Here is a 56862-nt window from a genome sequence, read left to right on the forward strand (position 1 = left end):
TCCCGTCAGCGTCACCGCCAGCGGGTTGATCGTCACCGTGCCACTGCCGCCGACCACGGTGTAGTTGCCGTCGCTGACCGACAGCCCCGCTGTGTTCAGCGCCTGCGCTCCCGCGCTGACATTCGCCGAGGCGACCGMCCCCGTCCCGGTCAGCCCGATCGAGGCCGCCGTTGCGCCGGAAACGCCGTTGGTGAGGGTCAGGCCACCCGCCGCAACGCTGGTGCCACCGCTATAGGTCTGCGATCCCGTCAGCGTCACCGCCAGCGGATTAACCGTCACCGTGCCGCTGCCGCCGGTCAGCGTGTAGTTGCTGTTGCTCAGCGACAGGCCGGCCAGTGAGGACATCGCCTCCGCACCGGCATTGGCCGAGGCCAGCGTGCCCGTCGGTGTGCCGCTGATCGTCAGCGTATCGCCGGCAATCTTGTTGCTCGCCGTCAGCGCCGCCGTGATCGCCGTCAGGCCGTTATAGGTCTGCGATCCCGTCAGCGTCACCGCCAGCGGGTTGACCGTCACCGTGCCGGTTCCGCCGACCAGCGTGTAGTTGCCGTTGCTCAGCGACAGACCCGCCAGCGACGACATCGCCTCCGGCCCGGCATTGGCCGAGGCCAGCGTGCCCGTCGGCGTGCCGCTGACCGTCAGCGTGTCGCCGGCAATCTTGTTGCTCGCCGTCAGTGCCGCCGTGATCGCCGTAAGGCCGTTATAGGTCTGCGATCCCGTCAGYGTCACCGCCAGCGGGTTGACCGTCACCGTGCCGCTGCCGCCGGTCAGCGTGTAGTTGCTGTTGCTCAGCGACAGGCCGGCCAGTGAGGACATCGCCTCCGCACCGGCATTGGCCGAAGCCAGCGTGCCGGTCGGTGTGCCGCTGATCGTCAGTGTATCGCCGGCCACCTTGTTGCTCGCCGTCAGTGCCGCCGTGATCGCCGTCAGGCCGTTATAGGTCTGCGATCCTGTGAGACTCACCGCCAGCGGGTTGATCGTCACCGTGCCACTGCCTCCGACCAGGGTGTAGTTGCCGTCGCTGACCGACAGCCCCGCTGTGTTCAGCGCCTGCGCTCCCGCGCTGACATTCGCCGAGGCGACCGACCCCGTCCCGGTCAGCCCGATCGAGGCGGCGGTTGCACCGGCTACGCCGTTGGTGAGGGCCAGGCCACCGGCCGCGACGCTGGTGCCACCATTATAAGTCTGCGACCCCGACAGCGTCACCGCCAGCGGGTTGACCGTGATCGTGCCGGTGCCGCCGGTCAGCGTGTAGTTGCCGTTGCTCAGCGACAGGCCGGCCAACGACGACATCGCCTCCGGCCCGGCATTGGCCGAGGCCAGCGTGCCGGTCGGTGTGCCGCTGACCGTCAGCGTGTCGCCGGCAATCTTGTTGCTCGCCGTCAGTGCCGCCGTGATCGCCGTCAGGCCGTTATAGGTCTGCGATCCCGTCAGTGTCACCGCCAGCGGGTTGACCGTCACCGTCCCGCTGCCGCCGGTCAGCGTGTAGTTGCTGTTGCTCAGCGACAGGCCCGACAGGTTCAGCGCCTGGGCTCCCGCGCTGACATTCGCCGAGGCGACCGACCCCGTCCCGGTGAGCCCGATCGAGGCGGCGGTTGCACCGGCTACGCCGTTGGTGAGGGTCAGGCCACCGGCCGCGACGCTGGTGCCGCCATTATAGGTCTGCGACCCCGACAGCGTCACCGCCAGTGGATTGACCGTCAAAAAGGTGGGGGTTTTGCCGTAGTTGACAATATAGCCGGAGGCGGTCCCTCCGCTGGCCGAAAGGAGGTAACTGCCTGCATCGGTCGATGTCGTCGTGCCCGACGCGCTACCGGTGCCCGCGACCGTTATCGACAGGCCGCTCAAGGTGACGAAGCTGCCTCCCGTCAGCGTCGTGCCGGCGAACGTCTCGGTATAGGCCGACGATGTCTGGTTGAGCGACGAAGCCGTGCCGTAGGTGGCGGTTTGCGCCGACAGGTTCACAGTAATGACCTTCGGCCCCAGGAACGGGTAGAATCCAGAAACGGCGCTCCAGATCGAACTGCTGAAGCCCGTCGGAAGCGAGCCGTTTTTCAGGGTCGCGGTAGTCAGGCCCGTTCCGGCGCCGGCGCCCACCGAGCTGATGCCGGAGGTCGTCATGTCCCAATATCCGTTGGTGGCCGTCCCGACACCATTCGTGGTGTCGTTCTCGCCGATCAAGCCGCCGCGATAACTGCTGGCACCGCCACTGACTGCCCCTGCGGCATAGGCGCTCGAAACCACGCCAGCATTGAGCCCGATCAGGCCACCGGTCGAACTGCCGGGGCCACCAGTCGTACCCGCGCCGCCGGTCCCGCCGCCGCCCGTGACTGCTCCTGTGGCATAGGCGTTCGTGATCGTGCCGACGCCGAAGCCAGCACTGTATCCATCGTTGTAGCCCACCAGGCCACCGACCCAGCTGCCGGTCACCGTGTCCGTGACGCTTCCGCTAGCGCGGACATTGCTCATCGTTCCCCAGTTATAACCGACCAAGCCCCCGACCATCCCACCGGTGGCAGTGCCGGTGACCGAGGTCGACGCAGAAGCGTTGAAGATCGTGCCCGAGCTCGTTCCCGCCAGCGCACCGACGCTGGTGCCAACCCCGCCAGCGATCACCGAACCACCGCTCAGAACGAGGTTCCGGACTGTGCCGGCCGAATTATTGGAAGCATCGCCGATCTGCCCGAACAAACCGACGACGCCCGAGCTGGGCGCGTTGATCGTCAGGTTGCTGATCGCGTTGCCCAAGCCATCGAAGGTGCCGAGAAAGCCACCAGCCGTCGAGGGGGAGATCACGCCATCGGTATAGGTATGGCCGCCGAGGTCGAGCGATCCGGCCAGAGCATATCGGCCCGACAAATTATTGTTGACGTTCACAAGGTCCGTGACCGAGTGGATCAGCGTATAGGCCGAGCCGTTGATCGTCAGCGTCGCGGAGCTGCCGAGCAGCTCGGCATTGCCGCCACCGAGGAAGTTCACTGCGCCGGCGCTGTTCGAGCCGCCGATCTGGTTATTGGCCGTCAGCACCAGCTTGCCGTTACCTGTCGCGGAAATCGACGAGACGATGTTGATGCTGTTATAGGCCGACAGGGTCAGCGTATTGGCGGTGCTCCAGCTGATCGGGGCGTAGACGTTGATATCGCCCAGCCCGGCGGATGTCGTGCCCGGTCCCGACGTCGTGGTCGCCGTCGTCTGCAACGTGACGTTCGCCGTTGCCAGATTGCCGTTGATCGTCGCGGCGGCGGCGGCGTCGACAGTGAGGTCGATGGGGTCAAGCAGCCACGATCCGGTCTTGCCTGCCGGCGCCGACGTGTCGATGCTCACCCCGGTGAAATCCAGGGCATGGCCGGATGTTTCGACCAATCCGCCATTGCCGCCATTCGGCCCACCTCTTGCGGTGATGAGGCCGCGAACGCTGGTCGCTCCCGTGGACCAAAGCACCACCTCGCCGCCGTTTCCGGCGCCGGTCGCATCGGCGCGGATCGTGGTCGCGGCATCCATCGTGACCGATCGGGCCTGCTGCAGCGTGCCGCTGCCCTGCGCGTCGCCGCCGATCTTGATCGTGCCGCCGCCCGTCTTGCCGGAGGCGTCGACGGTGGCTCCTTTCAGCTTGATCTGCTGCCCGGTCACGGTGACGGTGCCGCCGCCGTGACGACGCGAGCTCGCATCGACCCGCCCCGAGAGCTTGACGCGGCCGCCGTCGCCGCCGCCGATAACGATCGATCCGTTATGGCCGCCGATCGAGCGGGCCTGCACCAGCCCGGAGATATTGACCGCGTTGCGGGCCGCCTCGCGCGCCGTCGCGGCGCTGATGATGACGCTGCCGCCGTCGGCCACGATACTGCCGGCGTTCTTGATCAGAGCGCCTTTGGCCCCGGCGTTCGTCGGCATCGCGACCTGCAGGAACCCGTCGCCCGAGAAGTCGAGCGTCGCCTGCTCGCCGGAGCCGAGGCCGGCCTTGCCGAGTGGCACGCTGATGCTGCCGGAATTCGACACCGTGCCGCCGATCAGCGCCGCGTAGCCGCCCTTGGCCACCGTGATGCTTCCAGCGTTGCTGACCCCCGCCGACGCGCCGTTGCCGGTGAAGGTGCGTTTGCCAGTCATGAAGTCGCTGTCGGAAATACCGAGCGTTGAAGCGACGAAGCCGGCCGCGCTGACAACGCCATTTTTGGTGATGGCGATGCCGTTGGGGTTGACCAGATAGACCTGCCCATTGGCCGTGAGCGAGCCTGCGATCGTCGAAGGCGTGTTGCCGGTAATGCGATTGAGCATGGCGGACGACGCATTCGGCTGCACGATATTGACCGCACTGCCCTGCCCGATCGAAAAGCTCTGCCAGTTGACCACTGCACTCTGGCTCGATTGGGTGACGGTAAGCCGTGTCGCGGAGGGTTGCGCGATCGTCGCGCTGCCGGCAGCGACACTGCTCCCGGTCGGCAGACTTTGCGCGAATGCCGGGCTGATCAGAGCCGGGCGTGTCAGCGCGGTGGTCGCGAGCAGCAACGCCGCAATCGAGCCTTGGCGATACCGGCGGTAGCCGCGGCTGCGGGTCTGCGTCGAGGGGCGTTCGTCGATACGGCTCATCGCGAATGGCCTTTGTGAAAGTCGGTCCGCAGATCGCTCAATGTCATAACCAAGCTGGAACCAGTGTTGAGCGCTAGAACCTGAACGCCGAAACGACCGTGAAGCGATCGCCCGTTGGGACGCGGTCGCTGCGATGGGCGCGGCCGTATTCCAGCGTCAGCGATCCGTTCGACAAGGTGCCCGGAGCCGCGCCGCCAAGGCGCAAGCCGGCGCCGTAGGATGTGGCGCGGATCGAGGCCGCTTCCAGCGCGGTCGGATCCTGAAGCGTGACCTTGCCATAGGCGGCGAACACATAAGGCGTAGCGACCACGCCGATCGCGGATGTCGGCAGCGGCACGCTCCATGGCGAAGACAATTCGCCCCGGACCACGTAACCCTGATCGCCGGCGATCGAACCCGCATCCAGCGCCGACAGCCCGGTGGGGCTGGCAATGCCGATCTGCTCGCTCTGCGCCAGCGGCGCGCCGAACGAAGTCTGCGCCCGCGCCACGACATTGGCCACGAGATGCTCGGCCAGGGGCTGGATGTAGCCCAGCGTGATATCGAGCTTCTGGAACGTGGCGTCGGCGCCCTGTCGCGAGAGGGGAAGGATTGCCGAGGCGTCCGCCGCGCGGCGTGCGCCGAGCGCGTCGATACCGAACGAGGCTATGGCACGGCCGGAAATCGTCGCACCCCACGGGGTCAGCATGTCGCCGTCGCTGGCGAAACGCACGATCCGCAACCGATCTTCCCACAGCGGCACCCGGATGCCAGCAACCCACAGGCTTTGCGTCTCGTTCTGCGCGTCGAACCACAGTTCGCTGTTGAAATTGGCGGCCCGTCCGCGCAGCCAGGCGTAGCGCAGACGTAGCGACAGCCGGTCGAAGACGTCGGTGCTCTGTACTCCAGCGCCCCGCCGCGGCGCGGTCCGCGCATCCGTGTATTCGGCGTTGAAGGTCAGCCCGTCGAGCCACAGCGGCAGCACAAACCCGGCCGCCAGCGCGCGATTGCGCGGGTAGCGATCGAAGAAACCGTTGTCGCCACCGATCGGATAACCGCCGGCGCGCAGATAAACGAGCTCACCGAAGCCGGCGACGCTATTGAAGTCCAGTCCCAAGCCCGAGGTCGTGCGTCCGAGCGCTTGCGACAGCGTGTTGTCGAAGGTGAGCGTTGCGCCGACAGCCTGATAATTGCCGTCAATCACCAGCACCGCGGCACCGTCGACCTTGCCCGGCGCCAGCGTGGATCGCAAGATGACGCCGGGAGTATCGCCCGCCAGCAGCACGCGGCGCTCGATCTCCTGCAGTGTCAGTCCGCGTTGTTGCGTCAGCGGTCCGAGCAAGGTTTCGATACGCTGGCGCACGCGCTCCGGCACACCCTTGGCCTCGATCCGCTCGATAAAGCCGTCGACAACGACCAGCGACAATCGCGCGCCATCGACTAGCCGCTGCGGCGGCAGAATAACCCGCACCAGCACGTAGCCGAGCCTGGCATAGGCGGCCTCCAGATCGCGTGCCGCCGCGAACATGTCGGCGCCGGAAATCTTGTGCCCGGACAGCCTGGCTTCAAGATCGGCGGTCGCCGCCGCTAGCTGCGGAAAGCCGCCCTTGATGCTGACGCCGGACAATCGGACGAACAGTTTTTCCGCTCCCGCGGGCGTCTCCAATCCCGGTGCGCCGGAGAGCGCGAACCCACCCCGGTGGGTAAGAGCGGGGCGAAAACTCTCTGGCGTGATTTGGGACGCAGTCTGCGCAAACGCTGCGGACGGCAGCAGGGCCAGCACGGCAATTCCCAGGCCAGATCTGGCAATTCGAAGCATCGCGACTTACTCGAGGCCTGTCGGGGTCAACCCCACGCCAATCATCGCGATCGATCGCCGGCCGTGGGGGACAATCGTTCTACGGGAATTGGTCGGAGAACTGGCCTTTGCGTACGCGCGTCTCTTGGCGGGGATTGTGGCGGATTCGTCGGCCGAGCTCATCAGATGCTTTCGTTTCGCAATGCCGTTTCTGTAAAAATTCTCTAATAAATCCAATGATCCAGCGATGCGCAAAGAGAAAAATGAACGCCAAAACGCCAAAAAAACCCGGCGCGCGCACCGCCAGCGCAGTCGAAGTTGCATGGAATGTTACGTTACGCAATCTCTCTTTCAACAGCGCCGTCCGGGCACCTCGACCACGTCGTCGGGGGGGCTTGCCGACCGGAGCCCGAGGCCTGAGCGGAGCATGATTGAAGCGGCGCATCCGAAGGCGCATCGCACCATCACGAACCTGCTCGGAAAGGGCTGTTTTGCTGCGTTTCGGGCGAATAGAGGCTGGCTGAACTCCAAGTTCCAGACCGTCTGCGACGATGAAGGCCGCCCCATCGCCATGCCGCTCTCGGCGGGCAAGGTGGATGATCACAAGGGCGCGAGCTTCGTGATCGCTGCCCTGTCGCCGGCCAAAACACTCTTCGCCAACCGAGGCAATGACGAACCCCGGTTCCGCCCGGCACTCACAGCCATAGGCATCGCGCCCTGCACCACATCGAATCGAACCCGGAAAAACCCGTCTCCGTGGGACAAGGCGCTCTGCCGCCGGCGCCAACTCCATCGTTCGGCCACCGGCACTTCACGAAGAATGGTGGCCAACTGCCCACGCAATGCGGCCGCGCTAGGCTTGTTGAGGTAGAGCAGTTGCAGGCACCTTGGCCCTCATGTGTCAGTGAAGGGCCTGGTCTGCGTCGCTCCACTCCTCCGCCGCCGCGAGAAAGGCAGCACGCAACGCGGTGGCATTCTCGGCCTCGAACAGCGTTTCGTGGTTGCCGGGAATATCGATGATGCGGAGGTCGAGACAGCGTCTGCGCCAAAGATCATCGTTCGACACCGTGACACGCGTGCGCAGCAGAACTGCGGGCGCGCGCAGATGAGTGACGCGATCGTCCAGGTTTGGCATCCATGTGGCGGCGATGCGGATCAGGAGCCGCATGTTCAGCTCTTCTTCGAAAGCCGGATCGATCTTGCCGATCCGATGAAGCGGCGCAGAATAATCTCGCGCAAGCACGGGCAGTCCATCTCCGGCAAGGCGAAACAGGCCGCGCCAGGCGAGCTGCCGGGCGTGAAGCGCAAGCGCGCCAGGACGGCCGCGCCGGAGCAGATCGGCCGCATGGGAGACGAGGCGCGCTTTCCAGTGCACCGATCGCGCCGCCGTGATGGCTCCGGAATCGATGATGCACAAGCCCGCAACGGTGCGGCCGAGGCTCTCGAGACGGAGCGCGACTGCATAGGCGAAATGGCCGCCGATCGAAACGCCGAGCAGCACGACCGGCATCTGCGGGACACGATCCATGATCTCCGCCGCTAGATCTTCGACCAGGGCTTCTGCGGTGAGACCGGCATCGACATAGGTCTGCCAGGTTGGATAGCGCAGCGCGACGATGCGCTCCCGGTCCGACGCTTCGGCGCAGAACGGCGCACAGTCCGGCGCGTGGCCGCTCGCGCCCGGCAGGACGATGAGAGGCAGGCGCGCGGCGTTCATGCGCGGGCCACGGCGGTTCGGGACAATGCCGTCGCGATCGTGCGCGCGGTGTACTCGGCCCCGGCAACGAAGCGGAACACCGGGCCGAAGCTCATCGACGATGCCGGACCGACGAAGCGCAGGCCCGGGACGGAGGACTGGAAGGACGCATCGAGCCGTGGCGCGGAACCGTGCCGGGCAATGGCGCTGCGCAACTCGGACGCCAGAAACGGGATGCGCTCCACGTTCACCTCGTAGCCCGTGCCGGCGATCACCCGGTCGACGAGCAATTCGTGATCCTTCTGGTCCGCGCCGCGTCGCAAGCGGAGCGACACACGATTGCCAACCTCCCGCCCCTCGACGATCATGGTGTCGTGTTCGACCGGCACGAGTGCCTCGACCCGCTCGCGGAGCCACCACGCGCCCTCGGGTGGAAGGAAATTTTTCAGGACGAGCGGGCGCGCGCAGGCCGGGAGCCGGTGGAACGCGCCGGGCAGTTGCATCAGCGCCCATGCCTTCGGACTGCCACCCAGCGCGGAGATCGGCCAGCGGATTCGCTGCCAGGGCGTCGGCGTGCGGCTCCCTCGGTTCATCCACAGGGTCGACGGCTTGCGGATCAGTAATCGTGGCGACGCGCCGGCTTCGTGAAGCAGTGCGGCCGCCTCCAGGGCGGACTGGCCGGAGCCGATGACCGCGACCTCGAGGCCCTGGAAGGCGGCGAAGCTGTCGACTTTGGCGCTATGCGTGGCGACCGTTCCGGGCAGCGCCCGCAAGGCATGCGGCATCCTGGCGAAATTCGCGAGTCCCGTGGCGACGATGACGTCCGATGCCTCGACCTCGTCGCCATTGCTGAGCGTCAGGATGAAGCCCTGCTTCCGCCGGAAAACATTGGCGACGTCCACGGGCTCGATCCAGTCGACGTGCTTCTCCTGAAACCAGCGACCGTATGCAGCGAAATTCTCGATGGAACACGGCTCGAAGGTCTCCAGGCCGCGCGGCTCATTGTAGTCGGCGAAGGTTGAGCCCGGGCGCGGCGACGAGATGTTCGTCCCGAAGCAGTAGGATTTGAGATAGCGCCGCGGCCCGGCGCGGGCGATCTGGCTCCAGAAGGCCATGGGCTGGCCGAAAATCCGGTGCGCGACATTACGGGCCGCGAGATGGCTCGCGAGCGAGAGCCCGTAAGGTCCGCCGCCGATGATCGCCACGAGTTGCTTGCTCATCCTCACAACCCGCGCGCGACCAGGGGAGAGGACGGGAGCATGGTCCGCACGAACCGCGGCGCTGCCCGAAATCCGAGATAGATTTCGGACAGGATATGGATGATGCCCGGCATCGGATCGTTGCGATCTGAAGCGAAGTGGACCATCTGCGCGCGATTCTGCCTCGCCCAGCCTCGCCAATACGCAAGATCCTTGAGGCTTGCCCGCATGCAGAGCGTCTGCGCCAGCAAGATCGCATGGAGGGTGAAATTGTCACAGAACACGACCTTCTCGGCCGGGCTCTCATGCTGCGCCTCGGCAGCGAGCGCCCGCACGGCGTCGGTCTCGCCAAGCGCGTCCAGATAGGCCAGCATCGGCATAGGCAGCCCGCGTCGCAGGTCGAGGCCGATCTGGTTGAACAGGCGCGGGTTGAAATCGATGACCGCCCAGGCGCCGTCGTGCTGGATGAACTCGATCTCGAACAGGCCGAAGTAATCGAGCTCACGGCAGAGTCTATGGACCGCCCGCGACAATGCGGGATCGGCTGGGCACGACTCGTAGCACACGCCGACTCCCACCGGCCGCGAGCGCTGGAGAATCTTGGTCGAGCGCCGGGTCACGAACACATCCGCGCTGCGTCCGATGAAGCCCGAGATGGACACCACGCCTTCGCGCCCGATCTCGACGAATTTCTGGATCACCGGGCGCACCGCGTCGGGCGGGCGCGGTGTATCGTCGAAGCGATACCGCTCGCGGGCAAGGAAGCGTGGATATTCCGCCGCGAGCTCGTCCGGCGAATGCACGACCACGCCCTTGTCGTTTCGCAGGCGATGGACATGGGTCCGCGGCTTGATCAGGACCGGATAAGGCAGGCGCGGCGCCAGTTCGGCGAGCTCGTCCAGGTTCTGAGGATCCCAGCTCGGCAGGACCCCAACCCCGGCGATGGTTGCGGCCTGCTCGAGCAAAGCCTTGTCGAGGATGCGTTTGATCGTTTCGATCGACGGCTGATACAGGCGGAAATAGCGCGCGAGGAGCGAGGCGTTGGAGGTGTAAAGCCAGACCAACTCGTCGGAGGTCGGCAGCAACACCTGGCCGGGATCAGCCTTTCCGATCGCGAGCAGCCAATCGAGATAGCGCATGCTGTCGCTTTCGACCGGCCCCGCATAGCGGCGCCCGACACAGCGCGACCATCCGGCCGGGCAAAAGGGGTGATCGGCGACGACATTCACGCCAACGCCGTAGGCGGCGAAGTGGCGCAAGGCTGCGATCGTCCCCCCCGAGGACGCCGATCCCAACAGAACGGAAGGCCGTTTGAGAATGGGTTCGTCCATGCCAAGCCCCGATCTTATGGAAGCCATCTGGCCGCCGCAGACGACTCGCGGGAGTGAGCGACTACTTCTAGAAACGCGTCAGAATGCCGCAGTGACGCAATGTTCTCGGAATAATTTTGATTGGCTTGCGAGAGCTGAGGGGCCACACCTCCGTGGCGTGAAGCGTTGCGATGCTTGCGCTAGCCCATTGCTATCGGGCGGCGCCCAGAGCGGGAAAGGATCACGCGGCTGATTTGATAACGCCCTGACGACGAGAGCCGAGACTTCGTGCTGATCAAACGCGCAACCAGTTGCGCTTTGCGTACCAACACCAAGTCGGAGCCGTGTGCGAGACCTGACGCGCGCAGCAGCATCATAGAACCGGCGCTCTCCATTTTCGTTCAGGGGTAGAGCTGCCATCTTCACAGTCCGGCCACTTCTCGATTTCGCCGAAGATGAGTACGGATGCCAACTTTCGTTCACCTCCAACCAGGGTGCCATCCAGCGCCGGATATGTTGCGAACAATCTCGGCGGATACTCGCTGGGGACGCTTATCGTCCAGTTCTTGCGTACGGCGCCCGCGCGGCGGACCGCGACGCGAACGATCCTGTGGAGCATCATCGATCAGGGCCACTCCATGCGGGACGAGTTCCCGAACGGCGATATTCTCCACAGTCTCGCGGAAGAGAAGGCCGTATTTATGCCAGAGAAATCGGAAATTACTGGAATACATCAACATAACCTACCAATACCTCCCGCTTAATAGCAAAGCAAAACAATCCAAATTTTGCGACCACCATTTAAACAATAGGCGTCACGGCCTGACATAGGTCCAGCCTCTCTCTTGCAACTCCATAACGCGCACCACGCCGGATTTTACGACCGACGCCTCGGGGATGATAGGAACTTCCTTGTTCTCGGCCTTGCTCATATTCTCTTGAGTATTGCCGCAGGCTTTGAAGGAAATCGCTGGAGTGCTCGCTGCGATCGCCTTGATCCGCGCCTTAACCGGAGAGGTATCATCCCGAAGCATATGCAAGCCCGGACCGAAAGTGACGATCTCTATTTCTACCGGCTCTCCAATATCCTTGTAGTATTGCGCGACGTTCGTCGCATTGTTGAGCGCCAGGTTCATTGTTGCGGGCTCGTTGGAATTTACCTGTAGAATAAGGTGGTGGACTTTTGTCTCGGACGCGGGTCGCTTTGATGCCTGCGCAGTGGTCTGCTTCTTTTCCTGCGCCGCTGACGGCGGCACGGCGATGAGGAGCGCAGCGATGCCAACCAGTGCAGCCCGGGCGGTGTTCTTATAACCAATCATCACTGCTTCTCCCGTGTTGGTTCGAGGATTATCGGTTGTTTGGCTTGGCAACGACGTTCGGCCACTTGCACGCCGCGGCGACCTTGGCTCGCACGACCGCCAGTCCGGCTAGCGCAAACTGCCCTTCATAGGCAGTGCCGGTGCGGGGCACGAGGCGGACATAGAGGCCGGCTTCGTCAGGCAAGGAACGCAACAGCTGCACGACATCGGCCCTGAACGCGGCGCCAGAACCGAATGATGGCGCCGCTGCTGCGACTTGCAGCGGCTGAGCGTCATTGATGCGGTAGATGATGGTAGAGTCAGTGCTGCCACCGACCAGCGCCGGCCCTGAAACCGCCAATTCGGTTCGGCCGCTACGGCAATAGATCGACAGCCGCGTCAAGGTGCTCTCCGATCCACTGCTCGCAAACGTCGTCGCGGTGACGATGGGAGTATAGTCGATCGGCGAGGTCGTCTCGCTGACGATCCAGTTGTCTTCGCCAAGCGCCGGGCGGTCAATCGGCACTATGCTACGCGACAGCTTGTCCAGGCAGTCTAGCCGCGCAGCAGGCTCCATCACGGCGCAAGCGCGAAGATGCACCATCGGATCGGCCGCATCCTGCGCCAGCGCGACTCCGCAGGCGATCTCGAACGCGATGGATAGCGGGATCGCTTTCATCGCAGAGCCCGGGGTGCTCGCGGTTGACGATCCAACCATTCCTGCGCTGCCGGAAAGCGGTCGAGGCCGGGGACGGTGGCGGCCAGGTTGATCGACTTCCATTTCGCGTCGAAGCCGGGGGCCTGAAGCCTGTCGATACGCGAGAACAGCACATCCACAAAACGGGCGACGCGTTGATAGCGGTTGGTTTGCGCCGCCCAATTGAACGCGACGAGCGCGGTCGGCACCGCAATCGTCTGCACGCGCTCGCCTTGCTTGATCAACCCCGGATACTCGTTCGCCTCCAGCACGGCCGGAAGATAGTAATCCTCGAACTTGCTGTCGTATTTGACTGGAAGGAACTTGAAGCCGGGTTCGAAGCGCCCTCGCACGAACGCATCGACCGGCTTGGAGGTGATGAAGACGACCCCGGCGATCTCACCTTTGCGCATCTGCTCGAGCGCAAGCTGATGAGGGATGAATGTCTTTTCCGCGTTGATGCCGAGCCGGCTGAAGATCAGCGGCCCCGAATATGCGGCAGCGGTTCCCTGCGTGTTGAAGTTCACCTTCTTCCCGGCGAGATCCTCCAGGCTCTGGATCTCGGGCCGAACGAAGATATGCAGCTCCGACGGGAAGAGGTTGAGGATGTAGGTGATCCGACGCCGGATCTGGGGCAGTTGCGCCTTGTATTCTTCCAGTGCGTCGGAATTGATGATCGCCGTATCAACGCCACGCAGGTAGAGCAGCGAGTTCAGATTCTCGGTGGCGCCCCGCGTAACGATCGGCAGGACAAGCAAATTCGGTCCATCATCGACGACGCGAGCCATCTCCGCCGCGAGACGAAGGGGCGCTCCTTCTATCAAGCCGGCGGCAAGGCCGACGGTCCAGGCGTTCATCTTCTCCTGTTCCGTCGCCTGCGCTGAGGTGCGACGCGCCGAGGTCGTGGTCTGGGCCTCAACTTTGGCTGTCTGCGCGGACAGATCAGCCGGCTGGAGCCCCGGGGCAAGCGCTATCAAAGCCGTCAGCAGGAGCAGGCTTTTTCTGGGGAACCGTGTCATCCTCGAACTCCCTCGCAAGGCACCAAAATCGAACGATGAGCCGGAGCAGCACGGCCTGACAGGCGCTTCACCGACCCAAGGTGTCGAGCCTCTCCTTCGCCTCCCGAATGCCGCCCGCATGCGCCTTCGCGTAAAGCTCGCGCGCCTTTGCCACCTCGCCCCGCGTTCCAAACGTTCTCCAGGCAGAGAGAATGTTGGGGTCGTATGTCTCCGCCAGCATGAAGACCGCGCGAGCACTGCCCAGCTCTGCGGCACGTTCGAGGACGGTCCGCGCAGCACCGATGTCGCCTTGGCCGAGCAGCGAGGCAGCGCGCGCAATCATTCTCACCGCCTCGGGGCTGCCTTGCACGTCCGAGGCAGCCGGCGACGCCATGGCTGTGCCGGCCGTAGATGCGATCTCCCGCGAAAGGGGCATGTTTGTCGCCGTTTCCGGCTGAATGCGCGCAGCAGCCGCGCGTCGCGCCGCATCGAGTTCGGCAGCCCCAGCTGCGGCTTGGTCGCGCTCTTGCCTGAGCGCCTGTTGAAGCCCCGCCACTTCCGCCTCATAGGCTCGCCTGCGGAGTTCCGTCTGTTCGCCGATCAGGCGAAACTGCACGGCCAGCCTTTCGTTCACCTGCCGCGCCGTCGCCAGCTCGCTCTCCAATGCGGCGCTGCGGGCTCGCTCCTCGTCGAGTGCCTGGGTGTGCCGCGCCGTGGTTGCCAGCAATTCCTGTCGCGCAGCCGCGGCGTGCTCTGCGAGGACTGCGGCCCGCTCGCGCTCCTGTTTGAGCACCTGCTCGGCCGTCGGCCCCGCTTGCAGCTGCGCTTCCAAATGCTCGATGGTACGCCGGGCTTCGGCGAGTTCCTGCTCCAGGGCTGCCTCTTGCGCCAAGACTTCGGGCGGCTTCCGGCCCGGGGATTGCTGCGCATCTGGTGCGGGCGTCGCCGCGGCCGGCTGCTCCCGCACAGTCTGCGCCTCTTCCGCGGGTGGGCTGGCCTGGCTGTCGACGGCTCGCCGGACCTCCGGGAGGGCGGTCTTCGAGTCCCTGCTCGCCAAGCCGGTATCTTGAGCGACGATGCCATCGCTGACAGGTGTTTCGGCAGCCACTTGCTTTACATGGTAAATCAGTATCGTCGCCGCAGCGATTACAGTGACGACGGGCGTAAAGAAGCGCCGCCAATGCGTCGGCGCGATCTTGATGGGGCCGTGGTCCTCCCCACCCCAATCGCCCGCCTCCGGCGACCGGCGACCGACGTCGTAAATCGCATTCGCATCGTCCTCGACGATGACGCAATGCCCGTCTTTCGGTGCGGTCTCGATCGCGTGGCGCATGTAAAAGACGCCTGCTTTGACGGCGTTATCGAACCATAACTTCTCCGCTTTGCCTACGAAGGAGCCCTAATCTCCGCATGGCAAGTATGGGGCACAGTATCCCGAATTGCGGCGCTACGCCACACGGACTTCGGGGCGTGCTGACGTCTTGCGACGGCCTGTCTCTATGAACCGCCTCCGGTACCGGCCGCCGCAATGCGACCCGCACTCAATTGTCTCATTTCTCGCTTGTTAGCCGGGGCATTCGATGCGAGGCCGGCCTGCCCGCCGGGTCACCTCGCGTCGCTTTCAAGAATGCGACGACATCGTCGAGAACCGGCGCCTGCCATTGCAACAACCTGGAGATCGCAGTTGCCATTCCCGCGTGGTCGAGCCCCGGATAAATCTTAAGCGAGACCGACTTGGCGCCAGCACTTTTGAGCGCCTGGGCCAGCCGCTCGCTGTTGCGTGGCAGGACCGTGGTGTCCTCCGAGCCCGTCGCCAGAAAGATCGGCGGAGCGTCGCGGCGAGCAAAGTTGACCGGCTGCGTCTGGATAAGGTCGCGGGCGTTTCCGAACGCCTCCTTGGTGACGTCGATGTCGAGCGGCAGAAAGTCATAGGGGCCGGAGAGCCCGACGGTGGAGCGGATGTGGTTGGCGCGCAGTCCAACGGCGGCAAGATAGCGATTGTCCAAGGTCAGCATCATCGCGTTATAGGCGCCGGCCGAGTGCCCCATGAGGTGCAGCTCTCGCGGCGTACCGCCGAAGCGGGCGATGTTGTCGCACACGAAACGCAGCGCCAGCGCGCCGTCCTCGATGAAGACCGGAAAGCGGACCTCGGGCACCAGGCGATAATCCGCGATCACCGTGACGAAGCCGCGCGAGGAAAGCGCGTCTCCGACGAACGCATAGGTCTCTCTGGCACCATTGGCCCATGAACCACCATAGATGAAAAAGACAACCGGCTTGGGAGCATCTCCGCCGCCCCGCGGAACATAGATGTCCATTCGCTGCCGGGGATGCGGGCCATAGGCGACGTCACGCGCCCCCTCGGTCAGACCGCCCGGGCGCAGCGCGGCGCAACCCGGAAGCGCCGCCGCAGCAAGCATGGGAACGATCGCGCGGCGGGAGATTTCGGTCGTCATGGTCGCCATCGGCCTGAGGATCATCCCACTCAATACGCCCCGCTCACCGGGATGGATCTGCTTCCCGGCTGCGCGAAAGCCCGATGTGATACTGAACCGCTAAGGCCTGCGCGACGTATCTCCTGCGCAACCCTGGAGGTCGTGATGCGCTTCGTCGCCGGCTACGTCGCTTTTCTTGTCGCCTTTGGGATCTGCGATGCCATCTGGCTCGGCACGATGACCGCGAGGCTCTATCGGCCTGCGCTCGGCGACCTGATCATAGAACAAGTGCGATACTGGCCGGCTGCGCTGTTCTATTTCGGCTTCCCTCTTGGCGTGGTCCATTTCGCGCTGATGCCGGCGTTGCGCGACGGCGGCGGAAGCGCCGCGCTGGTCAACGGCGCGCTGATCGGCCTGCTCGCCTATGCGACCTATGACCTGACGAACTACGCCACGCTGCGTCCCTGGACGCTGACGATCACACTCGCGGACCTCGCCTACGGCACGGTCGTCGTCGGTTTCTGCAGTTGGATCGCCTATGGCGCGGTTCGCCGCGCCATAGAATGGGGATGGGTGTAGGCCTCGCCATCGGCTCTTCGATCAGGCGGGTCGCAACCTGTAGTGGTGGACGCCCCAGGCGTCGCCGTTGGCATGGCCGAACAACCCGCTCGTCGCCAGAAAGAACAGGCGCCAGCGCCGCCGCCAGAGCGGCGCTTCCGTGCCATAGACCTCCCGCAGGATCGGATCGATCATCGGCAGGTTGCGATCGAAATTTGCCAGCCAATCCTCTGCGGTGGCCCGGTAGTGTTCGCCGTTCCAGCGCCACTCGGCCTCGACGGCGAATAGATCGGGGAACTGATGCGCGAGCGTCGCGCTCGGCATCAGGCCGCCGGTAAAGAAATGCTGCGCGATCCAGTCGCCCGCATCGGTGGCGTCGAAGCGGTAGCAGCCTTGCGTGTGGGCGAAGACATGGATGAAGAGCCGGCCGTCCGGCTTCAGCCACTCGCGAATCCGCCCGAGAAGCGCGCGCCAGTTCGCCATGTGCTCGAACATCTCCACGGACACGACGCGATCGAAATGCTCCTCCGTCGCGAAATCGTTCATGTCCGCGGTAACGACGCGAAGATTTCCGAGGTGGCGGCGCTGCGCCTGCTCCTCGATGAAGGCGCGTTGCGAACTCGAGTTGGAGACAGAGACGATCCGCGCCTTCGGATAGCGCTCCGCCATCCATAGTGACAACGAGCCCCAGCCGCAGCCGAGCTCGAGGATATCCTGCCCGTCGGCGAGGCCGGCATGCTCTGCCGTCAACGCCAGCGCCGTCTCTTCCGCCGCTGCGAGCGTGTCGCCGGGGTCGGCGTAATAGCAGCAGGAGTATTTGCGCCTGGAGCCGAGTACATGCTCGAAGAATGCGGCAGGCACTTCGTAGTGCTGGGCGTTGGCGGCGTCGGTATGAACGGCGATCGGAAACCCTGCCATATCGCCGGCAAAGGCGGCCGCCTCCGTCGATCGCGCTGCGAGCGAGCGATTGGTGCGCCCGACCAGCGAGGCGATCACCATCCGGCTGACCGCGTCGGGAACGGGGAGGCCTTCGCCCCAGTTCGAGAGCCTCTGCATGATTGTCATGGCGTCGCTCCTTTCGGCGGCAGCGGAATCAGGGCGCTGGTTCGGCGCTGGTAGTCGCGATAGGCCGCTCCATGCTTGGCGAGCATGTGCTCTTCCAGAGGCGGGATGCCGGAAATGCGCGTCAGCAGCAGCGTGATGCAGGCAGGTGCCAGCAAGGCGAGCCAGCCCCAGGGGTAACCGGCCGCCGGCGCGATGACCGCGTAGCAGCACCAGAGCAGGCATTCGAAGAAGTAGTTGGGATGGCGCGACCAACGCCAAAGACCACGGTCGCAGACGCCGCCCGTGCCCGAGCGGGCGAAGGCGTGCAGTTGCCCGTCCGCGACGGCCCCGCCTGCAAGGCCCACGACAAAAATGACAATGCCTGCGAGGTCCCTCCAGGCCAGCGAAGGTGCGGTATTATGGGCTGCCAGGACGATCCCAAGCACCAAGGGGATGCTGACCAGCGCCTGTATCTGGAGCAGCCGAACCATTTGCCGAGGCGCGTCGCTGCCCCAGCCGCGCTTGAGCTTGGCATAGCGCGGATCCTCGGCGATGCCGCTCGTGCGCCGCGCGATGTGCAGGCCGAGCCGAAGCGCCCAGGCCAGTGCGAGCGCGGCCACGAGCAGACGTCGAGACATCGGCCCCGCCCCGAAAGGCAGCAGCGCGGCAACGACGCCCGTGGCACCCACCCCGAAGGTCCAGACAACATCGATCCAGCCGGAGTTGCCGGTCCGGCGCTCGATTACGGTGGCCAATGCCATGAACGCCGACATCGCCACTGCCGCGAAAGCAACAGCCGCGGCGAAGGAGGCGATCGTCAAAACCGCACCAGCGGCTGCAGCAGCCGGCCGAGCCAGCCTTGGAGCAGCACGTTTCCGGTCATGGCGACGATACAGGTGCAACCCTCGACAGGATCGACGCGCGGCGTGTGATCGTGCTCGGAATCGGCTTCGTCGAAGTCCCCGGCCGCATAGCGACCGTATTCGTGCTCATAGGCGCCCGCGAGGATCGTGGTCCATTCGAAGCCGCTATGCTTGTGATGCGGCAGTGCGATCCCCGGCCCGGCACGCAACATGAAGACGCGTGCATCCGCGCCGGGAACGTCGACGCGCCGCATGGCGATGCGGATGCCGATCGGGCGCCAGGGACCGAGGCCATAGGGGCGCAGGACTTGTGGCATCCCGGCTTCGAGCGTCGGACCGGCCGCAACGGATACCGGCGCGGCTTGTGCTGCGGTGCTCGTATCGCGTGGGCCGGAGGCCATCGCGACGGGCTCCTCGGCTTCCAGCAGCGCGCCCTGCACGGCCTCGAGTTCCCGCAGCCGCTGCCGGCTCTGCCGATCCGCCTCGATATGACAGGCGACAACCACCGCCAGGCCTTCGTCGAGCTGTCCTGCGGCGAAGGCGGCGAGCGTCTCGTCGGATGGGCGATGCACGATGCTCATCGCAGATCCTCCAGCCGGCCGCGCAGATGCGACAGAGCCAGGCGCAGGCGGGACTTCACCGTGCCCAGCGGAATGGCGAGGCGATTGGCGACATCCTGGTGGCTGAAGCCTTCCAGGAAGGCGAGTTCGACCACACGGTACTGATCGGGAGAGAGCTGGGTCATCGCAGCGCGCACGCGTGCGTCGCGTTCGGCGCCAGATAGTGTCGCATCGGGTTGTTCGGGGGCTTCTTCATCCAAAATCTCGTAAGCTTGCGACAGCCGCGAGCGCGTTTCGCGACGGGCAATATCGATGCGCAGATTGCGCGCGATCGTGGCGATCCAGGTCGAAGCGCTCGCTTTCGCGGGGTCGAACAGCGCCGCCTTGCGCCAGACGGCCAGCAGCGTCTCCTGTGCGACTTCCTCGGCCAGCTCGGCCGAGGCGCCGCCGCGCATCAGCAATCCCTTCACCCGCGGCGCGAAATGGTCGAACAGCGCAGCAAAAGCCTCCCGGTCGCCCGAACGCGCGATGGCGGCAATCAATACATTCGGGTCGAACAAGACGACGAACCCACCTCCTTGCGCGATAGCTCCCGCCTTGCGCATGCCATCGACAGTCAGGGCGAGTGCGGGAACCATATGACAGTTACGCGGATGTCGGCACGTTGGATCACTAGCCCTCGCTTCATAGTGACTTCGGCCGGCATCACTCGACGGCCTTCCAGTTCACGTCGCGGCAGATCAGGCGCCCGACGATGCAGCCGCGTGTGGTGAGCGCGCCCGCCGTTGCCGTGATCGTCATGGAGTAGCTCCAGTCGCGCTTGGGATCATAGGCATTTCCGGAGAAGGTGCCGTCGGGCTGGCGGGCCAGTGTCATGATGAGCCTGTCGCCGGCGGCCTCGCCCTTGCTGGTGTCGCCGATCCAGAGATTGGTTGCGCAGATCTTGTCGCCGCACGGTGCGATCCGCACGCGGGCATTGCCGTCGTCGCGCAGCCAGGTCCCGTCGAGATCACCCGCGGCCGCACCTCCAGCCGAAAGAGCAGCAAAGGCGAGAGCGAGCAGAAAGCGCCTCATGACGATGTCCTTTCAGCGAATGCGTCTCGTCTACGCTCCGCTTGCCTCCGTGGTTTCATCCGAGCGCGAAATTGTGTCGAGGCGCGCGGCGACAAGCCAGCCGATCAGCGCGGTCAAGGATGCGGCGCTCAGAAAGTTCAGGCGCTGCAAGGCCGCGTATTCTCCGGCCTCGTAGAGGTGCAGCGGCGTCCCCAGCAACGCTGCCGGCAGCAGATAGGCAATGAAGGCCAGCGCCACGAAGCCCAGTGCGAAGAGGCGCTCGGAGCGGCGAAACAGCATCAGCGCGAGCATCAGGCAGGGATACAGGAAGGCCTCGACCCCTGAGCCGGTACCGAAGGCGACGCGGCAGAGCAATGTGTTGCCGATGCCCGCCAGGAGAAGCAGCGATCGCCCGAACAAGGGGCTGCACCGCATGGCCGCCGGCACGGCCGCAAAGAACGGCGTCGACAGGAAGGTGACATAGGACGGCGCGATGGCGGGCGAGACCGCCCAATAAAGATAAAGTGGATAGAAGGGCTGGTTCGAGACAATCACGAGCGCGACGGTATTGGCGATCGCGGCCCGCGGGTCGGGATGCGCTGCATAGGCACCGATCGCAGCGGACACCCGCTTCAGCTGCCTCACGAGCATTATCCAACCCTCTCGCGGAATGCTTCATCCATTCTGCGCTTACGCAGGAACCCCGGCGGTGGGTCACACGGCCTGCGCGTTTTTAGTGAGGCCGGGGCAAATCCAGTCCGGTCCAGGCCGCGTATACCCGTCATGAAAAGCGGAGACGCGACGATGGAGCGGGCACAGGGAGAGGCGACGAGGGTCGCCGTGATCGGTGCCGGCATCTCCGGCCTCTCGGCTGCGTGGCTGCTGGGGCAAGCACATGACGTGGTGCTGTTCGAGGCGGCGCCCCGCCTCGGCGGCCATGCGAACACGGTTCGCGTCGCCGGCGATGGCGGCGAGACGGCGGTCGATACCGGCTTCATCGTCTACAATGAGGCGACCTATCCGAACTTCATCGCCCTGATGGAGCATCTTGGCGTCGCCACGCAGCCGACCGAGATGTCCTTCGCGGTGTCTCTCGATGGCGGCCGGCTTGAATATAGCGGCACCAGTGTCTCCGGCCTGTTCGCCCAGCGCAGCAATCTGATGCGGCCGCGCTTCTGGGCGATGCTGCAGGACATCACCCGCTTCTACCGAAACGCATCCAGGGACGCGCTGGCGGGCGGTGCGGCCGACGTCTCGCTCGGCGACTACCTCGCCGCCGGCGGCTATGGCGCCGCGTTCCGGGACGACCACCTGCTGCCGATGGCGGCTGCGATCTGGTCGGCACCCTGCTCGGAGATCCTGTCCTATCCGGCCACCGCCTTCCTGCGCTTCCATCACAATCACGGATTGCTCCAACTCACCGACCGACCGATCTGGCGCACCGTGACCGGCGGCAGCGGCGTCTATGTGCAGAAGCTGCGCACCGCCTTTTCCGGCGAGGTGAGGGTCGGCTCGCCCGTGAGGCAGGTTCGGCGCGGAGCCAACGATGTCGTTCTGATGGGCGACGGCTGGAACGAGACGTTCAGCCATGTCGTCTTCGCCACCCATGCCGACCAGGCGCTTGCCATGCTCGCCGATCCCGGCACGGCGGAAGCCGAGGCGCTCGGCGCCTTCCGTTACAGCCGCAACCGCGCGGTGCTGCATGGTGATACGGCGTTGATGCCGAAGCGGCGCCGCGCCTGGGCGAGCTGGAACCATATTGGCGACCGCGCCCAGCCGGATTCCGCCTGCGCCGTCACCTACTGGATGAACCTGCTTCAAGGCCTGCCGGAAGGGCGGCCTCTCTTCGTCACCCTCAACCCGCCCGACACGCTGCGTGCGGACACCATCCTCCACGAGGAAACCTACGAGCACCCGCTCTTCGATGCGGCGGCGCTCGAGGCACAGGCGCGGCTCTGGTCGCTGCAAGGGACGCGGCGCAGCTGGTTCTGCGGCGCCTATTTCGGATCGGGCTTCCATGAGGATGGCTTGCAGGCCGGGCTCGCCGTCGCGGAGGCGCTTGGCGGCGTCCGTCGGCCCTGGCGGGTTCGCAACGAGTCCGGGCGCATTCCAGTCGCACCCCGGCTGGAGCAGGCCGCATGAGCTGGCAATCCGCTCTCTATGTCGGTCGTGTCAGGCATCATCGGTTCCGGCCCCGGCCGCATGCGCTGGCCTATCGCGTTTTCTGGATGCTGCTCGACCTCGACGAGATCGATCGGCTGGCTGCGAAGCTCACGCTGTTCTCGCGCAACCGCTTCAATCTCTACGCCTTTCGTGACGCGGACTACGGGGATCGCAGCGGACGGCCGCTGCGCCCGCAGATCGAGGCCGCCCTGGGCAATGCCGGGATCGAGCATGATGGCGGCCCGATCCGGCTGCTGACCATGCCGCGTATCCTCGGCTACGCCTTCAATCCGCTCAGCACCTATTTCTGCTACCGCCGCGACGGCAGTCTCTGCGCCACCATCTACGAAGTGCACAACACCTTCGGCGAGGTTCACAGCTATGTCGCGCCCGCCGATAGCGCCGGAGGCGCGCTGCGGCAGGAGGCGGACAAGCTCTTTCACGTCTCGCCCTTCATGGGCCTCGACATGCGCTATGCCTTCACGGTCGTGCCGCCCGCGGAGCGTGTCTCCGTCGCCATCGACGGCCATGACTCCGAGGGACGCCTGATCACGGCGGTGCTGAGCGGCGAGCGAACGGTGCTGAGCGATGCAGTCCTGCTGCGACTGCTCGCAACGCATCCGCTCCTCACGCTGAAGGTCACTGCCGCCATCCACTGGCACGCGCTGCGGTTGTTGGCAAAGCGCATTCCATGGTGGCCGCACCCGACTGCGCCGGAGCGCCCCTTCAGCCTCGGCAGCGCCGTGGCGCCGCATGCGAAAGGACCGATTTAGCCATGAGCCGGCCCGATGCCGAACAGCATTTTCGCATGCCCGAACAAGCGCTCGCGCTGCCGCGCGGCATCGGGCTGTCGCGCTGGTTCCTGCGCCGATTGCTCTCAAGCATCGCCATCGGCCACCTCACCGTCTTTACGCCTGACGGCGAACGGCTTTGCAGCGCGCAAGGCGCGCCCGGGCCGCAAGCGACGATGATCCTGACCAACTGGCGGTCGATACGCCGCCTCCTGCTCGACGGGGATATCGGCCTGGCCGAAGCCTATCGCGACGGCGACCTCCATACGCCGGATCTCACCGCGTTGATCGAGCTCGGCGCGCGCAACAGTGCGACATTGCGAAAGCTTGTGTCAGGCGTCTGGCCGGCGCGCCTGTTGAACCGATTGCGTCACCGACTCAACGCTAACACCCGCCGCGGCAGCCGCCGCAACATCACCGCGCATTACGATCTCGGCAATGAGTTCTACGGCCACTGGCTCGACACCAGCATGATGTACTCCTCCGCGCTCTATGAAGCGCCGACGGAAGCGCTCGAGGCCGCACAGCAGCGCCGGCTCGACCGGATCGTCGCCATGCTCGGCCTTTCGGGCGGCGAGCATATCCTCGAGATCGGCTGCGGCTGGGGCGCGCTGGCGGAGCGGCTGGCCCGCGAAGGCTGTCGCGTGACCGCCATTACCTTGTCGCCGGCGCAGCTCGAGGCCGCGCAACGGCGCATCGCTGAAGCCGGCCTTGCCGAGCGCGTCAGCCTGCGGCTTCAGGACTACCGCGACATCTCCGGCCAGTTCGACCGCATCGTTTCGATCGAGATGATCGAGGCGGTGGGGCGCGCCTATTGGCCGTCCTACTTCGCGACGCTCCGACGCTCGCTGCGGCCCGGCGGACGTGTCGTCCTGCAAGCGATCACGATCGACGACGCCCTGTTCGAGGACTATCAGCGGGGCACCGACTTCATCCAGCGCTACATCTTCCCCGGCGGCTGCCTGCCATCGGTGCCGGCGGTGAGGAGCAGCGCGAAGGCGGTCGGTCTCGGAGTGGTCGAACAGCTCGACTTCGGCGACAGCTACGCCCTGACTCTGAAGGATTGGCGCCGGCGCTTCCTGGAGCGCTGGACCGAGATCGCGCCGCTTGGCTTCGACGAGCCATTTCGCCGGCTGTGGGAATTCTATCTCTGCTATTGCGAAGCCGGCTTTCGCACCCGGACGATCGACGTCAACCTGATCGCCCTGCGCGGCCGCTAAGGAGCGGGGCGTTCCACATCGGCGTTCTGCGCGCCCGCCGGTAGACTTCGAGATCGCAGCCGCCATTCACGGCGTGACCGTCCGGTGAAGGAGGGACGCGGCCGCGATGCTGCGACTGTAAATCGAGTCGGCTCGAAGCTGGGAGACGACTTCGGACGGGCGCGAGGGCTTCCAGACACTCTTCCTCCGCCGCGGGCGGGCCGGAAACAGCACCGTCGCGACGACGATCGAACCCATCCCACGGCTGGAAGAAAACCTCGGAGCGGTCGATCTGAACCTGACAACCAGCGATCTCGCCGAGATCGACGCAGAGGCCTCCGCAATCAAGGTGCAGGGAAAGCGCCTGCCCGAAGCCGTTTTGAAGATGACCGGGCACTGACAGCAACGAGGACGATCGCCGTACTTTCCAGGCACGACGGCTGGACAGGCCATGTTCAAATTCGTGTTCGACGCCATCGGGACATGTTGGGAGATCGATGCGCGGCAGCCTCTCTGCCTCGCTGCGACAGGTGAGACGCCGCCCCGAGGAGCCGTGGACTCTAGGAGCCGTGGACTCTTGGGATTCCCACAGGCGCTGAGGTGTGATTCAAGGCTGTCTTTTGGAGGCAGCCATGGGCGTTCTGGACCGCCTGATTCTTCGGGACGATCAATGGGAGCGGCTATCGCCCCACATCATCGGCGATGAGCGGACGCGCGGTTCGTCTGGCCGCGACAACCGGATGTTCGTGGAAGCGGTCTTGTGGATCGTGCGAACCGGTTCGCCCTGGCGCGATCTGCCCGAGGTTTTCGGCGACTGGAACAGCGTCTTCCGGCGCTTCAGCCGCTGGAGCCACAAGGGCGTCTGGTGGCGCATCTTCGCGGCGATGTCGGACGATCCGGACTTCGAATATCTGATCGTCGATTCCACGATCATCCGCGCTCACCAGCACGCGTCGGGTGCTAAAAAAGGGGCCTTGAAGATCAGGCCCTCGGCCGTTCCCGCGGCGGCCTGAGCACCAAGATCCACATGGCCGTCAGAGGCCTTGGTTGCCCAGTGCGCTTCTCCCTGACCGCTGGACAGCAAGGTGATTGCCCGCAGGCTCACGCCCTGATCGAGGGACTGCCCGCAAAGGTCGTCATGGCGGACGCTGCCTATGACGCCGATCCCCTCAGACGAGAAATTGCCGAGAAGGGCGCCATCGCCGTCATTCCCAACAACCCGTCACGGGCGCGCAAATATCCCCTCGACAAGCACCTCTACGCTCAGCGCCACCTGATCGAATGCTGCTTCTCAAGGCTTAAGCAGTTTCGTCGTGTCGCAACGCGCTTCGAGAAGACAGCCAGGCACTACCTCGCCGTCGTGACAATCGCCGCGACGATCCTATGGATCAGATAACTGTCCACGGATCCGAGGGCTTCCGTATTTTTGATGCGTGATTCAAGGCTGTCTTCTGGAGGCAGCCGTGGGCGTCCTAGACCGCCTGCTTCCTCGGGACGACAAGTGGGAGCGGATTCGCCCACATCATCGGTGACGAACGGACGCGCGGCTCGTGGGGCCGGGACCACCGCATGTTCGCCGAGGCTGTGTTGTGGATCGCGCGGACCGGTTCGCCCGGACTTAGCGACAACATTCTCAGGCCATTGATGCTCAGCGGAGGTTTGGACGTGCCCATGCCGATCATTCTGATCGGGGTGATCGGCGGCATGATTTCTGATGGGCTCTTAGGCCTTTTCCGTCGGCCCCGTCCTTCCAGCCATCAGCTATGTGCTGCTGATGGAGTGGATACAGCAGCAATTAGGGTGATGACCGATGGATAGTTCACGGTCTTGCCGCGGATTAAACCGGGGTAAAAGTGGATGACCGCCCATGAAAACAGCCCAGCCACCGGCTGGGCTGTTTTCGTCTCAATTCACCATTTGTAGTTCACACCAACCCGAAGAATGCCACCGCCTCCGCTTCGATCGGTGGTGGCAGTATAGGTGCCGGCCGGCAGCACCCCGCCGATTGGGTTGTTGAAGAATCGAGTCTTCCGGCCTTCGCTCGTCTCGACGTAGAGGCCTTCGACCTTAACCGACCAGTTGTTGGTAAAGGCGTATTCAACACCGCCGCCCAGCGTCCAGCCGACATTGCTCGTGTTGTTGCCCGTCAGCGGGTTACTATTCAGGCCGCCATAGGCCAGACCGCCTGTGACATAGATCAGTGTGCGATCAAAGGCATAACCAACACGGGCACGAACGGTGCCCAAATAGCCCCCGTTATTTCCGCCCCCGTTGCCCCACCACGTGTAGGGTCCCCACGCGACGCGGCCGCCGACATCGACATACTGAATATCGGTCTCAAGGCCGTACACAATCGCGCCGGATTGCCAGTTGTAACCGATCTGGCCGCCGCCGACGAAGGAGCCGTCGCCGCCGCCGCCAGACAAGATGCCGGAAGAGGCGGCCGTCGGACCGGTGACGATGACATCGCGGGAGTTAGTCCAACCCACGCCGGCGTTGAGACCTATGTAGAACCCTGTCCAGGTGAAAACGGGAACGTAGACGGGGGCCTGTTGTCGCACAGGAAGATCGGCCGAATAGGCGGAAGTCGCTAATCCGGTAGCTAGCAAGGCAGCGGCTGTGAGCGTTATGCGCATATTGTCCTCCAGCTTGTTTGTTTCGCCGAATCAACCATCGCAAATTAAGGGTAAGAATTCATTTTGAATAAATCCCTAAGACGCGATGAGGAGTCGATATTCATTTTTCGACGTACGTATGAAACTCAATTTCGATACTCATCCTTTGCCAACCGACACTATAATTCTGCGCCCACAGAATCCTGCTGCAATTAAAGCGTCGCACGATTGACTAGAACAGGCCCTCCATGCAGTGAGCCGAATATTTCCGATAGCATAGCGAGGCGTAGCCGAATGCTGATATTCAGTTTTGATCTTCGTCTTGAATTACTTGGAAAGCGGTAGTCATCGTGGCGGCGCCTGCGCATGCGCCCAAAACAATCAAAGGGCGCATTCTCAGAGCGTCGCGGCCGAAGAGAATTCCGAGCGTATGCGGGACGGCACCTAGACTAGCCCGACGACCATCACATGGGCGCGGTGCGCTGGCAACTGGGTAGGCATTCCTCATGCCCTACCGAGGCTCATGCGAAGCGAGCCAACGCTGACGTTGGGCGGGTCAGCGTCTGTGACCAGGTTGCGCGCGAGGACCGCCTGCATTGGCCTGCTCAATACGTCACGGCGCATTGGGGCATTGAAGAATTTAGTAGCAAAGTATGGATGACGTCGCCGTGTAGTACGCTAAGCTAGCCCGGCTGAGGTCTTTGGACTGGTCGCCACTGAAGTCGCCCAGGTCCGTGACCGTTGCGGTTCGCGGGCGCTGAGCCGACGTCGTCGAAGCGATGCGTAGCTCGGGGCAAATGCCATGAACATCGCGATCTCGCGTCTGCTCCTTTTAGCCGCTGCGACGCTTGCGCTGATCACGGCTACCAGCGTGGCATATCTGGCATGGTCGCGGCCCCTGCACTTGCGCGTCGCCGCAGGGCCAAAGGACGGAATCGACGCCAAGCTGTTGATTGCGTTGAATCGTCTGCTCGAGATCAACCGTGCCGGGGTGCGCGTGGATTTGGTCGCTACGGCCGACGTGCATGCGAACAATCAACTGCTGGAAAAACGGGAAGTCGATCTGGCTGTCATAAGACTCGACGATCCATTGCCTACAAGCGCGGGGCTGGTGGTGTTGCTGCGCACCAACGTCGTGATCGCTGTCGCACCGGCGCGACACAAGCTGGAGAGCCTTTCCGACGTGAAAGGTAAGCGCCTCGGTCTTGTCTCCCGCACGCCGCTCGACGAACCTTCCTTCGTCAGGTTGCTCGATATGTTGGGCCTCACGCCGGCGGACGTTCATTTGACAATCGTCAAGCCCGAAGACATCGCCGGGCTTATCGCCAGCGGCCGGATCGACTGCCTCGCCGTGATCGGCGTGCCAGCAGATCCCGTGGTCAGGGCAGTGGTTGCCGCGGCGGGCGACAGGAAAAAGAATCCTCCAACCATCCTCAGTATCGAATTTGGCGAATCTCTTAAGCAGAACACTGCGGCCGCAAGCTCCGAGGCGATCGAGAAGTTCGCATTTCCGCGCCTATCTATTCCAGACGAGGACGTCGATACGGTCGGCGTTCCGACCGTACTTGCTGCCAATCGAGCCTCGACCGGCCCACTGCGCGTGCGGCTCTACAATAATGCGATCACGGAGGTGACCCGCAGCCTGCTCGAACGGCGCAGCGAGCTGGCGCGTGAGGTTCCACTGGCCAACCTGATAGCGCCGCCGGAAAGCGAGAAGGAGGACGCGCGCTTTCCAATTCACCCCGGCACCGCAGCGTATCTTGAGGATACGGATACGAGCTGGTCTACCCTCTTCAGCGATCAGATATGGAACGTCGTGCTAGTCGGCGGGGTCGCAAGCTCGGTTCTTGCCGCGGCCAGTAGCTACCTTAAGAAAGGCGGTCCCGATCGCATATCCGAGATCCTGGGCAGTTTGAAGAGCATCACTGAACGCGCCGGGGCCTCCACCGACCCAGCCGACGCGCTCGGCCTTTCGAAGGAGCTTGGTGTTCTTACGATCGACATGGCAACGCTCGGCTATCAACGCCGTTGCAGCTATGAGGAGTTCGCGCCGCTGCAACTCGCATACGAAAGCGCCCGCGACGCTGTGGCCATGCTGCATGCGAGACCCGCGACCGCGGCTCACACGAATGCGACAACGGAAGCAGCAGAGCGACCCGCGCCCCTGGAAAGAGAGCGCACGTCTTGAAACTTGGCCACAAGCGTCAGCGCGCAGCCGAGGCGGAGGCCCGCTGTGATGGTCGGGTTGAACCGACCCGGTTTGGCCGGAGGCCGTTTCGTTTGAGTCACGCCGCCATCGCTGGCTCATCCAGCCTGGCGTATTAGCGCTCGTCGGGTTCTGCTGGCGCGATATTGCCCATCGCCTCCAGCAGCCGGCGGTTGTTGAACCAGTCGATCCATTCAAGCGTCGCGAACTCGACAGCCTCGAACGGGCGCCATGGTCCGCGCCGATGGATGACCTCGGCTTTGTAGAGACCGTTGATCGTCTCGGTGGGCGCCGTTGTCGTCGCCATCGCCGACACTGCCAACCGGCGCTCGTCCCTCCCCCGCCCCAGCCAGGCGCTCTGTGTATTTGATCGAGCCGTATTGGCTGCCCCGGCCGCTATGATGCACGGGTCCGCCGCGATGCGTCGGAACTCGCTGATCGAGGGCCTGCTCCGGCGCGTCCAGCACGAAGCTGGCCTGCACCGTGCGGAAGCCCGCCAGCTGACGGTGCGACGGGCGCAGGCATCGATCACGAAGGCGACGGAGACGAAGCCCGAGGCGATCAGGACCGGTGTCTGCGGATGAAAGGGCGGTCGCGGATGCGCTGCATGCCTTTCCCGTGGAAACACGTCGCCTGCGACCAAACCTTTCGGCTTGCCAACATGTCGATAAAGTAAGTACACCAATTATCGGTAGGCCGTTCATATTAGACCGCCGCCCAAACAAACCGGACCGATAACGGCCCGGAAAGAAAGACACTGGGGGAGGCAAGTATGACGACGCGGTCGGCGGACCTGTGGTCCGGCCTTTTGTTAATGGCGATCGGCCTGTTCGGCTCGATCTGGGCCTATGCGTATTATCCCATAGGAAGCGCGGTCCGGATGGGGCCGGCCTATTTTCCGATTATCCTCGGCGCCTTGCTGGCATCGCTCGGCCTGATCATCACGCTCAACGCGCTGGCAGCCGGTGGGCCGCAGGTCGGCCGCTTCCACTGGCGGCCGCTGGCCCTCATTCTCGCCGCCATCGCAGGCTTCGGCTACCTCATCGGCCCGTCCGGGCTGCTTGTCGCGATCGTCGTCCTTGTCGTGATCGGCGCCGCGGCAGGCCACGAATTCCGTTGGAAGGAAGTTGCGTCCCTCGCTGCGGGGATGGCGATCTTCTCGGCGCTCATCTTCGTGAAAGTGCTGAGCCTGCCCTTCCCTCTTTGGCCATCATTCTGAGCGGATCGAAGACGCCATGGATATCGTCGGCAATCTTTGGTTGGGTTTCTCTGTCGCGGCATCGCCGCTCAACTTGCTGTTTGCGCTGGTCGGCGCGTTGCTCGGCACATTGATTGGCGTCCTTCCCGGCGTCGGTCCGCTCGCCACCATCGCGATGCTGTTGCCGATCACCTTCAATCTCGATCCGACCGGCGCGCTGATCATGCTCGCCGGCATCTATTACGGCGCGCAGTATGGCGGCTCGACCACGGCGATCCTCGTCAATCTGCCCGGCGAAGCGACATCGGTCGTCACCTGCCTCGACGGTTATCAAATGGCCCGCCGGGGCCGCGCCGGTCCCGCGCTCGCGATGGCCGCGCTCGGCTCGTTCTTCGCCGGCTGCGTCGCCACGCTCGTGATCGCCTTCGCGGCGCGTCCGCTCGCCGAGCTGGCGCTGGCTTTTGGGCCTGCAGAATATTTCTCGCTGGTCGTGCTCGGACTGGTGACTTCGGTGGTGCTCGCCAATGGCTCTTTGATCAAGGCCGTGGCGATGACGGTGCTCGGCCTCATGCTCGGCCTCGTCGGCACGGACGTCACGACCGGCACGCTGCGCTTCACGTTCGGCGTACCGGAATTGTCCGACGGCATCGGCTTCGTCATCGTGGCGATGGGCATATTCGGCGTCGCCGAGATCATTCTGAATCTCGAGCAAAAGGAAAAGCGCGAGATCTTCGTCGACAAGGTCAGCAATCTCTATCCGACCAAGGACGATCTGAGACGCTCCTGGAAACCGGTTCTCCGCGGAACGGCGCTCGGCTCCGCGCTCGGAATCCTGCCTGGCGGCGGCGCGCTGCTTGCGTCCTTCGCCGCCTACACGCTGGAAAAGAAGATTTCGAAACATCCCGAGCAATTCGGCAAGGGCGCTATCGAGGGCGTTGCGGCACCGGAATCGGCCAACAACGCCGGCGCGCAGACCTCGTTCATTCCGATGCTCACGCTCGGCATTCCCGGCAATGCGGTGATGGCGATGATGATCGGTGCGATGATGATCCAGGGCATCGCACCGGGCCCGCAGGTGATGACGCAGAAGCCGGAGCTCTTCTGGGGCCTCATCGCTTCGATGTGGATCGGAAACCTGATGCTGGTGGTGCTCAACCTGCCGCTCATCGGCATGTGGATCAAACTTCTGACCATTCCCTACCGCCTGCTGTTCCCGGCGATCCTGGTGTTCATCGGCATCGGCGTGTTCAGCTTGTCGAACAGCGCATTCGATTGCCTGTTGCTGTCGCTCTTCGGTCTGCTGGGCTACGCCTGCGTCAAGCTGGCGTTCGAACCAGCGCCGCTCATCCTTGGTTTCATCCTCGGACCGATCATGGAGGAATATCTGCGCCGCGCGATGCTGCTCTCTCGCGGCGACCCGATGACGTTCCTCCGCAGCCCGCTGAGCGCGCTCTTCCTGGCGATGTCGATTTTGCTCATGATACTGGTGGTCTTGCCGACGATCAAAAACAAGCGAGAGGAAACCTTCGCTGAATGACCGTCCTGACAGTGCGCGCCGCCGGAGCAAGCCGAGCATGGCCGCGGCGCGCAGCCTTCAGACACTTTCGTCCAGCAGTTGCTTCAGCGCTGCCAGGCCGGCAGCGACCGGGTGCCCCGGTCGCAGCGCATTTCGCGGCTAGCCGATTCAGGCGTCGATCGACCCCTTCGCGCCACCTTCTGCGCGCGACGTCTTTCGTCTCTCCTGCCCGGTCGACATACTCACCCAAGCTTGGGAGCAAACCGGGCGTAGGGATCGCAGCAAGGGCCGATGCCTAACAGCTTCGGTAAGGCGGGCAAGTCCACGCCGCCCTTGCCCCTGACACATCAGCAGGATGTATCTCGACCGCCCGCCGCGCGTCATCGAGGCGCGCGTTTTTCTCCGCGATGCCGGAAAAGGTCTGGCGGGCCGGCACTCGCAGCGCCTGAGTCGCCGCAAACAAGGGCGGTCAGCCCGTTGATTGCTTCTCGAAGGCCTGCATTCGACGCCAACAGCGACCGCTCTGTCGTCGCCAGCCCGTTGGCCGCGTCTTCACAGTATCACCCGGCGACGATTGGCCGCTCGTCGTCCGATGCGATGGCCCGCTGAATGAACCGAAGATTCGTCCGGACGGACGGCTTTCTATTGCAGACATGGAATGACCAGATGCAGATCGATGTGGAGGCCGGCCTTGTTCGGTCGCGCGCTGCGCGGCGGAATTCGCGACCCTCCGCAAATGCGATGATCTGCACATCGCGTCGAATGGCGATATTCATTTCACCGATCAGGGCCAGACCGGCTGCACTATCCCAAGGGCCGGGAGTCTGGATCGACGAGAGACGGCCGGCTCGAATGCCTGATCGCGAACCGCGTCAGCCCGAACCGGCTCGCCCTCGATCGTTGCGCCGCGCCGCAAACAAAACGCTGCCAATCACTTATCAGCCGGTTGTATAGGAGCCGCGGCGCCTCATCAGGTCCCATGCGGAGCGCTGTTCCGCCAGCCACATCGGATCCGGTGGCCGGGAAGAAAGAGGCGATTGCGATGAACGGACCGCCGCACCGGAGGCCCTGCTGACCTCCGATGCGGACCGTCATCGGCTTTCTCCAACAGAACGCACTTTCACTGTGCCTTGATGTTGGCCGCCTTGATCAACGATTGCCACTGCGCGAAGTCGGCGCGCATGATCCTGCTCATCTCATCCGCGCTCGTCGGCGCCGGATCGAGTCCGGCGGCGGTAAACCGCCCACGGATATCGGAAGCCTGCAGCGCTTTGGTGATTTCGCCGTTGAGTTTTGCGACCAGATCCGGCGGTGTGGCCGCCGCCGCCAGGAGGGCGATCCAGGAATTGACGGCGAACCCGGGCACGCCCGCTTCCGACACAGTCGGCAGATCAGGCATGGAGGGGGAGCGTTTCGGGTCTGTCATTGCGAGCGCGCGCACCATCCCAGATCGCACGAGCGGCAACACCGCGCCGGTGTCGACGATGCCGACCATCACCTCGCCCGACGCTATCGCAACCGACGCTGGCGAGCCGCCCTTGTAGGGGATCGCAAGCATATCGAGGCCGGCCTCGCGCTTGAGCAATTCTCCCGCGAGATGCGGCAGGCTTCCCGGTCCCGGAATACTGTAGGTGACATGGCCGGGCCGCTCCTTCGCGTATGCGATGAGATCCTTGACCGAATTGATCGGCAACTTCGCATTCACGGCCAGAACCAGCGGGCTGATCGCGGCCATGGAGATCGGCGTAAGATCCTTCAACGGATCGTAACGCAGTTGCTCGAAATGCGGATTGACGGTCAGCGCGCCGGTCGAAATCACGGCAAAGGTATAGCCGTCCGCCGGCATGCGGATCATCGCTTCAATGCCGATCGCGCCGTTGGCGCCCGGACGATTGTCGACAATCACCGGCTGGCCGAGATTTTCCTGCAACTTCTGGCCGATGGTGCGGGCGATCAGATCCGAGCTACCGCCAGGTGCATAAGGCACGATGATGTGCAACGGCTTGCTGGGGAACGACTGACCAAACGCCGTCGTGGTCGCCCCCGCCATGAGCCCGGCGCCAAGCCATCGAGAAACCGCCCGTCGCGTAAACATTCCATCCCTCCCGTTTATTGGCCAGACATGCTGGTCCGTTCATTGGCCCAGACGTGTCTGGACTTTTTGATTGTATACCAATCATTGTTGTACCATCAATATGGAAAGTTCGCATCGCAGCCGGGGAACCATGAAAATCATCGTTTGGACGTCACAGGCCACGTCCGATCTTGCGCAAGGTCTGCAAGCGCTCGGCGTCGATGTTGCGCGCGTGAATGACCAGGCCAGCTTCGCCGCCGGGCTGCCAGGCGCCGACGCGCTCGTCATGATGAGCCAGTTGCGCAACGCCGAGACGGCTCATGCGCTGCGCGATCTGGGCGCGGACGTTCGCTGGATTCAGCTTCTGCTCTCCGGCTACGATGCGGCGCGCGCGCATGGAATTCCGGCCGCAGCCCGGCTGACCACGGTCGGTGACGCCTATGCCAAGGCCGTTGCGGAGCATGCGATGGCGCTCATGCTTGGCCTCTCTCGCCGGCTCGATCTGTCGTTCGCTCGCCAAGCTGCTTGCGCCTGGGCGCCGGATTACGCCGACCGCATGCAGGCGCTCGAAGGCGCGGTCCTCACGGTCGTCGGGCTCGGAGCAATTGGACGGGAGGTCGCGCGCCGGGCGCGGGCCTTCGGCATGCACGTCATCGGCGTCAAACGCCAGGCGACGCCCGATCCGGTTGCCGACGAGGTCTGTGGCACCAGCGAACTCGACAGCGCCCTCGCCCGCGCCGACGTCATCCTGCTCGCTGCGCCCCTCACCTCCGAAACGCGGCACATGATCAGTGCAAGACAACTGGCGATCTGCAAGCCGACGGCGCTGCTGGTGAATGTCGGGCGCGGCGCGCTAGTCGACTCCGCGGCGCTGCGGCACGCCTTGCACAACAACACGCTCGGCGGTGCCGCGCTCGATGTCACCGACCCCGAGCCGCCAGCGGAAAACGACCCGCTCTGGGGCTGCCCGAATTTGATCCTGACGCCGCATATGGGCGGGCGCGGACACGCCCCGTCGCTCGCGCGGGCGGTTGAGCTGGTGATCGATAACGCCAGCCATTTCATCGCCGGGCGGCCGCTGCTGAACCAGATCGATGATCCGACGATCTATGGTCCGTGACCCCGCCCGCCCGCCGGCAGCTCCGGCGTTTCCGCTGCACGCACGGCGATGGACGCAGGCGGCTCGAAGCCGACAAGCCGGCGCATGATGTGGAAGAACTGGCGCCGCTCTTCATCCGACAACGGCGCGAGGATATCCGTCTGGGATCGGCGCACAGCGTCCTGAAGCGCCAGCACAAGCCGCTTTCCAGACGCCGACAGGCTCAGCACGCGCGCTCGCCCATCGACTAGCGAGTGATCGCGGCGCACGAGCTCGCGCCGCTCCAAACCGACGAGAATGCGCCCGACCGTGACGCGGTCGAGCGCGATCAGATCCGCCAGCGTCGCCTGGTCGATTTTCGGATGCAGGTAGAGCACCGTGAGAACCAAATGCTGCGGCGACGTCACCTTGTAGGCGGCCAACTTGGCTTCGATGTCGGCGACAGTAATCTGATGCGCGCGCCGGATGAGAAAGCCAGGCTTGTCCCTCAGGTCGGCGATATCCGCAATCTCATCAAGCATGGCCGGCGCTTTGCGAAATCGGTGAACACCGCATCAATAAACGTTTCAACTCCGGTCGACAACGACGCTCGGCGCTGGCCAGCCCGAACCGCCGAGAAATGGCTTGACAGTTAGGTAGCATGCTCACCATATTAGTGAGCATACTCATCAATTGCCTCATGCCGCGGAGACTTAGGACAATGGACGCCGCCGCCTTCAAATGCGCGATGCGCAATGTCGCTGGCACGGTCGCGGTCATCGCCGTCGGCAAGCAGAAGGGGCAACGGACAGGATTGACCGCGACATCGATCTGTTCGCTATCCGACGATCCGCCCGCCCTGCTCGTCTGCGTCAATCGAAACGCCAGCGCTCACTCCCGCATTCGCGCCGATCGTTGCTTCAGTGTGAACGTGCTGGCGGAAGATCAGCAGATGCTGGCGAACCGCTTCGCCGGCCGCGAACAGGTCTCGGGCGAAGCGCGTTTTGCGGTCGACCGATGGACCACGCTCGAAACGGGAGCGCCCGTTCTGCTCGATGCGATTGCGGTGTTTGATTGCGAACTTTCAAGCGAATATCAGACGCCGACTCACTCAATTTTCGTCGGACTTGTCCGCGACGCCCGCGAGCAGATCGCCGAGGCGCCGCTGGTTTATCTGCGCGGCGCCTATGCCGCGGTCCGGCCATCCCCGACACGCTTTTGAAATGAGCCGCATGATGCGATCTCGCGAAACGATGACGCTCGGCCTGTTTTTCAACCACACAGGCCATCACGTCGCCTCCTGGCGCCATCCGGACGCGCAAGCCGATGCGGGCGTCAACATTCGCCACTATCTCGACATGGCGAGAACAGCCGAGCAGTCGAAATTCGACTTCCTGTTCTTCGCAGATCAGGTCGCCGTTCGCGAGGCGCATCCGGACGCGCTTAGCCGCTCCGCGCAGTATACCGCGCATTTCGAGCCTCTGACGCTCTTGTCGGCGCTGTCGGTAGTAACCGACCGGATCGGACTCGTGGCGACAGCCTCGACGAGCTACAACGAGCCCTATCATCTGGCGCGCAAATTCGCGTCGCTCGACCATCTCAGCGGCGGCCGCGCCGGCTGGAACGTCGTAACGTCAACCGCGCATGCGGAGGCGCAAAATTTCGGGCGTGACCAGCATTATGACCACGCCGAGCGTTATGACCGGGCACATGAATTCCTCGATGTCGTCCGCGGTCTCTGGGATAGCTGGGATGATGACGCCTTCATACGCGACAAGCAAAGCGGCGCTTATTTCGATCCGACAAAGCTGCATGCGCTCGAACACAAGGGCAAGCACTTCAAGATTCGCGGGCCGCTGAATGTTCCGCGACCGATTCAGGGCCATCCGGTAATCGTTCAGGCCGGATCGTCCGAAGATGGCCGTGAATTCGCCGCCGCAACAGCCGAGATCGTCTTTACAGCCGAAATGGACCTCGCCAGCGCCCAGCAATATTATCGCGACGTGAAGGGGCGCATGGCGCGCTACGGCCGCCGCCCCGAACATCTGCATGTGCTCACGGGCATCAACCCGATCGTCGGCCGAACCGAGGCCGAAGCGAACGAAAAGCATGAGCACATGCAGTCGCTCATCCATCCGATCGTCGGGCGCGAAATCCTGTCGACCATGCTCGGCGGCGCGGATCTTTCGTCCTATTCGCTCGACGGCCCCCTGCCCGACCTGCCGCAGACGGACGCCAGCAAGAGCGGCCTCTATCAGAATATCGTCAAGCTTGCGCAGCGCGAAAAGCTGACGATCCGCCAGCTCTATCTCAGACTTGCAGGAGCGCGCGGAAAGCTGACGATCAAGGGATCGGTCGAGCAAGTCGTCGACAAAATGGAAGAGTGGTTCCGGCAAGGCGGCAGCGACGGATTCATCGTTCAGCCGTCCCATTTGCCCGGCAGCCTGGATGAATTCGCAACGCTGGCAATTCCGGAGCTGCAGCGGCGCGGCCTCTTCCACCGCGACTATGACGGCGAAACCTTGCGCGACGGGTTGGGCCTGCCGCGCCCCGAAAGCCGTTACAGGCTGGCGCGTCAGACCCCTTGATCATCGTTTTCATCCACCTGCCGCCACCACCGGGATCGCGCGCCAATGTCCATGATTGAGAGATTTTCCGATCCAACTCCGCGCGCCGAAATGGAGCGCCGATGGAAGGCCGTTCGCGAACGCATGAGTGAGCGAGGGCTCGACGCCCTGATCGTGCAAGGCGCCAACAACCTCGCCGCTGGCGGCGGCTATTTTCGCTGGTTCACCGGCCTTGGCGCGTTGCCGAACCCGGCGCAGACATTGATCGTACCGGCCGACGGCCTCATGACTCTCGTGTCCCATGGAGCCGCCGGGCGCGTCGTCGATCTCGATGATCGCGATGAGACATTACCCGGCGTCGGCCGCCGACTGTTCACCGCCAATTTTCCCATGGTGCGGTATACCGGCCAGCAGGACGCGGAAGCAGTCGCGGCCGAGATTACGCGCGCCGGGTTTCAAGCGGTCGGGCTTGTCGGCGCAAACGCCATGTATCACGGCTTCGCGTCCGGGCTGCAGAGGCGCGCCGGCAATGTCCGGTGGTCCGACGCCAGCGATCTCGTCGATGATGCGCGCGCTATCAAGAGCGAGGTCGAGATCGATTTCATTCGTCGCGCGGCGGCGATGCAGGACGACATCTTCGCGCGCATCGGCGCCTTCATCCAGCCCGGCATGCGCGATTTCGAAGTGATGGCCTACGCCTATTATCTCGGTCAGACGATGGGCAGTCAGACCGGCTATTTTCTGGGCTCCTCGGCCGCTGCGGGCGAACCGACTCCAATGCTTATCCGCCCGTTCCATGGCCGCACGCTGCGCGAGGGCGATACGTTGCTGCTGCAGGCGGAGAATAGCGGGCCGGGCGGATATTTCGTCCATATCGCGCGGCATTTCACGCTCGGCAAGGCGCCGGCCGAATTGACCGACGGCTTCGCTGAGATGGTCGAGGCGCAGGATTTCACCGTATCCCTTCTATCGGCTGGCGCACGGTGCGACGAAATCCTCGCGGTCTACAACGACTATATGGGCCATCGCGGCTTTCCGCCGGAGCGTCGCGTCCATTGCCATGGCCAGGGTTGCGACGCCGTAGAACGGCCGCTGGCGCATGCCGAGGAAACGATGACGATCGCGCCCGACATGAATATCGGCATCCATCCGAGCCTGTCGACAGAGCGCCTGTTCGTGACCGTCTGCGATAATTTCCTGACCCGATCCGATGGCATCGCCGAGCGGCTGCACAAGACGCCCCGCGCGATCGTCGAATTGAACTGAGGCTCCGGCCGGCCATCGAGGATCTAAGCATGTCGCCCAGCATTGTCGCCGTTGAAGAGCATTTTTGGACACCGAAGCTTCGCGATCTGCGGCGTGGCCATGACGTGATGAGCAGTGCCACGCTCGACGCGGCGCTCAGCGATCTTGGCGCCGGGCGCATCGCCGCGATGGACGCCGCTGGCATCGGCATGCAGATTTTATCCGAAGTGGAGCCGGGGGCGCAGAACTTCGAGCCTGCCGACTCCGTCCGGCTTGCGCAGCTGTCGAACGATTTTCTGGCCGCAGCGGTGGAGCGCTATCCCGACCGCTTCCGCGGCCTTGCTATGCTGCCGACCCCGGACCCGCAGGAAGCGGCCAGGGAGCTCGAACGACGCGTTTCCGTTGATGGCTTCCGCGGCGCCATGATCCATGGGTTGACCCGAGGCGAATTCATCGACGCGCGGAAATACTGGGGCATCTTCGAGCGCGCCGAAGGATTGGGCGTTCCGATCTATATCCACCCGGCGACGCCCGCCGCGCCGGTGATAGACGCCTATTACAAGGATTATCCGGTCCTGATCCGCGGCGCGCTCGGATTCACGGTCGAGGCGGCGACGATAGCCACGCGGCTGGTGCTCAGCGGCGCACTGGATGAATTCCCGAACCTGCAGATCGTGCTCGGCCATCTCGGCGAGGGGCTGCCCTTCATGATGGAACGCTGCGACGCGATCATCGCCCGGCATGTCACGATGAAGCGGCGGTTCCGCGACTATTTTCGCCGCCATTTCCATCTGTCAACGAGCGGAAACTTCTCCCACCCTGCCCTCGCCTGCGCTCTCGCGGAAATCGGCGCCGAGCGCGTGCTGTTCGCCGTCGATTACCCTTTCTGGTCGAACATCGACGCGCGCGCTTTCATTGATTCTGCGCCGATCAGCGAGCTGGACCGCGACAGGATTATGTCGACGAATGCACGGGCCCTGTTCGCGCTCCCAGCCGACGCAGGCGGCGTCGGCGTCGATGCCGCGCTCCTTCCTAAGCTGCACGCGTCGGAGGCCGCGCCCGACATCCCCCCGGATTTGCGTTGAATGCCGCGATAGCGACGGAACATTCCGCCTGCGGCTGGCTTGAGCTTGTTTGCGAGGAGACGGCTCCGATGTTCAAGATGTTCTACGAACTGTCCATGCTCGCCGCTGAAGCACAGCACGCAATTTGGCTGCGTACGATCAAGCTGTCGGCCGGCGGATCTGCCGCCGATCGCGAGGCGGAGTTGATGGTCGCGGAGAAATTCGCCGCTGCTCACCAGGCTTTCGCAAGCCTCGCAACAGGAACATCTCCGGTCGGAATTGTGCGTGCATATCGATCCAAAGTGCGCTCGAATGTGAGGCGGCTGTCACGATCGTAGGCACGACCGTCGGCGATTTTCTGCCTCGATTGCGTGAATGCGAGTATGTCGATTACCGATCGCCCGAAAAACCATCGAGAAACCTGACGTGCGGCAACCAGCGCAAGGACGCTTCGATTTCAGCCGGGCCGAGCGTTGGGCCGATGGAGTGGTCCATGTCCTCGGGGTCGCCCTGGGTCTTGGTGCGGTCACTGCCTTGATAGGTAGAGTGCTGGCAACAGCTTCACTGCCTGCTCTCGTTCCTGTCGCGATATACAGCTTCGCATTGATCGCCGTTCTGACCGTTTCTGCGGTCTACAACATGTTGCCGGTGTCGCCGATGAAGTGGCTGATACGGCGCTTCGACCATTCGGCCATCTACGTTTTGATAGCCGGCACCTACACCCCGTTTCTGATGAAGCTCAGCGAAACCGTTGTGGCGCAAGCGCTTTTGGCCTTGGTCTGGATCGCGTCGATTGCGGGCGTCTTGCTTAAGATCGCCCTGCCGGGTCGGTTCGATCGCCTTTCGATCGCGCTCTATCTCTTCATTGGTTGGAGCGGCGTGGTCGTGTGGGAGCACATTGCGCAGTTGCCGGCGGAAACCCTGTGGCTGATGTTGGCGGGCGGCATTCTCTACACAGTAGGGGTACTCTTCCACGTCTGGCAGAGCCTTCCGTTTCAGAACGCTATCTGGCACGCATTCGTGCTCGTGGCGTCCGGCTGTTTCTACGGGGCCGTGTTTCTGACTTACGGCCCAGCTTCATCGGCCTGAGTTTCCGGCGATGATCGCCAAACGTAGTTTGCCGCGGATTTTTGCGCGGTGATGGACCTGCTGCGGGTGTTCCTGCGGTCACGGGTCGCGATGTACTCGCTGCCGTTGAATATCAGTTCCTGGGCGACCATCCAGTATGGGCCGTAGCATCAAAGCGCAGTGCCGCCGTTCGATCCGATTGAAGAACCATTCCCGGTTGGGCGGAACATATCGCCTCTTCCATCGTTTCCTAGAGATCGAGCGGGCCGTAACGTCCGCAATGCGCTGGTTGTTTCGCACCGAGCGACCGGCTCCTTCCTCGACCGAAACCGCTCCGGCTCGCGCCTAGGTCGCCCGTGTCATCGCCATGAGCAGCCGCAGCGGCAACATGGCTCCTGCCAACAAGACCTACGTCGCCCACGTGAGCACCGCCCAGACCGGCATCAGCCGGCCTGAGGCTGAAAAGCGTATCACCGGCTCGATCGCGGAAGCCAAGCAAACCGCGGCCAAGGGCGAGCAGACTGCCCGCTAAACGGCTGACAGGGCTCGCAAGGCCGCCGCCTCCTTTGCCTTGGCGACTTTCATCGCGATGCCCATCGGCGCACTGGCCTCGATCCACGGCGCGACCGGAGGTGTCCGCGCCCGCGACAAGTTCGACGCCTGATCCATGCCTGCAACCCCGACAACCGGAGAATTCCCAATGGCCATGAATGCACCAAAGGCCCTCGACGACATGTTCCATGACATGCTCAAGGACGTCTATTACGCCGAGAAGCAGATCCTGAAGGCGCTGCCCAAGATGGCGAAGGCGGCCAGGTCGCCCGATCTCAAGAAGGCCTTCGAGACGCATCGCGAGGAGACCGAGGGTCATGTCGAGCGCCTCGGGGACGTCTTCGAAGTGATCGGCAAGGCGCCTCGCGGCAAGACCTGCGACGCCATCCTCGGCATTCTGGAGGAAGGCAAGGCGGTCATGGAAGACTACGCCGACAGCCCGGCGCTCGATGCTGGCCTCGTCGCCTCGGCCCAGGCGGTCGAGCACTACGAGATGACGCGCTATGGCACCCTGAAGTCGTGGGCGAAGCAACTCGGCCACAACCAAGCGGTGACGCTGCTCGACGCCACACTCACCGAGGAAACCAAGACCGACAAGTTGCTGACACAGCTCGGCGGGCCGGCGAATTCGGCCGCTGTCACGAGCGCCAAGGCGGCGTAATCCGCCGGGTTCATGTGAAGCCCTCTCTCCTCGCTGGAGAGAGGGCTTCACGCCATTCGTATCCATGTTTCAGGGTTGTTCGATGGATCCCGCAGAACCGATCATGAGCGGCCGGGACTTGGCGCTGCGCATGAAAGCTGCTTTTCCGGACCGTGACTGGGTCGCCCTCATCGCGCAGCGCTCGGGCCAGACCCGCGACTTCGTCGAGTGGCATCTGCAGGAGGATATGATCCCGCCGGATCCGATCATTGCCGCGGCACGCTCTCTTCTTGCGCAGGTGCCATGAGGAATGCGCCACGGCGATTGCTCGGACGCATTAAGGCCCCCGGCCGAATAAAAAGGCGCGCGCCTGCATCTTGATGCCCGCATGGAACTCCATCGCGCTGTCCTGAGTGAGATGCGCGGTGAAGATCGCCCTTTCATTGGCGCAAAATGGCAAGACTGCGGCCTGCCCATGCGCGAAATGATCCGACGAGAATCTGTCGGCCGATCACGCAATGATCGGTTCGATGGCATTTGAGTTGTGCCGTGCCGAGCCTTGTGTGATGGCCCCGCATCGTTGGTCAGATTGAATGAAGAGGTACGTCCATGCTCCGCTCGGTTGGGATCGGTCTCGCATTTGCTTCGGTTGCACTGACCGGTGGAGCATTCGCCGAGGCGCCAGGCGGCAAAATCCCGGTCACCGTTGACAATTTCGTCCGCGCTGAGACCGATAATTACCTCGCGGCGAATGCAAAGACCATCGGTGGGCTGGGCAGGTTTCAGCACTCCCGGGAACCCGCGGCGATCGATGGGCAAACGGTCATCCGCATGAACCGAGATACGCTCTATTCGTTTGCCGTGTTTGATCTTGCCGCCGGACCGGTAACGCTCTCGCTGCCTGACACGGGCAAGCGCTATATGTCGATGATGGTCGTCGATCAGGATCACTACCTGCCAGTCGTCGCCTACGGCACGAAGCCGGTTACGCTGACGCAGAAATCGGTTGGCACTCGATATGCGTTCGTCGCAGTCCGGACGCTGGTTGCCCCCAACAACCCGAAGGATCTGGACGAGGTCCACAGGCTTCAGGACGCCATCAAGGTCAGCCAGAAGGAGACAGGGAAGCTCGACCTTCCAAACTGGGACCGGGAGAGCCTCTCGGACATCCGCAATGCTCTGCTTGCGCTATCAAAACATCAGCCGTCGTTTCGTGGCTCCTTTGGAGCCCGGGGCCAAGTCGATCCGATCCAGCACTTGCTTGGCACAGCCTCCGGATGGGGCGGCATTCCGGAAAAGCACGCCATCTACGAGAGCTTCACTCCTGCGAAAAACGACGGCAAAACGGTCTATGCCATCAATGTGCCAAAGACCGTGCCGGTGAAGGAGTTCTGGTCGGTCAGCGTCTACAACTCAAAGGGCTTCTTCGAGAAGAACGCCAATAATGCCTATTCGGTCAACGACATCACCGCGAAGAAGAATGCGGACGGCTCGGTGACCGTCCAGCTCGGCGGCTGTGACGGCAAAATCCCAAACTGCCTGCCGATCGTCGAGGGTTGGAACTACACCGTACGGCTTTATCGTCCGGAGGAATCCCTCATCAGCGGCAAGTGGAAGTTCCCGGAGGCCAAGTCCTTGAACTGAGCCTCATCGGCAAATGCGGGGGCGCGGGGTGCGTCATCGATGCAGGCATGGGCGAACTCCCAGCCAGCTCCGATGCTGCGGCCGCCGCCGCCATCGCCGGTGACACGATGACCCGGCTCACGGAAACGATTGAGCTTCCTGATGTCGATATGGGTCAGTTCGCCTGGGAGGGCGCGCTCGTAGCTACGCACCGGCCGGGCCGGGCCGAGGGCGCGCTGAAGCTTCGCAACTTCAGCTTCCTCGCTCGGGACCGGAGGGACAAGCAATTGAGAGCTCACATCTAGAGCTGCTTATCCTTCTCCAGAGCGGCTGCCAGCTCTACGGGATCGACCAGGATAATCTGAGAGGAGCCATGTGAAAGTTCGATGGCCGGGATCTGCAGCATCGTGGCGGTACGGCGGAAGGCCTGGAACGACGGACCCAGGATCTCCTCCTCGTCGGTGACGACCCGGTAGGTCCCGGGCGGCTGAGGGTTCGATAGAACGCTCAGCCTGAAGGAATGGCTGAACGTGACCTCAGATTCTGTGCTTCGGTCAGCCATGATCCGAACCCGCAATTCTCTGCCACGGTATCATGGCAGCACGTTCAATTGTCCGTTGGATGCTACGGCTATCTCAGATTGCCGAAAGGATTCCTCTGCGTGAGGTTGGCCCGGATCTGATGCTCTTCGATGGCGCGCTCGAGGCCATCGTCTCCGCGAACCCGGTATTGCCTCTGTCCTCGTTCGTTCACCGGCAGCACCCGTATGATCTCGAAGTTTCCGACCGCCGGCCTTTCCGGGAAACCGAAGGACAGGCTGATGACGTCACCTTGGTGGTAGTCGCTCGGCATGACTCGGCTCCTCAATCTTGCAGCGTTAGTCGAGCAGCCTTCCAACGAAGGTCGCCCCATCGCTGCTGTGGTCGGTGATCGCGAGGTTCACGACCTGTCCGTCGTCGCAAATCAGCCTGGCCTCATGGAAGAGAAACGGGCGATGAGGCTGGCGAAGATCAAGGTCGAAATGCCCGCGGCACCTGCCGCTTGCGTTCCCGGACGTTTCGAATCCGTACCGCACCGACTGGCGCGTGCCATCGCGCCAGACGATCTGGCCCAATCCTTCAAACCAAATGGCTTGCCGCTGATTTTGCACGATATTTGCCCCGAATTCCGGCGTCAGATTGACACCGCGGCTCGCTCTCGGTTCGGGCTTAAAAGGAGGCGACAATTCAGTAGGCGCTTGTTCAATAGAATACGCAAGCGCGATTCTGCGTCACCTTTGCAGAAGCGGCAAAGGGACGCTGATAGGCTAAGGACTAACGAAGTTGTGACCCGGTGAGATTCGCTTCCCTCCGGCAAAAGCGCAATATTCGCTAGCCGACAGCTTCCAAAACATGTGGTGCCGGCGGAGGCGGGCCAGGGTGCCTAGCCCCGGCGGAGAGGTGGACATCATGTCCTCTGCGCTGCTGGCTCCCGAGAATTTGGGGATGATCGAGCGATTGCTCGTCGAGCTAGGGTATCCGCCTCGGCGCGGGGCCGGCCAGGAAGCGTCCCGAGCCCGCCTGCTCCGTGATGCCGTCAAGGGCAGCGTGTCGCTCGAAACTGATCTGCGACGACTTTTGGCCGAGCGCGTCAAGCCAGCGAGGCGGTGGCGGCGCACGTACTCGCCCGGCAAGATCGGCTTTCCGTATGGCAGACAGGAGCGCATGCTTCCTTCGCCAGAGGAGGAGTTTAACGTTGCTGGGCTGAGTTTCCCAATCGGCAGCACCGACCACAGCGACACCGTGGGTGGTAGCGAAAAATGCGGCTGGAAAAACCGCGACCGCGTCGCCATGAATAACGGGTACGCTTTGGCTGCTGCCGTCCGAACGCAGGCAGGGTGATGGAAGAGCGGGAACAGACGATCCGAGAGCTCCTTTCCGAGGCACTGGACCTTTGTGTCCGTGCGCGGAAGATGGACGCAATGGACAGACGGGCTGCCGCGCTGGCAGCCTCCAGCGATCCAGCGGGGTGGCAGGCGAGCGGCAGTTTCGGCCGCTATGTCGAGCGGCACAATGTCCGGTACCCGCTGAGACCGATATCGACCCGCAGCGGGACCGTCTCGCGCTGGTTTCAGGATCAGTACGACAAGGACCTCGTGGATTGGGAGGCTCGCACTCGCAGGGCTTTGATGAAGAAGCCCCGCGACGACTGACTTGAAGGCAGAGCTTTCAGGGGCAAACTGGCAGTCAGTATCAGGTGAACATCAGCAGATCGTGGCTTCTGCCGTCGATAGGGACACGGACGGGTCGATCGGCGTCTGCGCCACGCACTCCGTCGAGAACCCAATAAGGCTCGTTCTCCTTGCCCGCGCCGAGTGCGCGAAGCTCGATCCGGCAGATCGCCTCACCGAGCCTCACCGTCGCCTGGAACCCCGGCCAAGCTGAAGGGATGCAGGGGTCGACAAGGAGGACATCGCCCTCCCGGCGAATGCCCAGGATACCTTCCACGCCGGCTCGATGCATCCAGCCGGCCGAGCCCGTATACCAGGTCCAGCCGCCACGCCCGGTATGGGGCGCGACTGAATAGACGTCGGCCGCCACGACATAGGGTTCGACCTTGTAGCGCTCGGCCTCTTCCGGCGTGCGGGCATGGTTGATCGGATTCAGAAGGGCGAAGAGATCATGCGCATTCTCTCCTGCACGCAGCTTGGCGAAGGCGAGGATCGCCCACATGGCGGCATGGCTGTATTGCCCGCCATTCTCGCGCAGGCCCGGCGGATAGCCCTTGATGTAGCCCGGATCGAGCGGCGTCTTGTCGAACGGCGGTGCAAACAGCAGGGCAAGGCCATCGTCTGTGCGGATCAGGTGACGCGCGAATGAAGCCATCGCCGTCGCCGCCCGCCCGGAATCGGCGAGGCCTGAGAGCACCGCCCAAGACTGGGCGATGGCGTCGATTCTGCACTCGCCACTGTCCTTCGAGCCGAGCCAGGTGCCGTCGTCGAAGGTCGCCCGGCGATACCATTCGCCGTCCCAGGCCGAGCGCTCCAGCGCCTGCCGCACCGCCGCCGCATGGGCGCGCCAGCGCCCGGCGCGGCCGTGAGCTCGCTCTTCCGCCAACGGTGCGAAGAGTTCGATGGTGCGGATGAGCAACCAGCCGAGCCAGACGCTTTCCCCTCTTCCGCCCGCGCCGACATGATTCATGCCGTCATTCCAGTCGCCGGTTCCCATCAGCGGCAGGCCACGTGCGCCGATGAGCGAAAGAGCGTGATCGAGGCCGCGGGCGCAGTGCTCGAACAGCGAGGTCGTTTCATCGCTCTGCATCGGGTGGAAGAGCTGATCGGTTTCCTCCGGCCGCAATTGCGGCCCATCGAGATACGGAACGACCTCATCGAGAATCGAGATATCGCCCGAGCTCGTGACATAGGTAGCGGTCGCGAAGGCGAGCCAAACATGGTCGTCGGATATGCGGGTACGTATCCCCTGGCCCGTTTGCGGGAGCCACCAGTGCTGGACGTCGCCCTCGACGAATTGCCGCCCGGCCGCCCGCAAAATATGGCCGCGCGTCTCCCCCGGCAGGGCGAGCGTCAGCGCCATGCCGTCCTGCAGCTGGTCGCGGAAGCCATAGGCGCCGCTCGCCTGGTAGAAGGCCGAGCGGGCGCGGATGCGGCAGGCGAGCGTCTGATAGAGCAGCCAGCCGTTCAGCATGATGTCCATGGCCCGGTCCGGCGTCTTCACCTGGACGACGCCGAGCACCGCTTGCCAGTGATCGGTCACCGCGGCGAGGACGGCGTCGAGATCGGCTTCCCGATACCGCGCGACCAGCACCCGCGTCTCTTCCATGGAGGCGCATTGCCCGAGCAACGATACGACTTCGACGGTCTCGCCGATGCCGAGTTCCACGGTCGCCTGCAAGGCTGCGCATGGATCCAGGCCCGCGCCTGTCCTTCCAGAGAGGGGGAATTTGCCGGTCAGGCCGAGCGGCGATGCGGGGCCGTCTTCCCGCCCGAGAAACTCGGTACGGTCCGCCGTCCAGGCAGTCTGCCGTCCGCAGAGATCGGCGAAGGCAATTTGCGAGGCGAAGGCGATGCTCCATGGGTTGCGCGCCAGCATCGCCCCATTCCGCATGTCGATCTCGGTGGTGATGAACGGTGCCGATGCGCCGCGCGAGGTGCCGAGCACCCACTCCGCATAAGCCGTGACGGAAAGCCGGCGCGGTCTGCCGGACAGGTTGGTGAGCTTCAGGCGGGAAATCCTGACGGGATCGTCCAGCGGCACGAAGTGCAGCAGATCGAGCGCAATGCCGTTGGCTTCATGCTCGAAGCGGCTATAGCCGAACCCGTGCCGTGCCACGTAGATTCCGTCGTCGCGGATCGGCTGAGCGGTGGGACTCCACAGATCACCCGTCTCCTCGTCCCTGACATAGATCGCCTCGCCGGGCGGATCGGCGACCGGGTCGTTCGACCACGGGGTGATCTGGTTCTCGCGGCTGTTCGCCGCCCAGCTATAGCCGCTGCCCTCGGCGGATATCTGGAAGCCGAAGCCAGTATTGGCGATGACGTTGATCCAGGGCGCCGGTGTCGTCTGCCCCGCACCGAGGATGGTCACATATTCCCGGCCGTCCTTGTCGAAGCCCCCGAGGCCGTTGAAGAATTCGAGGGCGGGCGCGCTCCGCGACGGCGCCGGGCGGGGCATCGCAGCCGGCCGATGGACACGGCGTGTGTCAGCCGGTGGGGCCAAGGGCTGCTGCAACTGCGCCAGGTGATTGGCGATGGGGCCGCGCCGCGCCACCAGGACCACGCGCGCGACCGACTGCAGAAGCAGGCGCGACTCCACGCTCATCAGGTCAGCGCGCAGCACATGGACCGAGCCGCGCGCCGGCGTCTCGCCAAAGGGCGGCCGCGACTGGTTGGCCCGGACCGCCGCCTCGATGGCGGTCTGGAGATCCTGGACATAGGAGGAAACGCGCTCGTTGATGATGACGAGGTCCACCGCGAGGCGCTTCATGCGCCAATATTCGTGGGCGCGGAGCAACTGGCGCACCTGCGCGATGTCCTCGACATCGTCGATCCGCAGCAGAACGATGGGCAGGTCGCCGGAGATGGCGTGCTGCCATAGACCCGATTGCGAGCCGGCGCCCCGAAGGATCACTTCCGACGGCGACCTGAAGCGGCGATCAGCATAGAGCAGCGGTGCCGCAAGGCGCTGGAAATCGGCGGCCTCTCCCGCATCAATGTCGAGATGGCGGAGCTGAACCTGTGCCTGTGTCCAGGCCAGGGTCTTCGCACGATCGAACGCACTGCGATCATGGTGGGTGTCGATCAGGTCGAGAAGCTCTTCCCGCGAAGAGGCGACGACGGTCCAGAAGGCAACGCGCGCAACCTTTCCGGGTTCGATGCGCACGCTCTGGCGCAGCGAAAAGATAGGGTCCAGTACTGTCCCGACGGTGTTCGACAAAGGCTGCCCGCTCGACAGGGCTTTCGCCGTGTCGATGCTGCGGCCACGGCCGATGAAGCGGGCGCGGTCGGTCTCGTATTGCGGGCCGGCGGTGACATCGCCTTCCACGACGGCAAAATGCGCCGCCCATATCTGCGGCTCGTCCGGCGTCCGAAGCCGACGGGTGGCGATCAGGGCTCCGAAATTGGCCAGATACTCGGTCTGCACGAACATCTTTGCGAAGGCTGGATGCGCATCGTCGGCGGCCGGCGTGGTCAGGACGAGCTCGGCATAGGATGTCAGCTCGATCTCGCGTGTCCGTCTGCCGCTGTTGGCGAGGGAAATGTGACGGACTTCGCCGTTGTGCTCGCCGGAAACGATGACATCCACCGTCGTCGACAGATCCAGATCGTGGTGCGTGAACCGGGCGTGGTCCTCGCTGAACATGACCTCCCCTTCACCGGCACCGCCCGCCATCGGCCGGGCGGTGCCGGACCAGACGGCGCCGCTGCGAAGGTCTCGGGCGAAGATGAAGGAGCCCCAATCGTCGCGCGTCGCATCTTCCCGCCAGCGCGTCACGGCAATGTCGCGCCAGCGGCTGTAGCCGCCCCCGGTTGCGGTCAGCATGACGGCATAGGTTCCATTGGACAGCAGATGCGTGATCGGTGCACCGGCGGCCGAGGCCGTCAGGCGCCGCGCCGTCTCGCCGCCGCCGGGTGCCTCCGCAGCGGAGGCGCGGACCCCCTCGGCGCGCGGAGACGACAGCACGACGTCGCGGGGAGCGCGTTCCTGCAGCAAGAGCTCGCTCGCCCGGATCATCGGTTCACGATGAAACCTGTCGCGCATGCGCCCGTCATGGAGGGTATTGGCGATGGCCACGATGGTCATGGCCTGATGATGGGCCATGAAGCTGCCCACGATCGCGACAGTCTTTCCCTCGGGAAGCCGCGAGCGGGTGAAGTCGAGCGCTTCACGGAAGCCGTAGCGACCCTGGGCGCCCAACCGGGCAAGGTGGGCATAGTTCTTTCGCGCGCCCTGCGGATCCACCATGCTGGCGAGGCCGGTCGCATAGGGAGCGATCACGGTATTCTCGGCGAGGCCGCGCTTCAGGCCGAGGCCGGGTACGCCGAAATTCGAGTACTGGTAGGTGAACTCGATATCCCGAACATTGTACGCGGATTCGGACATGCCCCACGGGACGCCCAGCGATCGGCCGTAGGATTGCTGCCGCGCGACCACGAGACGGCTGGTCTGTTCGAGCACACTTCCGGCCGGCGCGCGCATCACCAGCGAGGGCATCAGGTATTCGAACATCGATCCTGACCAAGAGATCAGCGCCGACCCGTTCCCGAGCGGTGTCGAGAGCCGGCCGAGCCGGAACCAGTGCCGTGTCGGCGCATCGCCCTTGGCGATCGCGATCAGGCTGGCGAGCCGCGCCTCGGACGCCAGGAGGTCGTAGCAGCTCGGATCGAGGCCGTTATCGTCCAGGGCATAGCCGATGGAGAGCAGCTTCCGTTCGGGATCGAGCAGGAAGGCAAAATCCATTTCCATCGCCATGGCGCGTGCGGTGTCGGCGAGCGCCGTCAGGCGAGTCCTCATCGCTGCGGACGCCTCGGCGAGTTGGCGGCGATCGCGGTCATGTTCGCGCAAGCCCTTTCCGAGCGCATCGACCCAATAGGCGATGTCGGCGAGGCCGTCGCCGCCCTCCTCCAGGACAGGGGCCGGCGTCATTGCGGAGGCCTTCTGCGCGAGGCGGATCAGCGCGGGGGTGAGCGCATCTATCGTCTGGACGCCGCTGAGCTGGGCGTCGATCTCTTGCAGGACGGCGGCCAATGCCCGTGCCTGTTCGCTGTTCGGGATGTCCGGGGCCAGCAACGCCTCGCGCGCCAGAGCGAGATGGTCGGCCGCGCCCTGTCGCGCTGTCGCGGCGATAGAGGCATCCGCCCATTCTTCGCATGTGTTGGCCAGCGCAATGAGATGGCCCGCGAGATTGCCGCTGTCGACGGACGAGACATAGCTGGGAGGCAGCGTGGCGAGGTCCGTCGTCCCGTACCAGTTGAAAAAGTGCCCTCGAAAGCGCGGCAACTGCTTCAAGGTTTCGAATGTCGCCTCCAGCCGTTCGATGGTCTGGATCGTGCCCGCCCAGCCGAAGTCTCGCGCAACTGCGGCCGAAAGCAGATAAAGACCGATGTTGGTCGGCGAGGTCCGGTGCGCGAGGGCCGGCTTGGGATCCTCCTGGAAATTGTCCGGCGGCAACATGTTGTCGGCCGGCGTGACGAAGGTCTCGAAATAGCGCCAGGTGCGCCGCGCGATGAGGCGCAGATCGCGCGCCTCCGAATCCGGAATGGCGAGGCGCTGTGGCACACTGGGCGAGCGGCTTGCCCATTGCGCCACGACGGGCGCGCCGAGCCAGAGCAGCGCGAATGGAAGGACGAGCGGCCATGACGACGGCGCGAAGGCGAGCGCGCTCCCCGTCGTCAGGAGGGCCAGCGTCGTGCCGCCCGCCATCTGGCGATAGAAGCCCGGAACATCCAGCCTCGGGCTCGCAGTTGACCTGGCGGCCGTCGTCCATTCCAGCAGGTGACGGCGCGTGACGAGCAGCCGCACCAGGGTTCGGGCGATGGCATCGCCCATTCGCCAGGCCTGATCGGGAAGGAAGACAAGCGACAGGAACGTCTGGGCCGCAGCAAGCCGCAGCTCCGATGCCAGCCTGACGAGGTGACTGCGCAGGCGGATGTTGCGCCGACCAGGAAGCACCGAAAAAACGATCGGCAGGAAGGCGGGAACCACAATCGTCGCCACCGTCAGGAACGTGCCCATGATCGCTGCGGGCATGGGAAACAGCCAACTCAGGCCGAGCGCGAGCAAGGTTATCGGCGACAGGACCGAGCGCCGGAGATTGTCGAGCATCTTCCAGCGGCCGACGGCCGTGAGTGCTCCCGCTCCCGCGGTCAATCCCAGGATCCAGGGGAGAAGCTGCCAATCGCCGCGTGCCCAGCGGTGATGGCGCTTCATGGCGACATCGTAGCGCGAGGGAAACTCTTCGACGACCTCGACATCCGAGGCGAGTCCGGCGCGCGCGAACGCACCTTCGAACAGATCGTGGCTGAGCAGCGCGTTTTCCGGAATCCGGCCGGCAAGGGAGGCCTCGAACGCGTCGATCTCGTAGATGCCCTTGCCCGTGTAGGACCCCTCGCCGAAGAGGTCCTGATAAACGTCGGATACCGCCGCTGCGTAGGGGTCCATGCCGCCGGGGCCGGAGATGACCCGCTGATAATAGGAGCCTTCATTGCCGGTCGGCAGCGAGGGCGTGACCCGCGGCTGGAGAATGGCGTAACCGCTGACGACCCGATGTTCGGCAAGGCTGAATCTCGGACGGTTCAACGGATGCGCCATCTTGCCGATCAGCCGGAGCGCGGCGTCCCGGGGCAGGCGCGTATCGGCGTCGAGCGTGATGACGTAGCGCACATCGGCCGGAACATGCGGCAGGTGACCGGCCACGGACATGAAGGAGGTATCGTTCGCTCCGCGCAGAAGGCGGTTGAGTTCGTGCAGCTTGCCGCGTTTTCGCTCCCATCCCATCCATCGTTTCTCGCCTGGATTGAAGCGGCGGCGGCGGTGCAGCAGGAGGAAGCGGTCGCCTCCGGGACCGGGGCCGTAACGCCGGTTCAGTTCCTCGATGGCCTTCACGGCCACTTCGAGCAGCGGCGCGTCTTCGGCGAGGACCTCCCGGTCGGCGTCGACGCCGTCCGACAGCAAGGCAAAAGTGAGATCGCCGCCTGCGCCGGAAAGATGATGGACCTCCAGCCGCTCGATCTGTTCCAGGAGATCGGCTTCGCCGGTGAGCAGGGTCGGCACGGCGACGAGGGTGCGCAGGGAGGTGGGCACGCCGCCCGCGAGTTCGAGGCCGGGCAGCGCGGCGGCGCCGAACATGAAAGCCACCGCCCGGTTGACGAGGGCGGTCGCGACTTCGCTCGCCGGTATGAAGCCGACCAGCGCAAAGGCGGTGAGCCCGCCGGCGGAAAGACCCGCTGCGGAAAGCGCCCAGAGTGCGAGCGCGGTCAGGCCGAGTGTGACTGCGAGGATCGTGCCGACATAGCCGCCGAGGCCGAGGCGGATGCTGAGACGGATGAGGCGGAGCCGTGGTGGCGGACGAAATCGAATCGTCCGCTCGAACGCGGTTCGCCCGCCGGCTATCAGATGATAGCCGGGATCGCGGGCTGCTGCGGTTTCACCGTCCTCCGGCGCCGTGGCTTCCGCCGTCGCTGCGGCCTTCAGCGCACGCCCGGCGATGTCGAGCTCGGACAGCCGGGAACCGCGAGCGAGCTGCTCGATCGCGCTCCGATAGAGGTTGCGGGTTGGAAAATCCATGGCGCCGAAGGCGCTGCCTGCCCGTAGCCGGTCGTCGACGAGACTCACGCTCTCGAAGAGCTCGGCCCAGTCGATGTCGGAGATCAGCCGCATGCTGGTGATGATATTGCGCACGCTGACATTCGAGGCACCCAGCCGCCGCTGGGTTTGCTCGACCGCGCCATCGATCGACGCGCCCTGGGCTCGCAGCCGTTCCTCCAGCCACCCTAGGGCAGGTGTCGTCCAGGGGTCCTGGTCCCTGAGCCGCTTGGCGAGCTGCGCGGCGAAGACTTCACTAAGTGGCCCGGGAGAGCGACGAACAATGTCCGCCTCGAGCGCCGAGCGAGCTTCCCCCGAAGCCAGAAGCCGGTCGGCCAAAAGATCGGCCTCCCGACGGGAGCGGCGCCCATCCGTGATCTGATCGGCAAGTCGACGAAGATTCTCGATGAGCACGATGCGCAGCGTGATCGCGACAGCCCATAACTCGCCAATGGTCAGCGGCTGGACCTGCTGATAGGCGACGATGAAGCGGCGCAGCATCTCCGGATCGAAATGACTGTCCGTGTGCGCGACATAAGCCCAGGCCAGGCCCAATACGCGCGGATAGCCGGCGAAGGGGCCCTCGGCGAGCTTCGGCAATTGCCTGTAGTAGCCGGGTGGCAGGTCACCCTGGATTTCGCGGATCTGCTCCTCCACGAGATGGTAATTGTCCAGCAGCCATTCAGCGGCGGGGACGACCGCGTGCCCGCTCTCTACGACGACTGCCGTCGCCCGGTAGGCGGCGAGCAGCACGGCCGCATTGCTCTTCAGGCGTCCGTGCAAGGAGGGAACGGATGGAGGCCGAGTCGTGACCGGCTGAGCCGCGGCCAAGCTGCCGGCGTGCTCCTCCAGCCGTTCGACCCCGAACAGTTCCTCCCGGATTGGCGCCGTGTCGCTCCAGATGGAACCTAGCCAAGCGGCGGTTCCCCGCTGCAGCAGTTCTGTGCGGCGGCGACGCAGGGTGTCAGCAATTGCGTTCATGGCCGCCTTTCAGTCCACACTGGCACGATGTGGACGACGCCCAGGGACGAGCTTCGCCGATAGGCGAGACAGAAGATGTCCGACATCTCCTCCGCGTCGACCACCGCGCGACAGGTCCCGGCAGGCTGCTCGCGGCGAAGAGCGCTCGGCTTCAACATGACCCTATTTTTTCTGGCTCGGGCGCTCATGCTTGCTCGTGTTCGTCGGGGGGGCGATTGGCATCGACGTCCCGCGGACCGGGGTCGGCACCGCCGCGATTTCCTTTTTCTTCTTCGGTTTCTTGGCTTCTCGATTGCCGCGTAGCTGTCCTTTGGCCATGGCCACCTCCTGAGGGTTGCGGCGGTGAGCGTCTCTGGCGACAGCCGCGTGAAAGCGCCCTTCCCTCCTGCCGCCGGTGGGCGGGCGGAAGACGTCCTCGCCGCTCGGGTCTCATCCGTTGCGAGGCTGAAGCCCCGCGCGCGGGGGCAGCCGTGCTGACCCAGGCACTGGCCTTGGCGTTGGCCTGAAACCGGAGGCACCTGCGGGTCTCGCCGGCATGAACGGGCGGGCTCGAACGAACCGCTCTTCGTGTCGGCGAGCCCGGGCGCCAATGTCAGGCTTTTGCGTCTTCGCCGGCTCGCGCAGGAATCTCTCCGCGCAGCCCGTCAACATCTCAGCTCTTCTGCATGCTGAGCGTTTCGGCGCATGCCTTTGCCACGGCCGAGTCCGGCGAGGTGCTGCCCACCATCGTGGCCCAGCCGCCTTTCGCGATGTAATCGCCCTGTTGCCAGGAGCTGATCTTCTTCAATTCGCCGAGAGCAGCATCAGGATTCGGCTGCTGCTGAAATCTGTTCACGCAGATCGGAGACAGGGCGGCCACGACGGCATTTTCGGCCCTCAGCGCGGCCAGGCGTTCGCTTGATGCGGCCGTGGACCAACCTCCCCAGGTGAATCCGATTACTGCGAGAGCAATCGCGCCACCGACCGCGCCCCAGATTGCAGGCTTGGTTTCTGCAGGGATTTTCATGGGATTACCTTTCGTTCCACGGAAGAGAAAGCTCCCGTAGAGTACGGTATCATATTTCATTCTCAGAGATTCAAAATAATTTTGATATTATCGAAGTGTTCGTCTGATTTTTTCGGCGCTTTATCGACATCACTGCTTCGCAGGAAGAGCAGCGCGGCGCGATTTCGACGGCAGGGAAATTGCCTTCGTCTAGGCGGCATCTTGGTTTCGGGTAGCGAAATGTTCCGCGTAGCGACGTTGATTTTCGGTCGTGTTGGCCAATCCACGAATGTCGAGCCAAGCGATCAGGCCAACCGGACGGATCGTCACGATTTGCAGGGCCCGCCCCGTGGCGAGCCACGCGCTGACAACGGCAACGGCGCTTCGATGCCAGGTGTCGTAATCGGGCGGCGCATCGCCCCCGTCGCTGGTCATTGCCCAGAGTTGATCGAAATCCTCCGGTTCGTACCACGGGATGGCGACGGTATAAGCCTCGACTGTCGGTTTCACGATAGAGCCGATCGTCCGCGCGCGGCGCGGGAAACGAGATGAAGGCGGCCAGCGAAGCCTCTGAGGATCAAATGCAAGCGGAGTTGCCGCCGACCAAATTCTCGATAGAGATGACGGCCGGCTCAAAGACTCAGGGCTGGGTTTCGACCATCGCATGGTCATGACCCGCGCCGGAATTCAGAGATCGATGGTCCGGGCCGGAACTGGCTCGATGACGCTTCTCCCCGGCTACCGCACCACCTTCATTCTCCCAGCTCTCCAGAGAGAATGGGATGGGCGGTTTCAATCCCTCTCCGATCGGGAAGCCCTGGCGAAGCGCTTCTTCTGCGATTGCGGTGGCAAGGTCGATCCCCGCCGCCCTCCAATTGGGAAAGATACGTCGAATAGCGTCCGCCGCAGTCGCCGCCGATACCGCGCCAGCCTCGACCTGGCAGACCGTTAGAAACGCCGCAATCGCCGACTGAAGATCAAGGTGGGACAGGAATTCCGGCTTGGCGTCTACGTACGCTCCTCGGCCGGAATGCTTCCGCTCTTCATCCGTCGTCCAGGTTGATGGAATCCAGTGCGTCGCCGCGAATGGTTCGTCGTTGTCGCACCGCGCCCAAAATCCATTTGGCCGAAGCAAAGGACCGTCCGAGAGCCATCGGATCAAAGCCGCTTCGCCGCTGAAATTCCGTCCGATGATCAGGACATCGGTATGACCTGCTGTTGAAATTGGCAGAACTTCCGGCGCCGCATTCAGCTCCTCATCCGGCGAAGGGAGCATGTGCTCTTGTCGAAGAAAGGGGGTGTCCCCCCTGCCCGCTCCTCCGGTATGTTTCTCCAAGTGTCGGCCGAAGTTGGTGTCGATGCGGGCACCGCTGCCATAGGCACGAGCGAAGAGCTCGGCACGGGCTTTCTCGATATCGATGCCGCGCT

At 64.0% G+C, this 56862-nt stretch carries 49 protein-coding genes and 4 pseudogenes (1 of these 53 only partly in view); 25 read left to right on the forward strand and 28 right to left on the reverse strand.

Going from position 1 to position 56862, the window contains the following annotated elements; genetic code table 11:
• Together AB4Z10_RS08915 and AB4Z10_RS08920 are read right to left on the reverse strand one after the other, a co-directional pair.
• The coding region (locus tag AB4Z10_RS08915) for a beta strand repeat-containing protein (RefSeq protein ID WP_441470042.1) at positions 1-4581 on the reverse strand (4581 nt) is incomplete at its 3' end.
• A gap of 73 nt (positions 4582-4654) precedes the next feature.
• On the reverse strand, positions 4655-6343 hold the full coding sequence (locus AB4Z10_RS08920; RefSeq protein WP_441470043.1) for a ShlB/FhaC/HecB family hemolysin secretion/activation protein: 1689 nt from the start codon (positions 6341-6343) through the stop codon (positions 4655-4657).
• A 442-nt stretch (positions 6344-6785) separates the two neighbouring features.
• On the opposite strand from AB4Z10_RS08920, the gene AB4Z10_RS08925 reads away from it, so the two are divergent.
• Positions 6786-7229 (forward strand): hypothetical protein, encoded by a 444-nt coding sequence (locus AB4Z10_RS08925; protein WP_441470044.1) that lies wholly within the window; start codon positions 6786-6788, stop codon positions 7227-7229.
• Between the two features lie 30 nt (positions 7230-7259).
• On the opposite strand, the gene AB4Z10_RS08930 is transcribed toward AB4Z10_RS08925, so the two are convergent.
• From AB4Z10_RS08930 to AB4Z10_RS08965, 8 genes are all read right to left on the reverse strand, one after another.
• A complete protein-coding gene (locus AB4Z10_RS08930; protein WP_441470045.1) occupies positions 7260-8075 on the reverse strand; it encodes a thioesterase domain-containing protein in 816 nt (271 codons plus the stop codon).
• Positions 8072-9259 carry an NAD(P)-binding domain-containing protein gene (locus AB4Z10_RS08935; protein WP_441470046.1) on the reverse strand — a complete coding sequence of 396 codons (1188 nt, stop codon included), beginning with the start codon at positions 9257-9259 and terminating at the stop codon, positions 8072-8074. The genes AB4Z10_RS08930 and AB4Z10_RS08935 overlap by 4 nt, the downstream gene beginning before the upstream one ends.
• A gap of 17 nt (positions 9260-9276) precedes the next feature.
• Positions 9277-10584: an ATP-grasp domain-containing protein gene (locus AB4Z10_RS08940; protein WP_441470047.1), complete on the reverse strand. Its 1308-nt coding sequence runs from the start codon at positions 10582-10584 to the stop codon at positions 9277-9279.
• A 794-nt stretch (positions 10585-11378) separates the two neighbouring features.
• Positions 11379-11882 carry a DsrE family protein gene (locus AB4Z10_RS08945; protein WP_441470048.1) on the reverse strand — a complete coding sequence of 168 codons (504 nt, stop codon included), beginning with the start codon at positions 11880-11882 and terminating at the stop codon, positions 11379-11381.
• A gap of 28 nt (positions 11883-11910) precedes the next feature.
• On the reverse strand, positions 11911-12540 hold the full coding sequence (locus AB4Z10_RS08950; protein ID WP_441470049.1) for a hypothetical protein: 630 nt from the start codon (positions 12538-12540) through the stop codon (positions 11911-11913).
• A complete protein-coding gene (locus AB4Z10_RS08955; RefSeq protein ID WP_441470050.1) occupies positions 12537-13577 on the reverse strand; it encodes a TAXI family TRAP transporter solute-binding subunit in 1041 nt (346 codons plus the stop codon). The genes AB4Z10_RS08950 and AB4Z10_RS08955 overlap by 4 nt, the downstream gene beginning before the upstream one ends.
• 67 nt (positions 13578-13644) lie before the next feature.
• The gene (locus AB4Z10_RS08960; RefSeq protein ID WP_441470051.1) at positions 13645-14889 is read right to left on the reverse strand and encodes a coiled-coil domain-containing protein; all 1245 of its coding nucleotides are present in this window, start codon (positions 14887-14889) and stop codon (positions 13645-13647) included.
• A 217-nt stretch (positions 14890-15106) separates the two neighbouring features.
• On the reverse strand, positions 15107-16021 hold the full coding sequence (locus AB4Z10_RS08965) for an alpha/beta hydrolase (RefSeq protein ID WP_441470052.1): 915 nt from the start codon (positions 16019-16021) through the stop codon (positions 15107-15109).
• 135 nt (positions 16022-16156) lie between these two features.
• On the opposite strand from AB4Z10_RS08965, the gene AB4Z10_RS08970 reads away from it, so the two are divergent.
• Entirely contained in the window at positions 16157-16570 is a 414-nt protein-coding gene (locus tag AB4Z10_RS08970) for a DUF2177 family protein (protein WP_441470053.1), read from the forward strand.
• 21 nt (positions 16571-16591) lie between these two features.
• Here the strand turns inward: AB4Z10_RS08970 and AB4Z10_RS08975 are convergent, their stop codons facing one another.
• The 6 genes from AB4Z10_RS08975 to AB4Z10_RS09000 form a co-directional block, all read right to left on the reverse strand.
• Positions 16592-17614 carry an SAM-dependent methyltransferase gene (locus tag AB4Z10_RS08975; RefSeq protein ID WP_441470054.1) on the reverse strand — a complete coding sequence of 341 codons (1023 nt, stop codon included), beginning with the start codon at positions 17612-17614 and terminating at the stop codon, positions 16592-16594.
• On the reverse strand, positions 17611-18354 hold the full coding sequence (locus AB4Z10_RS08980; RefSeq protein WP_441470055.1) for a DUF1295 domain-containing protein: 744 nt from the start codon (positions 18352-18354) through the stop codon (positions 17611-17613). The genes AB4Z10_RS08975 and AB4Z10_RS08980 overlap by 4 nt, the downstream gene beginning before the upstream one ends.
• A gap of 56 nt (positions 18355-18410) precedes the next feature.
• Positions 18411-19037 carry a ChrR family anti-sigma-E factor gene (locus AB4Z10_RS08985; protein WP_441470056.1) on the reverse strand — a complete coding sequence of 209 codons (627 nt, stop codon included), beginning with the start codon at positions 19035-19037 and terminating at the stop codon, positions 18411-18413.
• Complete coding sequence (locus AB4Z10_RS08990; RefSeq protein WP_441470405.1) at positions 19034-19576, reverse strand: sigma-70 family RNA polymerase sigma factor; 543 nt, start codon at positions 19574-19576, stop codon at positions 19034-19036. The genes AB4Z10_RS08985 and AB4Z10_RS08990 overlap by 4 nt, the downstream gene beginning before the upstream one ends.
• Positions 19577-19721: 145 nt before the next feature.
• Positions 19722-20090: a DUF2147 domain-containing protein gene (locus AB4Z10_RS08995; protein ID WP_441470057.1), complete on the reverse strand. Its 369-nt coding sequence runs from the start codon at positions 20088-20090 to the stop codon at positions 19722-19724.
• A gap of 30 nt (positions 20091-20120) precedes the next feature.
• Positions 20121-20714: a hypothetical protein gene (locus AB4Z10_RS09000; protein ID WP_441470058.1), complete on the reverse strand. Its 594-nt coding sequence runs from the start codon at positions 20712-20714 to the stop codon at positions 20121-20123.
• A 159-nt stretch (positions 20715-20873) separates the two neighbouring features.
• Between AB4Z10_RS09000 and AB4Z10_RS09005 the strand changes: the two genes are divergently transcribed.
• The 7 genes and pseudogenes from AB4Z10_RS09005 (at position 20874) to AB4Z10_RS09035 (ending at position 26040) form a co-directional block, all read left to right on the forward strand.
• The gene (locus tag AB4Z10_RS09005) at positions 20874-22211 is read left to right on the forward strand and encodes an NAD(P)/FAD-dependent oxidoreductase (protein ID WP_441470059.1); all 1338 of its coding nucleotides are present in this window, start codon (positions 20874-20876) and stop codon (positions 22209-22211) included.
• Positions 22208-23005, forward strand: a complete 798-nt coding sequence (locus tag AB4Z10_RS09010) for a DUF1365 domain-containing protein (RefSeq protein WP_441470060.1) — start codon at positions 22208-22210, stop codon at positions 23003-23005. Before AB4Z10_RS09005 ends, AB4Z10_RS09010 begins: the two co-directional genes overlap by 4 nt.
• A gap of 35 nt (positions 23006-23040) precedes the next feature.
• Positions 23041-24243, forward strand: coding sequence for a class I SAM-dependent methyltransferase (locus AB4Z10_RS09015; protein ID WP_441470061.1), 1203 nt, complete (start codon positions 23041-23043; stop codon positions 24241-24243).
• Positions 24244-24367: 124 nt separating this feature from the next.
• Positions 24368-24484 (forward strand): annotated as a pseudogene (locus AB4Z10_RS09020) (alpha/beta hydrolase); the annotation flags it as partial.
• A pseudogene (locus AB4Z10_RS09025) lies at positions 24470-24622 on the forward strand (aldo/keto reductase); the annotation flags it as partial. The pseudogenes AB4Z10_RS09020 and AB4Z10_RS09025, both read left to right, overlap by 15 nt.
• Positions 24623-24854: 232 nt before the next feature.
• Positions 24855-25618 (forward strand): IS5 family transposase gene (locus AB4Z10_RS09030; RefSeq protein WP_441470062.1). Its coding sequence is split into 2 segments (ribosomal slippage): positions 24855-25196 and positions 25199-25618, totalling 762 coding nucleotides; the frame shifts between segments, so codons are not numbered across the junction.
• Between the two features lie 173 nt (positions 25619-25791).
• The gene (locus AB4Z10_RS09035) at positions 25792-26040 is read left to right on the forward strand and encodes a hypothetical protein (protein WP_441470063.1); all 249 of its coding nucleotides are present in this window, start codon (positions 25792-25794) and stop codon (positions 26038-26040) included.
• A 92-nt stretch (positions 26041-26132) separates the two neighbouring features.
• Here the strand turns inward: AB4Z10_RS09035 and AB4Z10_RS09040 are convergent, their stop codons facing one another.
• Positions 26133-26858, reverse strand: coding sequence for an outer membrane protein (locus tag AB4Z10_RS09040; RefSeq protein WP_441470064.1), 726 nt, complete (start codon positions 26856-26858; stop codon positions 26133-26135).
• Between the two features lie 781 nt (positions 26859-27639).
• Between AB4Z10_RS09040 and AB4Z10_RS09045 the strand changes: the two genes are divergently transcribed.
• A complete protein-coding gene (locus tag AB4Z10_RS09045; protein WP_441470065.1) occupies positions 27640-29025 on the forward strand; it encodes a TAXI family TRAP transporter solute-binding subunit in 1386 nt (461 codons plus the stop codon).
• A gap of 133 nt (positions 29026-29158) precedes the next feature.
• On the opposite strand, the pseudogene AB4Z10_RS09050 reads toward AB4Z10_RS09045, so the two are convergent.
• Positions 29159-29596, reverse strand: a pseudogene (locus AB4Z10_RS09050) (IS3 family transposase); the annotation flags it as partial.
• 219 nt (positions 29597-29815) lie between these two features.
• Here AB4Z10_RS09050 and AB4Z10_RS09055 point away from each other — a divergent pair.
• Together AB4Z10_RS09055 and AB4Z10_RS09060 are read left to right on the forward strand one after the other, a co-directional pair.
• Entirely contained in the window at positions 29816-30262 is a 447-nt protein-coding gene (locus AB4Z10_RS09055) for a tripartite tricarboxylate transporter TctB family protein (protein ID WP_441470066.1), read from the forward strand.
• 16 nt (positions 30263-30278) lie between these two features.
• Positions 30279-31778 carry a tripartite tricarboxylate transporter permease gene (locus AB4Z10_RS09060; protein ID WP_441470067.1) on the forward strand — a complete coding sequence of 500 codons (1500 nt, stop codon included), beginning with the start codon at positions 30279-30281 and terminating at the stop codon, positions 31776-31778.
• A 1099-nt stretch (positions 31779-32877) separates the two neighbouring features.
• Here the strand turns inward: AB4Z10_RS09060 and AB4Z10_RS09065 are convergent.
• Complete coding sequence (locus AB4Z10_RS09065) at positions 32878-33807, reverse strand: Bug family tripartite tricarboxylate transporter substrate binding protein (protein ID WP_441470068.1); 930 nt, start codon at positions 33805-33807, stop codon at positions 32878-32880.
• 175 nt (positions 33808-33982) lie between these two features.
• On the opposite strand from AB4Z10_RS09065, the gene AB4Z10_RS09070 reads away from it, so the two are divergent.
• Positions 33983-34951: a D-2-hydroxyacid dehydrogenase gene (locus AB4Z10_RS09070; protein WP_441470069.1), complete on the forward strand. Its 969-nt coding sequence runs from the start codon at positions 33983-33985 to the stop codon at positions 34949-34951.
• On the opposite strand, the gene AB4Z10_RS09075 is transcribed toward AB4Z10_RS09070, so the two are convergent.
• Entirely contained in the window at positions 34939-35451 is a 513-nt protein-coding gene (locus AB4Z10_RS09075) for a MarR family winged helix-turn-helix transcriptional regulator (protein ID WP_441470070.1), read from the reverse strand. The genes AB4Z10_RS09070 and AB4Z10_RS09075 overlap by 13 nt on opposite strands.
• A 179-nt stretch (positions 35452-35630) precedes the next feature.
• Here AB4Z10_RS09075 and AB4Z10_RS09080 point away from each other — a divergent pair, with 179 nt between their 5' ends.
• From AB4Z10_RS09080 to AB4Z10_RS09125, 10 genes are all read left to right on the forward strand, one after another.
• Positions 35631-36131, forward strand: a complete 501-nt coding sequence (locus AB4Z10_RS09080) for a flavin reductase family protein (RefSeq protein ID WP_441470071.1) — start codon at positions 35631-35633, stop codon at positions 36129-36131.
• A gap of 31 nt (positions 36132-36162) precedes the next feature.
• Entirely contained in the window at positions 36163-37497 is a 1335-nt protein-coding gene (locus tag AB4Z10_RS09085; RefSeq protein WP_441470406.1) for an LLM class flavin-dependent oxidoreductase, read from the forward strand.
• 90 nt (positions 37498-37587) lie between these two features.
• Entirely contained in the window at positions 37588-38742 is a 1155-nt protein-coding gene (locus tag AB4Z10_RS09090) for a M24 family metallopeptidase (RefSeq protein ID WP_441470407.1), read from the forward strand.
• 29 nt (positions 38743-38771) lie between these two features.
• Complete coding sequence (locus AB4Z10_RS09095; RefSeq protein ID WP_441470072.1) at positions 38772-39806, forward strand: amidohydrolase family protein; 1035 nt, start codon at positions 38772-38774, stop codon at positions 39804-39806.
• Between the two features lie 68 nt (positions 39807-39874).
• Complete coding sequence (locus AB4Z10_RS09100; RefSeq protein WP_441470073.1) at positions 39875-40123, forward strand: hypothetical protein; 249 nt, start codon at positions 39875-39877, stop codon at positions 40121-40123.
• Between the two features lie 37 nt (positions 40124-40160).
• Positions 40161-40874 carry a PAQR family membrane homeostasis protein TrhA gene (gene trhA / locus AB4Z10_RS09105; protein WP_441470074.1) on the forward strand — a complete coding sequence of 238 codons (714 nt, stop codon included), beginning with the start codon at positions 40161-40163 and terminating at the stop codon, positions 40872-40874.
• Positions 40875-41220: 346 nt separating this feature from the next.
• Positions 41221-41385, forward strand: coding sequence for a hypothetical protein (locus AB4Z10_RS09110; protein ID WP_441470075.1), 165 nt, complete (start codon positions 41221-41223; stop codon positions 41383-41385).
• Between the two features lie 168 nt (positions 41386-41553).
• The gene (locus tag AB4Z10_RS09115; RefSeq protein WP_441470076.1) at positions 41554-42066 is read left to right on the forward strand and encodes a YciE/YciF ferroxidase family protein; all 513 of its coding nucleotides are present in this window, start codon (positions 41554-41556) and stop codon (positions 42064-42066) included.
• A gap of 118 nt (positions 42067-42184) precedes the next feature.
• Positions 42185-42352, forward strand: a complete 168-nt coding sequence (locus AB4Z10_RS09120) for a hypothetical protein (RefSeq protein WP_441470077.1) — start codon at positions 42185-42187, stop codon at positions 42350-42352.
• A gap of 302 nt (positions 42353-42654) precedes the next feature.
• Complete coding sequence (locus AB4Z10_RS09125; protein ID WP_441470078.1) at positions 42655-43689, forward strand: DUF1254 domain-containing protein; 1035 nt, start codon at positions 42655-42657, stop codon at positions 43687-43689.
• A gap of 23 nt (positions 43690-43712) precedes the next feature.
• On the opposite strand, the pseudogene AB4Z10_RS09130 reads toward AB4Z10_RS09125, so the two are convergent.
• The 3 genes and pseudogenes from AB4Z10_RS09130 to AB4Z10_RS09140 form a co-directional block, all read right to left on the reverse strand.
• A pseudogene (locus tag AB4Z10_RS09130) lies at positions 43713-43898 on the reverse strand (IS481 family transposase); the annotation flags it as partial.
• A gap of 71 nt (positions 43899-43969) precedes the next feature.
• A complete protein-coding gene (locus AB4Z10_RS09135; protein ID WP_441470079.1) occupies positions 43970-44230 on the reverse strand; it encodes a hypothetical protein in 261 nt (86 codons plus the stop codon).
• Between the two features lie 68 nt (positions 44231-44298).
• Positions 44299-44520: a hypothetical protein gene (locus AB4Z10_RS09140; RefSeq protein WP_441470080.1), complete on the reverse strand. Its 222-nt coding sequence runs from the start codon at positions 44518-44520 to the stop codon at positions 44299-44301.
• Positions 44521-45116: 596 nt separating this feature from the next.
• Between AB4Z10_RS09140 and AB4Z10_RS09145 the strand changes: the two genes are divergently transcribed.
• A complete protein-coding gene (locus AB4Z10_RS09145; protein ID WP_441470081.1) occupies positions 45117-45548 on the forward strand; it encodes a hypothetical protein in 432 nt (143 codons plus the stop codon).
• An 80-nt stretch (positions 45549-45628) separates the two neighbouring features.
• Complete coding sequence (locus AB4Z10_RS09150) at positions 45629-45859, forward strand: hypothetical protein (protein WP_441470082.1); 231 nt, start codon at positions 45629-45631, stop codon at positions 45857-45859.
• Positions 45860-45899: 40 nt separating this feature from the next.
• Here the strand turns inward: AB4Z10_RS09150 and AB4Z10_RS09155 are convergent, their stop codons facing one another.
• From AB4Z10_RS09155 to AB4Z10_RS09175, 5 genes are all read right to left on the reverse strand, one after another.
• Complete coding sequence (locus AB4Z10_RS09155) at positions 45900-54251, reverse strand: GH36-type glycosyl hydrolase domain-containing protein (protein WP_441470083.1); 8352 nt, start codon at positions 54249-54251, stop codon at positions 45900-45902.
• Between the two features lie 360 nt (positions 54252-54611).
• Positions 54612-54767, reverse strand: a complete 156-nt coding sequence (locus AB4Z10_RS09160; protein WP_441470084.1) for a hypothetical protein — start codon at positions 54765-54767, stop codon at positions 54612-54614.
• Positions 54768-55101: 334 nt separating this feature from the next.
• Positions 55102-55515, reverse strand: coding sequence for a hypothetical protein (locus tag AB4Z10_RS09165; RefSeq protein ID WP_441470085.1), 414 nt, complete (start codon positions 55513-55515; stop codon positions 55102-55104).
• A gap of 129 nt (positions 55516-55644) precedes the next feature.
• Entirely contained in the window at positions 55645-55944 is a 300-nt protein-coding gene (locus AB4Z10_RS09170) for a hypothetical protein (RefSeq protein ID WP_441470086.1), read from the reverse strand.
• Positions 55945-56074: 130 nt separating this feature from the next.
• Positions 56075-56862: the 3' portion of a hypothetical protein gene (locus tag AB4Z10_RS09175; protein ID WP_441470087.1), read on the reverse strand. 79 nt of this gene lie beyond the right edge of the window; 788 of the gene's 867 nt are visible here — the last part of the coding sequence; its start codon lies off the right edge, out of view — the gene reads right to left on this strand; it ends in the stop codon at positions 56075-56077.

Source organism: Allobosea sp. RAF48 (assembly GCF_052114025.1).
Taxonomy (GTDB): domain Bacteria; phylum Pseudomonadota; class Alphaproteobacteria; order Rhizobiales; family Beijerinckiaceae; genus Allobosea.

Bases quoted from the DNA above. Each gene is read 5' to 3' on its own strand.
- AB4Z10_RS08925 (WP_441470044.1), top strand. From the start codon at position 6,786: ATGATTGAAGCGGCGCATCCGAAGGCGCATCGCACCATCACGAACCTG.
- AB4Z10_RS08930 (WP_441470045.1), bottom strand. From the start codon at position 8,075: ATGAACGCCGCGCGCCTGCCTCTCATCGTCCTGCCGGGCGCGAGCGGC.
- AB4Z10_RS08940 (WP_441470047.1), bottom strand. From the start codon at position 10,584: ATGGACGAACCCATTCTCAAACGGCCTTCCGTTCTGTTGGGATCGGCG.
- AB4Z10_RS08945 (WP_441470048.1), bottom strand. From the start codon at position 11,882: ATGATTGGTTATAAGAACACCGCCCGGGCTGCACTGGTTGGCATCGCT.
- AB4Z10_RS08950 (WP_441470049.1), bottom strand. From the start codon at position 12,540: ATGAAAGCGATCCCGCTATCCATCGCGTTCGAGATCGCCTGCGGAGTC.
- AB4Z10_RS08955 (WP_441470050.1), bottom strand. From the start codon at position 13,577: ATGACACGGTTCCCCAGAAAAAGCCTGCTCCTGCTGACGGCTTTGATA.
- AB4Z10_RS08960 (WP_441470051.1), bottom strand. From the start codon at position 14,889: ATGCGCCACGCGATCGAGACCGCACCGAAAGACGGGCATTGCGTCATC.
- AB4Z10_RS08965 (WP_441470052.1), bottom strand. From the start codon at position 16,021: ATGGCGACCATGACGACCGAAATCTCCCGCCGCGCGATCGTTCCCATG.
- AB4Z10_RS08970 (WP_441470053.1), top strand. From the start codon at position 16,157: ATGCGCTTCGTCGCCGGCTACGTCGCTTTTCTTGTCGCCTTTGGGATC.
- AB4Z10_RS08975 (WP_441470054.1), bottom strand. From the start codon at position 17,614: ATGACAATCATGCAGAGGCTCTCGAACTGGGGCGAAGGCCTCCCCGTT.
- AB4Z10_RS08980 (WP_441470055.1), bottom strand. From the start codon at position 18,354: ATGGCATTGGCCACCGTAATCGAGCGCCGGACCGGCAACTCCGGCTGG.
- AB4Z10_RS08985 (WP_441470056.1), bottom strand. From the start codon at position 19,037: ATGAGCATCGTGCATCGCCCATCCGACGAGACGCTCGCCGCCTTCGCC.
- AB4Z10_RS08995 (WP_441470057.1), bottom strand. From the start codon at position 20,090: ATGAGGCGCTTTCTGCTCGCTCTCGCCTTTGCTGCTCTTTCGGCTGGA.
- AB4Z10_RS09005 (WP_441470059.1), top strand. From the start codon at position 20,874: ATGGAGCGGGCACAGGGAGAGGCGACGAGGGTCGCCGTGATCGGTGCC.
- AB4Z10_RS09010 (WP_441470060.1), top strand. From the start codon at position 22,208: ATGAGCTGGCAATCCGCTCTCTATGTCGGTCGTGTCAGGCATCATCGG.
- AB4Z10_RS09015 (WP_441470061.1), top strand. From the start codon at position 23,041: ATGCCCGAACAAGCGCTCGCGCTGCCGCGCGGCATCGGGCTGTCGCGC.
- AB4Z10_RS09035 (WP_441470063.1), top strand. From the start codon at position 25,792: ATGTTCGCCGAGGCTGTGTTGTGGATCGCGCGGACCGGTTCGCCCGGA.
- AB4Z10_RS09040 (WP_441470064.1), bottom strand. From the start codon at position 26,858: ATGCGCATAACGCTCACAGCCGCTGCCTTGCTAGCTACCGGATTAGCG.
- AB4Z10_RS09045 (WP_441470065.1), top strand. From the start codon at position 27,640: ATGAACATCGCGATCTCGCGTCTGCTCCTTTTAGCCGCTGCGACGCTT.
- AB4Z10_RS09055 (WP_441470066.1), top strand. From the start codon at position 29,816: ATGACGACGCGGTCGGCGGACCTGTGGTCCGGCCTTTTGTTAATGGCG.
- AB4Z10_RS09060 (WP_441470067.1), top strand. From the start codon at position 30,279: ATGGATATCGTCGGCAATCTTTGGTTGGGTTTCTCTGTCGCGGCATCG.
- AB4Z10_RS09065 (WP_441470068.1), bottom strand. From the start codon at position 33,807: ATGGCGGGGGCGACCACGACGGCGTTTGGTCAGTCGTTCCCCAGCAAG.
- AB4Z10_RS09070 (WP_441470069.1), top strand. From the start codon at position 33,983: ATGAAAATCATCGTTTGGACGTCACAGGCCACGTCCGATCTTGCGCAA.
- AB4Z10_RS09075 (WP_441470070.1), bottom strand. From the start codon at position 35,451: ATGCTTGATGAGATTGCGGATATCGCCGACCTGAGGGACAAGCCTGGC.
- AB4Z10_RS09080 (WP_441470071.1), top strand. From the start codon at position 35,631: ATGGACGCCGCCGCCTTCAAATGCGCGATGCGCAATGTCGCTGGCACG.
- AB4Z10_RS09085 (WP_441470406.1), top strand. From the start codon at position 36,163: ATGACGCTCGGCCTGTTTTTCAACCACACAGGCCATCACGTCGCCTCC.
- AB4Z10_RS09090 (WP_441470407.1), top strand. From the start codon at position 37,588: ATGGAGCGCCGATGGAAGGCCGTTCGCGAACGCATGAGTGAGCGAGGG.
- AB4Z10_RS09095 (WP_441470072.1), top strand. From the start codon at position 38,772: ATGTCGCCCAGCATTGTCGCCGTTGAAGAGCATTTTTGGACACCGAAG.
- AB4Z10_RS09100 (WP_441470073.1), top strand. From the start codon at position 39,875: ATGTTCAAGATGTTCTACGAACTGTCCATGCTCGCCGCTGAAGCACAG.
- trhA (WP_441470074.1), top strand. From the start codon at position 40,161: ATGCGAGTATGTCGATTACCGATCGCCCGAAAAACCATCGAGAAACCT.
- AB4Z10_RS09110 (WP_441470075.1), top strand. From the start codon at position 41,221: ATGAGCAGCCGCAGCGGCAACATGGCTCCTGCCAACAAGACCTACGTC.
- AB4Z10_RS09115 (WP_441470076.1), top strand. From the start codon at position 41,554: ATGGCCATGAATGCACCAAAGGCCCTCGACGACATGTTCCATGACATG.
- AB4Z10_RS09125 (WP_441470078.1), top strand. From the start codon at position 42,655: ATGCTCCGCTCGGTTGGGATCGGTCTCGCATTTGCTTCGGTTGCACTG.
- AB4Z10_RS09135 (WP_441470079.1), bottom strand. From the start codon at position 44,230: ATGGCTGACCGAAGCACAGAATCTGAGGTCACGTTCAGCCATTCCTTC.
- AB4Z10_RS09140 (WP_441470080.1), bottom strand. From the start codon at position 44,520: ATGCCGAGCGACTACCACCAAGGTGACGTCATCAGCCTGTCCTTCGGT.
- AB4Z10_RS09145 (WP_441470081.1), top strand. From the start codon at position 45,117: ATGTCCTCTGCGCTGCTGGCTCCCGAGAATTTGGGGATGATCGAGCGA.
- AB4Z10_RS09150 (WP_441470082.1), top strand. From the start codon at position 45,629: ATGGACAGACGGGCTGCCGCGCTGGCAGCCTCCAGCGATCCAGCGGGG.
- AB4Z10_RS09160 (WP_441470084.1), bottom strand. From the start codon at position 54,767: ATGGCCAAAGGACAGCTACGCGGCAATCGAGAAGCCAAGAAACCGAAG.
- AB4Z10_RS09165 (WP_441470085.1), bottom strand. From the start codon at position 55,515: ATGAAATATGATACCGTACTCTACGGGAGCTTTCTCTTCCGTGGAACG.